Source organism: Brevibacillus schisleri, assembly GCF_055685845.1.
The window spans coordinates 5,264,232-5,321,902 of the sequence record NZ_JBVNDM010000001.1 but is presented as its reverse complement, the minus strand read 5'-3'; the positions used below and the strand labels follow the sequence as shown (position 1 = coordinate 5,321,902).

56 protein-coding genes and 1 pseudogene (2 of these 57 cut by a window edge) are annotated in these 57,671 nt (G+C 47.8%); 40 read left to right on the top strand and 17 right to left on the bottom strand.

Features of this window, described 5'->3' with window-relative positions; translation table 11 throughout:
• Together ACUUHJ_RS25245 and ACUUHJ_RS25240 are read left to right on the top strand one after the other, a co-directional pair.
• Window positions 1-477, top strand: partial view of a peptidoglycan D,D-transpeptidase FtsI family protein gene (locus tag ACUUHJ_RS25245; protein ID WP_472300261.1) — the 3' portion only. 1,533 nt of this gene lie to the left of the window's left edge; only the last 477 of its 2,010 coding nucleotides appear in the window; the start codon falls outside the window, past its left edge; its stop codon occupies window positions 475-477.
• Window positions 478-556: 79 nt separating this feature from the next.
• On the top strand, window positions 557-853 hold the full coding sequence (locus tag ACUUHJ_RS25240) for a hypothetical protein (protein ID WP_472300260.1): 297 nt from the start codon (window positions 557-559) through the stop codon (window positions 851-853).
• A gap of 51 nt (window positions 854-904) precedes the next feature.
• Here ACUUHJ_RS25240 and ACUUHJ_RS25235 read toward each other — a convergent pair whose 3' ends face one another.
• Window positions 905-1,783 (bottom strand): proline iminopeptidase-family hydrolase, encoded by an 879-nt coding sequence (locus ACUUHJ_RS25235; protein ID WP_472300259.1) that lies wholly within the window; start codon window positions 1,781-1,783, stop codon window positions 905-907.
• A 174-nt stretch (window positions 1,784-1,957) separates the two neighbouring features.
• On the opposite strand from ACUUHJ_RS25235, the gene ACUUHJ_RS25230 reads away from it, so the two are divergent.
• The 10 genes from ACUUHJ_RS25230 to ACUUHJ_RS25185 all read left to right on the top strand — a co-directional run bounded on the left by ACUUHJ_RS25230 (window position 1,958) and on the right by ACUUHJ_RS25185 (window position 12,647).
• Entirely contained in the window at window positions 1,958-2,863 is a 906-nt protein-coding gene (locus ACUUHJ_RS25230) for a hypothetical protein (protein WP_472300258.1), read from the top strand.
• Window positions 2,864-2,890: 27 nt separating this feature from the next.
• Window positions 2,891-4,348 (top strand): sensor histidine kinase, encoded by a 1,458-nt coding sequence (locus tag ACUUHJ_RS25225; protein WP_472300257.1) that lies wholly within the window; start codon window positions 2,891-2,893, stop codon window positions 4,346-4,348.
• The gene (locus tag ACUUHJ_RS25220) at window positions 4,345-5,040 is read left to right on the top strand and encodes a response regulator transcription factor (protein ID WP_472300255.1); all 696 of its coding nucleotides are present in this window, start codon (window positions 4,345-4,347) and stop codon (window positions 5,038-5,040) included. Before ACUUHJ_RS25225 ends, ACUUHJ_RS25220 begins: the two co-directional genes overlap by 4 nt.
• 145 nt (window positions 5,041-5,185) lie before the next feature.
• A complete protein-coding gene (locus tag ACUUHJ_RS25215; RefSeq protein WP_472300254.1) occupies window positions 5,186-6,181 on the top strand; it encodes a beta-ketoacyl-ACP synthase III in 996 nt (331 codons plus the stop codon).
• The gene (locus tag ACUUHJ_RS25210; RefSeq protein ID WP_472300253.1) at window positions 6,171-7,346 is read left to right on the top strand and encodes an ATP-grasp domain-containing protein; all 1,176 of its coding nucleotides are present in this window, start codon (window positions 6,171-6,173) and stop codon (window positions 7,344-7,346) included. The genes ACUUHJ_RS25215 and ACUUHJ_RS25210 overlap by 11 nt, the downstream gene beginning before the upstream one ends.
• Window positions 7,347-7,361: 15 nt before the next feature.
• Window positions 7,362-8,363, top strand: a complete 1,002-nt coding sequence (locus ACUUHJ_RS25205; RefSeq protein WP_289674316.1) for an NAD-dependent epimerase/dehydratase family protein — start codon at window positions 7,362-7,364, stop codon at window positions 8,361-8,363.
• The gene (locus ACUUHJ_RS25200; RefSeq protein ID WP_472300252.1) at window positions 8,353-9,204 is read left to right on the top strand and encodes an MBL fold metallo-hydrolase; all 852 of its coding nucleotides are present in this window, start codon (window positions 8,353-8,355) and stop codon (window positions 9,202-9,204) included. The genes ACUUHJ_RS25205 and ACUUHJ_RS25200 overlap by 11 nt, the downstream gene beginning before the upstream one ends.
• On the top strand, window positions 9,192-10,526 hold the full coding sequence (locus tag ACUUHJ_RS25195; protein WP_472300251.1) for a F390 synthetase-related protein: 1,335 nt from the start codon (window positions 9,192-9,194) through the stop codon (window positions 10,524-10,526). Before ACUUHJ_RS25200 ends, ACUUHJ_RS25195 begins: the two co-directional genes overlap by 13 nt.
• Window positions 10,519-11,664: a GNAT family N-acetyltransferase gene (locus ACUUHJ_RS25190; RefSeq protein ID WP_472301243.1), complete on the top strand. Its 1,146-nt coding sequence runs from the start codon at window positions 10,519-10,521 to the stop codon at window positions 11,662-11,664. Before ACUUHJ_RS25195 ends, ACUUHJ_RS25190 begins: the two co-directional genes overlap by 8 nt.
• A 95-nt stretch (window positions 11,665-11,759) precedes the next feature.
• Window positions 11,760-12,647: a DMT family transporter gene (locus tag ACUUHJ_RS25185; RefSeq protein ID WP_289674312.1), complete on the top strand. Its 888-nt coding sequence runs from the start codon at window positions 11,760-11,762 to the stop codon at window positions 12,645-12,647.
• Here ACUUHJ_RS25185 and ACUUHJ_RS25180 read toward each other — a convergent pair whose 3' ends face one another.
• Both ACUUHJ_RS25180 and ACUUHJ_RS25175 read right to left on the bottom strand, forming a co-directional pair.
• A complete protein-coding gene (locus ACUUHJ_RS25180; protein ID WP_289674311.1) occupies window positions 12,648-13,355 on the bottom strand; it encodes an ArsR/SmtB family transcription factor in 708 nt (235 codons plus the stop codon). It lies immediately after the preceding gene.
• Between the two features lie 216 nt (window positions 13,356-13,571).
• Entirely contained in the window at window positions 13,572-14,558 is a 987-nt protein-coding gene (locus ACUUHJ_RS25175; RefSeq protein ID WP_472300250.1) for a M23 family metallopeptidase, read from the bottom strand.
• A gap of 198 nt (window positions 14,559-14,756) precedes the next feature.
• On the opposite strand from ACUUHJ_RS25175, the gene ACUUHJ_RS25170 reads away from it, so the two are divergent.
• Both ACUUHJ_RS25170 and ACUUHJ_RS25165 read left to right on the top strand, forming a co-directional pair.
• A complete protein-coding gene (locus ACUUHJ_RS25170) occupies window positions 14,757-15,482 on the top strand; it encodes a response regulator transcription factor (protein WP_472300249.1) in 726 nt (241 codons plus the stop codon).
• Window positions 15,472-17,235 carry a sensor histidine kinase gene (locus ACUUHJ_RS25165; protein WP_472300247.1) on the top strand — a complete coding sequence of 588 codons (1,764 nt, stop codon included), beginning with the start codon at window positions 15,472-15,474 and terminating at the stop codon, window positions 17,233-17,235. The genes ACUUHJ_RS25170 and ACUUHJ_RS25165 overlap by 11 nt, the downstream gene beginning before the upstream one ends.
• A gap of 85 nt (window positions 17,236-17,320) precedes the next feature.
• On the opposite strand, the gene ACUUHJ_RS25160 is transcribed toward ACUUHJ_RS25165, so the two are convergent.
• Entirely contained in the window at window positions 17,321-19,078 is a 1,758-nt protein-coding gene (locus ACUUHJ_RS25160) for a methyl-accepting chemotaxis protein (RefSeq protein WP_472300246.1), read from the bottom strand.
• Between the two features lie 240 nt (window positions 19,079-19,318).
• Between ACUUHJ_RS25160 and ACUUHJ_RS25155 the strand changes: the two genes are divergently transcribed.
• The 3 genes from ACUUHJ_RS25155 to ACUUHJ_RS25145 all read left to right on the top strand — a co-directional run bounded on the left by ACUUHJ_RS25155 (window position 19,319) and on the right by ACUUHJ_RS25145 (window position 23,808).
• Window positions 19,319-20,308: a lipoate--protein ligase gene (locus ACUUHJ_RS25155; protein WP_142497180.1), complete on the top strand. Its 990-nt coding sequence runs from the start codon at window positions 19,319-19,321 to the stop codon at window positions 20,306-20,308.
• 109 nt (window positions 20,309-20,417) lie between these two features.
• Window positions 20,418-22,886, top strand: coding sequence for a toxin Cry1Ac domain D-VI-related protein (locus tag ACUUHJ_RS25150; protein WP_472300245.1), 2,469 nt, complete (start codon window positions 20,418-20,420; stop codon window positions 22,884-22,886).
• 31 nt (window positions 22,887-22,917) lie between these two features.
• The gene (locus tag ACUUHJ_RS25145; protein WP_289674305.1) at window positions 22,918-23,808 is read left to right on the top strand and encodes a GNAT family N-acetyltransferase; all 891 of its coding nucleotides are present in this window, start codon (window positions 22,918-22,920) and stop codon (window positions 23,806-23,808) included.
• A gap of 95 nt (window positions 23,809-23,903) precedes the next feature.
• Here the strand turns inward: ACUUHJ_RS25145 and ACUUHJ_RS25140 are convergent, their stop codons facing one another.
• Window positions 23,904-24,875, bottom strand: coding sequence for a DMT family transporter (locus ACUUHJ_RS25140; protein WP_289674304.1), 972 nt, complete (start codon window positions 24,873-24,875; stop codon window positions 23,904-23,906).
• 171 nt (window positions 24,876-25,046) lie between these two features.
• Here ACUUHJ_RS25140 and ACUUHJ_RS25135 point away from each other — a divergent pair, with 171 nt between their 5' ends.
• The 3 genes from ACUUHJ_RS25135 to ACUUHJ_RS25125 all read left to right on the top strand — a co-directional run bounded on the left by ACUUHJ_RS25135 (window position 25,047) and on the right by ACUUHJ_RS25125 (window position 28,156).
• The gene (locus ACUUHJ_RS25135) at window positions 25,047-25,907 is read left to right on the top strand and encodes a LysR family transcriptional regulator (RefSeq protein WP_015892898.1); all 861 of its coding nucleotides are present in this window, start codon (window positions 25,047-25,049) and stop codon (window positions 25,905-25,907) included.
• A 107-nt stretch (window positions 25,908-26,014) separates the two neighbouring features.
• Window positions 26,015-26,791: a helix-turn-helix domain-containing protein gene (locus tag ACUUHJ_RS25130; RefSeq protein ID WP_472300243.1), complete on the top strand. Its 777-nt coding sequence runs from the start codon at window positions 26,015-26,017 to the stop codon at window positions 26,789-26,791.
• Between the two features lie 171 nt (window positions 26,792-26,962).
• Window positions 26,963-28,156: an MFS transporter gene (locus ACUUHJ_RS25125; RefSeq protein WP_472300241.1), complete on the top strand. Its 1,194-nt coding sequence runs from the start codon at window positions 26,963-26,965 to the stop codon at window positions 28,154-28,156.
• Here ACUUHJ_RS25125 and ACUUHJ_RS25120 read toward each other — a convergent pair.
• A complete protein-coding gene (locus ACUUHJ_RS25120) occupies window positions 28,125-29,081 on the bottom strand; it encodes a helix-turn-helix transcriptional regulator (RefSeq protein ID WP_472300240.1) in 957 nt (318 codons plus the stop codon). The two genes, ACUUHJ_RS25125 and ACUUHJ_RS25120, sit on opposite strands and share 32 nt — an antisense overlap.
• Window positions 29,082-29,200: 119 nt before the next feature.
• Here ACUUHJ_RS25120 and ACUUHJ_RS25115 point away from each other — a divergent pair, with 119 nt between their 5' ends.
• Window positions 29,201-30,076 carry an SDR family oxidoreductase gene (locus ACUUHJ_RS25115; RefSeq protein ID WP_472300239.1) on the top strand — a complete coding sequence of 292 codons (876 nt, stop codon included), beginning with the start codon at window positions 29,201-29,203 and terminating at the stop codon, window positions 30,074-30,076.
• A 51-nt stretch (window positions 30,077-30,127) separates the two neighbouring features.
• On the opposite strand, the gene ACUUHJ_RS25110 is transcribed toward ACUUHJ_RS25115, so the two are convergent.
• Genes ACUUHJ_RS25110 through ACUUHJ_RS25090 form a run of 5 tightly spaced genes read right to left on the bottom strand, consistent with a single transcriptional unit; the run spans window position 30,128 to window position 35,869 of the window.
• Window positions 30,128-30,688, bottom strand: a complete 561-nt coding sequence (locus tag ACUUHJ_RS25110; protein ID WP_472300238.1) for a hypothetical protein — start codon at window positions 30,686-30,688, stop codon at window positions 30,128-30,130.
• Between the two features lie 26 nt (window positions 30,689-30,714).
• Window positions 30,715-31,950 (bottom strand): benzoate/H(+) symporter BenE family transporter, encoded by a 1,236-nt coding sequence (locus ACUUHJ_RS25105; protein WP_472300237.1) that lies wholly within the window; start codon window positions 31,948-31,950, stop codon window positions 30,715-30,717.
• A gap of 35 nt (window positions 31,951-31,985) precedes the next feature.
• Entirely contained in the window at window positions 31,986-33,422 is a 1,437-nt protein-coding gene (locus tag ACUUHJ_RS25100; RefSeq protein WP_472300236.1) for a sigma-54-dependent transcriptional regulator, read from the bottom strand.
• Window positions 33,391-34,710, bottom strand: a complete 1,320-nt coding sequence (locus ACUUHJ_RS25095; protein ID WP_472300235.1) for an ATP-binding protein — start codon at window positions 34,708-34,710, stop codon at window positions 33,391-33,393. The genes ACUUHJ_RS25100 and ACUUHJ_RS25095 overlap by 32 nt, the downstream gene beginning before the upstream one ends.
• Window positions 34,711-34,720: 10 nt before the next feature.
• Window positions 34,721-35,869, bottom strand: coding sequence for an iron-containing alcohol dehydrogenase (locus tag ACUUHJ_RS25090; protein ID WP_289674296.1), 1,149 nt, complete (start codon window positions 35,867-35,869; stop codon window positions 34,721-34,723).
• A gap of 262 nt (window positions 35,870-36,131) precedes the next feature.
• On the opposite strand from ACUUHJ_RS25090, the gene adhP reads away from it, so the two are divergent.
• From adhP to ACUUHJ_RS25075, 3 genes are all read left to right on the top strand, one after another.
• Entirely contained in the window at window positions 36,132-37,145 is a 1,014-nt protein-coding gene (gene adhP, locus ACUUHJ_RS25085) for an alcohol dehydrogenase AdhP (RefSeq protein ID WP_069848475.1), read from the top strand.
• Window positions 37,146-37,450: 305 nt separating this feature from the next.
• Window positions 37,451-38,038, top strand: a complete 588-nt coding sequence (locus ACUUHJ_RS25080) for a hypothetical protein (RefSeq protein ID WP_289674295.1) — start codon at window positions 37,451-37,453, stop codon at window positions 38,036-38,038.
• Window positions 38,039-38,046: 8 nt separating this feature from the next.
• Window positions 38,047-38,397: a VCBS domain-containing protein gene (locus ACUUHJ_RS25075; protein WP_472300233.1), complete on the top strand. Its 351-nt coding sequence runs from the start codon at window positions 38,047-38,049 to the stop codon at window positions 38,395-38,397.
• Window positions 38,398-38,477: 80 nt separating this feature from the next.
• Here the strand turns inward: ACUUHJ_RS25075 and ACUUHJ_RS25070 are convergent, their stop codons facing one another.
• From ACUUHJ_RS25070 to ACUUHJ_RS25055, 4 genes and pseudogenes are all read right to left on the bottom strand, one after another.
• Entirely contained in the window at window positions 38,478-38,948 is a 471-nt protein-coding gene (locus tag ACUUHJ_RS25070) for an isochorismatase (protein WP_289674294.1), read from the bottom strand.
• 32 nt (window positions 38,949-38,980) lie between these two features.
• Window positions 38,981-39,334, bottom strand: a complete 354-nt coding sequence (locus ACUUHJ_RS25065; RefSeq protein ID WP_088909106.1) for a DoxX family protein — start codon at window positions 39,332-39,334, stop codon at window positions 38,981-38,983.
• A 16-nt stretch (window positions 39,335-39,350) separates the two neighbouring features.
• Entirely contained in the window at window positions 39,351-39,959 is a 609-nt protein-coding gene (locus ACUUHJ_RS25060) for a TetR/AcrR family transcriptional regulator (RefSeq protein ID WP_289674292.1), read from the bottom strand.
• 258 nt (window positions 39,960-40,217) lie between these two features.
• Window positions 40,218-40,582 (bottom strand): annotated as a pseudogene (locus ACUUHJ_RS25055) (transposase); the annotation flags it as partial.
• Window positions 40,583-41,158: 576 nt separating this feature from the next.
• Between ACUUHJ_RS25055 and ACUUHJ_RS25050 the strand changes: the two are divergent.
• The 12 genes from ACUUHJ_RS25050 (at window position 41,159) to ACUUHJ_RS24995 (ending at window position 52,094) form a co-directional block, all read left to right on the top strand.
• A complete protein-coding gene (locus tag ACUUHJ_RS25050) occupies window positions 41,159-42,268 on the top strand; it encodes an S-layer homology domain-containing protein (RefSeq protein WP_289674289.1) in 1,110 nt (369 codons plus the stop codon).
• 132 nt (window positions 42,269-42,400) lie between these two features.
• Complete coding sequence (locus ACUUHJ_RS25045; protein ID WP_472300231.1) at window positions 42,401-42,622, top strand: helix-turn-helix domain-containing protein; 222 nt, start codon at window positions 42,401-42,403, stop codon at window positions 42,620-42,622.
• Window positions 42,623-42,664: 42 nt separating this feature from the next.
• Window positions 42,665-44,167: an IS21 family transposase gene (istA, locus tag ACUUHJ_RS25040; RefSeq protein ID WP_472298126.1), complete on the top strand. Its 1,503-nt coding sequence runs from the start codon at window positions 42,665-42,667 to the stop codon at window positions 44,165-44,167.
• A complete protein-coding gene (istB, locus tag ACUUHJ_RS25035) occupies window positions 44,164-44,883 on the top strand; it encodes an IS21-like element helper ATPase IstB (protein WP_092272886.1) in 720 nt (239 codons plus the stop codon). Before istA ends, istB begins: the two co-directional genes overlap by 4 nt.
• Window positions 44,884-45,187: 304 nt before the next feature.
• Entirely contained in the window at window positions 45,188-45,508 is a 321-nt protein-coding gene (locus ACUUHJ_RS25030; RefSeq protein ID WP_472300230.1) for a helix-turn-helix domain-containing protein, read from the top strand.
• Between the two features lie 20 nt (window positions 45,509-45,528).
• A complete protein-coding gene (locus ACUUHJ_RS25025) occupies window positions 45,529-46,386 on the top strand; it encodes an IS3 family transposase (RefSeq protein WP_472301242.1) in 858 nt (285 codons plus the stop codon).
• 702 nt (window positions 46,387-47,088) lie between these two features.
• The gene (locus ACUUHJ_RS25020; protein WP_289674287.1) at window positions 47,089-48,372 is read left to right on the top strand and encodes a helix-turn-helix domain-containing protein; all 1,284 of its coding nucleotides are present in this window, start codon (window positions 47,089-47,091) and stop codon (window positions 48,370-48,372) included.
• 3 nt (window positions 48,373-48,375) lie between these two features.
• The gene (locus ACUUHJ_RS25015) at window positions 48,376-48,498 is read left to right on the top strand and encodes a hypothetical protein (RefSeq protein ID WP_016742160.1); all 123 of its coding nucleotides are present in this window, start codon (window positions 48,376-48,378) and stop codon (window positions 48,496-48,498) included.
• Between the two features lie 186 nt (window positions 48,499-48,684).
• Window positions 48,685-48,933 (top strand): HD domain-containing protein, encoded by a 249-nt coding sequence (locus ACUUHJ_RS25010; RefSeq protein WP_472300229.1) that lies wholly within the window; start codon window positions 48,685-48,687, stop codon window positions 48,931-48,933.
• A gap of 130 nt (window positions 48,934-49,063) precedes the next feature.
• Complete coding sequence (locus tag ACUUHJ_RS25005; RefSeq protein ID WP_472300227.1) at window positions 49,064-49,537, top strand: tripartite tricarboxylate transporter TctB family protein; 474 nt, start codon at window positions 49,064-49,066, stop codon at window positions 49,535-49,537.
• A gap of 18 nt (window positions 49,538-49,555) precedes the next feature.
• Entirely contained in the window at window positions 49,556-51,082 is a 1,527-nt protein-coding gene (locus ACUUHJ_RS25000) for a tripartite tricarboxylate transporter permease (protein WP_472300225.1), read from the top strand.
• Window positions 51,072-52,094, top strand: a complete 1,023-nt coding sequence (locus tag ACUUHJ_RS24995) for a tripartite tricarboxylate transporter substrate binding protein (RefSeq protein ID WP_289674281.1) — start codon at window positions 51,072-51,074, stop codon at window positions 52,092-52,094. The genes ACUUHJ_RS25000 and ACUUHJ_RS24995 overlap by 11 nt, the downstream gene beginning before the upstream one ends.
• Before the next feature lie 57 nt (window positions 52,095-52,151).
• On the opposite strand, the gene ACUUHJ_RS24990 is transcribed toward ACUUHJ_RS24995, so the two are convergent.
• A complete protein-coding gene (locus ACUUHJ_RS24990) occupies window positions 52,152-52,625 on the bottom strand; it encodes a GNAT family N-acetyltransferase (RefSeq protein WP_015892881.1) in 474 nt (157 codons plus the stop codon).
• A gap of 397 nt (window positions 52,626-53,022) precedes the next feature.
• On the opposite strand from ACUUHJ_RS24990, the gene ACUUHJ_RS24985 reads away from it, so the two are divergent.
• From ACUUHJ_RS24985 to ACUUHJ_RS24970, 4 genes are all read left to right on the top strand, one after another.
• A complete protein-coding gene (locus ACUUHJ_RS24985) occupies window positions 53,023-53,793 on the top strand; it encodes a 3-hydroxyacyl-CoA dehydrogenase (protein ID WP_472300224.1) in 771 nt (256 codons plus the stop codon).
• A 45-nt stretch (window positions 53,794-53,838) separates the two neighbouring features.
• Entirely contained in the window at window positions 53,839-54,369 is a 531-nt protein-coding gene (locus ACUUHJ_RS24980; protein ID WP_289674279.1) for a MarR family winged helix-turn-helix transcriptional regulator, read from the top strand.
• Window positions 54,370-54,466: 97 nt separating this feature from the next.
• Complete coding sequence (locus ACUUHJ_RS24975) at window positions 54,467-54,943, top strand: hypothetical protein (protein WP_472300222.1); 477 nt, start codon at window positions 54,467-54,469, stop codon at window positions 54,941-54,943.
• A 32-nt stretch (window positions 54,944-54,975) separates the two neighbouring features.
• Window positions 54,976-55,842 carry an SDR family oxidoreductase gene (locus ACUUHJ_RS24970; RefSeq protein WP_015892877.1) on the top strand — a complete coding sequence of 289 codons (867 nt, stop codon included), beginning with the start codon at window positions 54,976-54,978 and terminating at the stop codon, window positions 55,840-55,842.
• On the opposite strand, the gene ACUUHJ_RS24965 is transcribed toward ACUUHJ_RS24970, so the two are convergent.
• Window positions 55,839-57,671: the 3' portion of a winged helix-turn-helix domain-containing protein gene (locus ACUUHJ_RS24965; protein ID WP_472300220.1), read on the bottom strand. 762 nt of this gene lie beyond the right edge of the window; only the last 1,833 of its 2,595 coding nucleotides appear in the window; its start codon lies off the right edge, out of view; its stop codon occupies window positions 55,839-55,841. The two genes, ACUUHJ_RS24970 and ACUUHJ_RS24965, sit on opposite strands and share 4 nt — an antisense overlap.

Here is a 57,671-nt window from a genome sequence, read left to right as displayed (position 1 = left end):
GTGGCTACACTTGCGAATAAAGGTGTACGTTTGCAGCCGCAGATGGTAGATAAGATCACAGACGCAAAAGGAAACCTGGTGAAAACGTACACGTCAAAAACCATGAGCACCTTTCCTCACCCAGATAAATATTGGGATGTTTTAGAGCAAGGCATGGTGATGGTGACGAAACCAGGGGGAACAGCAGTCCGCGCGTATGCGGGAATGCCGTTTCAGGTAGCAGCAAAAACAGGTACATCTGAACAAGACATTTATGTACCAGTGACGGTGACAGATGAGAAAACAGGACAGAAAAAGACAAAGTGGAAAATGCACGCCCGCATTACGAATGGTGTCAGCATTTCGTATGCGCCTGTCGACGATCCGGTCCTGGCAGTAGCCGTAATCGTTCCTGAGGGTGGTTATGGGGGAAGATCGGCCGCGATCATTTCACGTTCCGTGTACGAAGTGTATGACAAGCATATCGGATTGAAATAGTAAGCTGTTCGAAGTGATTCTGCCGAGGATCTACTTCGGACAGCTTCGTTTAGCCATTTGACAGATTAGGGGGATGATTATGGCAGGGGTGGAGATAAACGATTTATTAAGATTCGTTATGATTACTTTTATCATAAGTTTAGTCGTTATTTCCGTTGCTTTATTGCTTCAAAAGAAACAAGGTAATCTTGTCAATGGATTCACACTGAGCATGATTTCAGCAATTTCAGTAACCGTTTCTGGAACGAATCTTATGATGATGGGTTATATAGATGATGAATTGAACCTAGGTGGAGACGTTATGTCTACCTATATGTTTTTCATCATTGTAGGGTTAAACATCCTTAATTTCCTTCTTTACTTAAAAAAAGAATGAGAGGCTCGGAAAAACTCGCATCGTCGGTGATACGAAGTTTTTCCGTTTTTTTTATTTCGAATCTGCTTTTTGCAAAAAGCGGCGGATGACTTGCACGTATTCGTCTGTCTCTTCCAGATAGCCAACATGCGAGCTGTTTTCAAAGACATGGAGCTCGGCGTTTGGCACCAGAGACTGATAATAACCAGTCGATTCAGGCGTCGCTTCATCATAGCGGCCGCAAACGAACAGGGAAGGGATGTTGATTTGATGCAGCTGGGGTGTGTAGTCGAATGTTTTCAGATTTCCTGTTGGGCAAAACTCGGACGGTCCCCACATCGTCATGTACACTTCTTTGTTCGCCTTTGGACGGCTTTCTGTCATGACGGTTGGCATTGGATCAAGGCGGCACACATGGCGCTTGTAGTATTCCTTCATGGCATCCTGATATTCTTGTGAATCAGTTGTACCCTGCTCCTCGTGTGTGGCGATGGTTTGTTGCACATCTACTGGCAATTGCTCGATTAAACGATCTGCGTCCTGTTTCCAACGCTCTGCGCTCAGGCATGGGCTGGAGAAGATGATGCTCTGTACCCCCACCGGTTTGGCATCCACCAAATAAGCTGCTGCCAGCATCGTGCCCCACGAATGCCCCAGGATGTGTACCTCTTTTAAGTCAAGGGCTTGTCTGATGCAAGCGAGCTCCTCCACAAAGCGTTCGGTTTTCCAAAGAGTCAGATCTGTCGGGCGATCGGAATTGCCTGACCCCAGCTGATCGTAGAAAATGACGGGTCTGTCGTTGCCTAAGACATGAAGCGTTGATTTGAGCGGATCATGCGTATTGCCAGGTCCGCCATGAAGGACGATCAGAGGTGTTTTCTCCCCTTCGCCGACACGACTGTACCATACTCTGCCGCCAGGAACTTCAATATAGCCTTCTTGCATACTCATCGATAATGCCTCCACTTCAGGTTCATACTGATCTCTCTTCCTTTCAATATAGCATATGGAATTGTTTTTACACTTTTTTTAGAATTGATTTAGAGCATGTTTAGACCCACTATTTATCATCACTGGTATAGGAAGCGATGACAGTTGCTTTCGATGAGACTAGGAGGGATCAGCATGCGAAAAAAATGGTTGGGTTTCGGCTTGTCTGTTGGGATCACAGGAGCATTGATTTGGGGATACGGGGCTTCAGCGAGTGCGGATAGCACGACGATGAGCGTGTATAAATCAGCCCTGCAACAAACGAAGGAAGCGAAGAGCATGACGGCCCACGCGCAGCTAGCACTCACAGACAACGGAACGAAGCTGCTCACACTCGAGGGAGTTGCAAAGATCGATCATAACCAGCACATCGGGAATGTCGATGCGACTATTACAGACACACTGGGCGAGAAAAGAGTGCAAGCCTTTCTGGAAAAGGATCAAGTCGTGGTTAAAAAAGGGGATAGTAACATTTATCGGGTCATGGAAAAAATGGATAGAAGACCCCAACCAGAAAATGACGCCGATAACAAACGCGGAGCAATGATGCATAAGCTGCTTACTACGGTATTCGGCGATCTCGGAAAAAACGCGACCGTTGAAAATCTACCGGATGGAGGCAAGCGTACGTCGCTTCAGCTCTCCGAAGAGCAAATTCCGGCATTTATCCAGGTAGCCGGACCTATTCTTTACGATAAGCTCGTCGAACATAGTCAAGAAGCGTCTTCCTCTGAGAACGGGCTATCTGTGAAGCTTCCCCGCTTGCAAGAGGATTTCCAAGTGGACCAAGTATTGCTGAACGCCAAGATCGATGGGAAAAATCAAATCCAGCAGCAAACTGCTGTGGTACAACTTTCGGGAACAGACACGTCTGGGAAAGAGCACAAGCTCCAGCTTTCTTTGGATATCCGATTGTCCGATTTGGGTACGACCACACCGGATCGCATCGATCTTACTGGCAAGCAAGTCGAGAAGGTTTCCCGTGAGGACATGAAGAACAAATGGAGAAAAGACTGGACGAAGCATTCCGAATCCGAGTAAACCATGACTGCAAGGGGGTAATGAAACATGTCGATCAAAACAAGACTTTTGCTCTCCTATATTGCCATGATTATCATCCCCCTTGTTTTGTTTGGATTGGTGGCATCGGGATTGGCGAATTACTTTTGGGGGGAACTAGGAGCAGGCAAACCGCTCCTCCGTGATACGCTCAATAAACGAGACGAGTTGTTCGCTGGTGTCACATTTATGGCTAAATACGCTCCCAATCAATTGACGAACCAGAAGCTGCTAACAGAGATGGATGAGGAGCTACAAGCAGTTGGCGGAGCATTGATTCTGACCAAGGACGAGCATGTGCTATTTGCTTCCCCGTCGATTGATAGCGCTGATGTACCTGATTATTTACAGGATCAGCCGGATCAGGGGCTCATGCATAGCTGGAAGCCGTTTAAACAGGACGGCTACACGTTTGATACGTACGAGTTTACTTTTGCTGATCAGAGGAAAGGAAAGCTCTACTTCCTTGCGAATTCTTTCCCATACATGCAGACAGGTATCTATTTTTTTAGCGCATTGATTCTCAGTCTTCTAACGATTGTGGCGCTGACGAACGGTGTACTAACGTTTCTTGTTTCGCGCAGTATCATTCGACCTTTGTACGCCTTAAAGCAGGCAGCGAACGAAATCAAAGAAGGCAATCTGGAGCGTCCTGTTCAACTCCATCGCAAAGATGAGCTGGGAGAGCTGGGGGAAGCATTTGAAGAGATGCGCAACAGATTGTATGATTCTATCCATTTGCAGCTTCAGTATGAAGAAAATCGTAAACAATTGATTTCGAGTATCTCCCATGACCTGAAAACACCCATCACAGGAATAAAAGCATGTGTGGAAGCGGTGCAGGAAGGGATTGCGGATACGGAAGCGAAGCGAGAAAAATATATGAAGATGATTGCCATCAAATCAGAGCAGATGGACCGTCTGATTGATGAGCTGTTTTTATTCTCGAGACTGGATTTGAACAAGCTTCCCTTTCACTTTGAAGAAGTCGATATACGAACATATATGGCACAGTTTGCCGAAGAGCTGCGGCTAGACCCGCGGATGCACGGCGTATCTATTCGCTATGACGAGCATAATGAAAGCCCGATTCTTGTCATGGCTGATCAGGAAAAACTCCATCGCGTGCTCATGAATATCGTGGACAATAGCTTGAAGTATTTGAACAAGGACGAGAAGCTGATTCGATTGAAAGTGGAGAAAGCCAATGGTGAAGTGCTAGTGGCGATCTCCGACAATGGAACAGGGATTGAAAAAGAAGCAATGCCCCATATTTTTGACCGCTTTTATCGGGCGGACCCTGCACGTAATTCGGCCATGGGAGGCAGCGGTCTTGGACTCGCCATCGTCAAACAAATTGTGGAGGGGCACGGTGGTCGTGTATGGGTGGACAGTGAGAGCGGACGCGGGACCCGTATTTGTTTTACCTTGCCAGATATCAAGAGAGTCGGGGGTAACACGGAATGAAGCACATTTTAATCATTGAAGATGACACGGTGATTGCAGAGGTGCAAAAGGATTATTTGGAGGCAAACGGCTACTCGGTCGATGTTGCTACTTCTGGCGATAGGGGTTTGCAAAAGGCATTGCAAGAGGAGTATGACCTCCTGATTCTAGACCTGATGCTCCCCATCGTGGATGGCTTCGAAATCTGCAAGCAAGTCCGGAAAGCCAAAAATATTCCCATCCTGCTCGTCTCTGCGAAAAAGGAAGACATCGACAAGATACGTGGCCTGGGTCTTGGTGCCGACGATCATATCAGCAAGCCTTTTAGCTTAGGAGAACTGGTAGCGAGAGTCAAAGCCCATCTGGCCCGTTACGACCGTCTCGTTTCCGATTCCAAACCGCATACGGCAAAAGAGGAGATCAGGCTTCGTGGGATTCGCATCGACAAGCTGGCGAGGAGAGTTTATATCAATGGAAATGAAGTAGCTTTCACTTCCAAGGAATACGACCTCCTGCTCTTTTTGGTAACCCACCCCAACTGGGTGTTTAGCAAAACGGCGCTGTTTGAAAAAATTTGGGGTCTCGATTCGTACGGGGATATCGCGACAGTGACCGTGCATATTAGCAAGCTGCGGGAAAAAATAGAAAGTGATCCGGCTAAGCCGCAATACATCGAGACGGTGTGGGGTGTCGGTTATCGCTTTTTACTATAGTAGTAGAAGAAATGCAGCATACATAAACACTTGGGTATTTCGTACCAAGTGTTTATTCTGTTTCCCATAAATCGACAAACTTAGGTAAAATAAATGGCAGATGTCGAATAGTGTGTAGGAATGCGAGCTAAGGGAGACACCGATCATGGAGAGAAAAATCAAAATCCTCGGAACAGGGAAATACTTGCCGACTCGGCGAGTGACAGCAGCAGAACTGGAAGAAAAGCTGGGACTTGCGGCTGGATGGGTAGAGAAAAAGTCCGGGGTAAGCGTCAGACATTTTGTGACGAATGAAACGGCAGCACAGATGGGAGCCATCGCTGCTAAGCGTGCTATGGAAGCGGCGGGACTTTCCCTTCACGAGATCGATTGTATCGTGTGTGCAAGCGGTACGGCGCAGCAGGAAATCCCATGCACGGCTGCTTTGATTCAAGAAGAGCTTCAACTAAGCAAATCAGGTATTCCCTGCTTTGATATAAATGCGACATGCCTCAGCTTTGTCACTGCGCTGGATGTGATGTCGTGCCAGATGGCGGTTGGTATTTACGAGCGAGTCTTGATCATTTCATCAGAGATATCCTCCGCAGGTTTGAATTGGGAGCAAAAAGAGAGCTGCGTGCTGTTCGGAGATGGAGCTGCGGCTGTTGTCATCGGCAGGACGCCAGAAACAGAAAGCTCCCGCATCTTGGGTTCAAGCATGAAAACATACAGTGAAGGCGCACACTATTCCGAAATAAGGGGTGGCGGCACGCTGATCCACCCGAGACAATTTGCCCAAGGAAGAGAAGCAGACTTTGCATTTGATATGGACGGACGGAAAATTTTTCGCCTGACCTCGCAATTGATTACCGGATTCGTGGATCGTTTGCTGTCGTCAGCCTCCGTAACCAAGGAGCAAATCCGTACCGTCATTCCTCATCAGGCCAGTGGGATGGCGATGCGGATCATGGCAGGCAAGCTCGGATTTAGCGACCAGCAAATGGTGAACATTCTGGCGGATCATGGAAATGTCATCGCAGCTTCGATTCCGATGGCGCTGCATGAAGCGATTGGGCAGAAACGAGTACAGCGAGGCGATCACCTGATGCTGTTGGGCACATCTGCTGGCTTGTCTCTCGGAGGAATTGTGCTTGAATACTAAACAATCAGTCTTGCTGACAGGAGGACGAGCTCCAGCTACGTTAGAGCTGGCGCGCTTGCTGGGTTCTGTGGGACATCGAGTCATTGTAGCGGAGAGTGCGCGGCGACATTTATGCCAGCACTCTCGTTATGTAGAGCGATCCTACCAAGTGCCTCCACCCCGACAGCAGCCGGATGCTTATATCGAAAAGCTGTGTGAAATCATGCAGCGTGAGCGCATCGATCTGTTGATCCCGACTTGCGAGGAGATCTTTTACGTATCGCAGGGGCGGGATCAATTGCGTGACTATGGTGAAGTGCTTGTGGAAGGAATCGAGGTACTGCGCTCGTTGCACGACAAATGGCTTTTTGCCGAAATGGCGCGCGAGGTGGGAGCACGGGTACCGCATACGGTTCGGGTACAATCTTCGGCTCAATTGCGGGAGGCCATGCTGCAAGCAGGAGGACCTGTGGTGCTGAAGCCCGTCTATTCTCGCTTCGCAGCTCATGTACAAATTGTGGCTGACCCGTTATCTGCGGTAGGGCAGTCCTCACTGCCCCAACCGACAGTTTGGCAACCATGGCTAGTTCAACAGTTTATAAAAGGGAAACAGGTGTGCAGCTACGCGGTTGCTCTGGATGGACAGCTCACTTTGTACGCCGATTACAAAACAACACATACAGCAGGGCAGGGTGCCTCGATTTACTTCGCCTATTCAGACCATCCACAGGTAAGAGAGTTTGTTAGTCGCTTTGTGCAACGGCATACGTTTCGTGGACAAATCGCATTTGATTTCATTGAGAATGAGCAGGGAGAGCTATATGTGATTGAGTGCAATCCACGCCTGACAAGCGGTGTGCATTTGTTTACAGGACAGCACGACGCGGCTACTGCCTATTTTTCTGATCGGGGAAAAACCGTTGTTCCTGCTGGAAAACAAGCTTGCATGCTAGGGATGGCGATGCTGACATACGGTCTTGCTGGCATGACGAATGGAGAGAAGGCAAAGCGTTGGGTGAGCGACCTGCTTTCTGCAAGGGATGCACTGTTTAGGTGGGATGATCCACGGCCTTTTTTTGATCAGTTCTCCATGCTGGCAGATTTGGCTTGGCAGAGCTTTCGAACGGGAAAAAGCATGATTGCTTGCAGTACGAGCGATATCGAATGGAACGGAGAAGAGGCATAAGGAAGTGAGGAAGAAATGAACAAGCGAGTTCTAGTAACAGGGGCGACGGGGTTTCTCGGACAGAAGCTGGCTACACGACTGCATGAAATGGGCTATGACGTAACAGCGCAAGGACGAGACGAGCGAATCGGCCAGCTATTGCAGGAGCGAGGCATTCGATTCCTTTGGGCAGACCTAAGAGACAGAGAAGCTATGGTGAAGGCTTGCCGCGATCAGGCCATTGTGCATCACGCTGCTGCTTTTTCCTCCCCGTGGGGAACGTACCGTGACATGTACGAGACGAATGTGACAGGAACCATTCATGTCATCGAGGGCTGCAAGCTGCACGGCATCCAGCGTCTGGTCCATGTATCGACGCCAAGTATTTATTTTGCTTTTGACGACAAGCTGGGAATCCGCGAAGATGAACCGATGCCCGTTCGGTTTGCCAATACATACGCACAAACCAAATACCAGGCGGAGCTGGAAGTCGACAAGGCGTTTCTTGCAGGACTACCGACGATCACGATTCGTCCGCGGGCCTTGTTTGGCCCAGGAGACAATGCAATCCTTCCCAGATTGATCCGCGCCAATGAAAAGAAATTCGTTCCGCTGATCGACGGAGGCAAGGCGATCATTGATTTGACCTATGTGGAAAATGTCGTGGACGCGCTGATCTTGTGTATGGATTCTCCAGCGCACACATTAGGACAGGCTTACAACATTACAAATGGAGAGCCAGTGACGATGATTGAGGTGTTGTCAGATGTGTTTCGGCGCTTGGGGGTTCCACTGAAAACGCGCGAGCTGCCATATTGGAAGGCGTATGCCGCAGCTTGGGTGCTGGAGACACTCTCCAAAACCGTTTTGGGCTATCGCGAGCCGGTTTTGACACGTTACTCGGTCGGTGTGCTCGCCAAATCACAAACCTTGGATATCTCAAAGGCGAAGCGCGATCTGGGCTATGAACCGCGGGTGAGCATTGCCCAAGGCATCGAGACCTTTACAGAATGGTGGAGGACGCAGGATGGACGTTAAACTGACGCTGATGGACACGGGCTACTGCCAGCAGCTCGAAATGTTTTCACGAAAGGGCGGCCGGATGAAAAACATTCCGTTTCACGCCATCGCAGGGCTTATCGAGCATCCCGTCCACGGCTTGCTGCTCTTTGATACGGGCTATTCACAGCGTTTTTTTGAAGCCACGAGCAAGCTTCCTTATTCGCTGTACGGCAAAATAACGCCCGTATTCTCAAAGGCACATGAGAGTATTACTGAGCAGCTCGCAGCACGCGGAATCCAAACGACAGATATAGCGGGTATTCTCATTTCCCATTTTCATGCGGATCATATCGGCGGTTTGCGTGATTTTCCGCATGCGCGACTATACTGCTTCGAGAGTGCTTACAACCACGTGAAGGGAAAGAAGGGTTGGGCGGCGCTGCGGGAGGCGTACTTGCCTGATTTGATGCCGAACGATTTCGAAGAACGGGTGACTTTCATTGATCGAGGAGAGCTTGTGGCATTGCCCGAAGCTTACGCGCCATACACGGAAGGCTACGATTTGTTTGCCGATCAGAGTCTGTACATCGTCGATCTGAACGGACATGCAATTGGGCAGTTTGGTGTGTTCCTGCGCGATCGGGATCATGGGGATGTATTTTTGTGCGCGGATGCTGCCTGGTCGAGTGAGGCATATCGCGACAACCTATTGCCTCATCCACTGGCTATGTTGATCATGGCGGATCGACAGGCGTATCGCGAGCATTTGCACAGGCTGCATGTGCTATCCCGCCAACGTCCCGACCTGAAAATCATGCCGACACACTGCGGGGAAGTCTGGCAGGCCAGCAGAGGAGCGTTCACATGGAGATCATGACGATCTTGAAGCAGTATGTAAAAACGAAGTGGCTTGCTCGTCGGTTTTCCTCGCGTGAGCAGCTGGTGAAATGGCAAGAAGCGCAGGTCAGAGCAATGTTGACACGCATTTTGCCAGCCTCTCCTTTTTACCGAAAGAGATTGGGAACGCCAGAACGCTGGAGACAGATGGAGCCAATCGATAAAAAGAGCATGATGGACCATTTTGACGAGCTGAATACGTACGGGATCAAGAAGGAAGAAGCATTTGCGATTGCACTGAAAGCAGAAACGACACGCGATTTCACTCCCCAATTAAACGGCGTGACCGTAGGCTTGTCTTCTGGGACATCTGGCAATCGCGGGCTTTTTCTCGTGGGACCGCAGGAGCAGGCGAAATGGGCAGGGGTGATTTTGGCGAAAGCATTGCCTGGTCAGCTATGGTCGACGCATCGGATTGCTTTTTTCTTGCGAGCGAATAGCAACCTGTATACAGCGGTCAACAGGCGTCGCATTCAATTCTCGTTCTTCGATTTGCAAATACCGCTCGATCAGCACCTTGAACATCTGAATCAGTATCAGCCGACGGTGGTGGTTGCGCCAGCCTCGATGTTGAGAATGCTCGCGACTGCCCAGCGTCAGGGGAAATTGCGGATATCTCCGATCAAGGTAATCTCGGTGGCGGAAGTGCTGGACCCGTTGGATCAAATATACATCGCAGAAGTGTTCGGGCAAATCGTGCATCAAATTTATCAATGCACAGAAGGTCTGCTTGCGGTGAGCTGCTCACACGGGACGTTGCATGTCAATGAAGACCTCGTGGTAGTGGAAAAGGAATATCTCGATGAAAAAAAGGAGCGATTCTTTCCGATCATCACAGACTTTTCCCGGACGACACAGCCGATTATCCGTTATCGATTGAACGACATTTTGACGGAAAAGCGCACACCATGTCCATGCGGCTCGGTGTTTATGGCGCTGGAATCAATCGAGGGCAGGGCAGATGATCTGTTTGTTTTTCGCCATGAAAACGAAGCGCGTTGGATATCGGTCTTTCCTGATTTCATCCGGCGTGCCGTCATTACCTCGTCTGATGCGATTGAAGAGTATACGGTACGGCAGCTAAGCTACGAGCAAGTTGAGATAGCTCTGCTCACGAAGGATGGGGAAGGACCGTCCACGCGTGAGCAGGAACGAGTACGTCATAGTCTCGAGCGAGTCATTGCCGATCAGCAAGGACAATTGCCTGCGATTGTGTTTGCACCGTATGAGCCGAATCTCGGTACGAAAAAATTGCGGCGGGTAGAGAGGATGTTTGTTCCAGGTGAGCAGGCCATTGATTGAATGGTATGAAGGGACTTCGGCGGGGCAAATCCCTTGGGAACAGGGGCAGGATGCCGACTATGTCAAAAGCTACTTGTTGCCTATGATGACGGAACATCCATCCCGCTATGTGCAAAATGTACAGACGCAGATGCATGCACTCCGTGTAGGCGATCGGATCATGCCCGTAACGGTGAACGATACCGAGTACGACAATTCGTATGTCAGTTCTGTGTTTACCCATTATGTGAGGTATGCGAAGGAAGAGCTGAGCATGCTCGATTCAGCGGTGCTGAGGCTGGCACTGTCGACTGTACTTTCAGGGCTTGGACGCTGGATGAAAAAAAGCCAATGCAACAAAATGGTCATCGTCAACAACTGGCTGTTATCGACGAATCTGTATCATGATGTGCGTGCAGATGAAGTGAAGGACATCACGGAAAGCTGCATCCAAAAGTTCCCTAGTCACATCATCGCGTTTCGATCTGTTTGTCGCAGGCTGTATCCGGATTTTCACAAGGGGCTCGTAGAGAAGGGCTATCTCATGGTCCCCAGCCGCTACGTCTACCTCTTTCATCCCGACTGGCCCGCACAGGGCAAGTGGCGGGTCCGCAATACGCTCAACCGCGATCGAAAAATGCTTGCCAAATCCTGCTATCGTATCCTGCGTCATGAGGAGCTGAGAGAACAGCATATCGAGCGAATCGTTACTTTATATAACGCGCTGTATCTGGATAAATACTCCCGGCATAATCCACAGTTTTCGGTGGAGTTCGTCCGACTGGCGATGCAAAAGAGGACATTGACCCTCATCGGCTTGGAAAAAGACGGACAGCTGGACGGCATTCTTGGCTATTTTGAACGAAATGGTGTGATGACGACACCGCTATTCGGCTATGATACGACGCTCCCCAAAGAGACCGGGCTGTATCGGATGCTGTCGTGCCTCTTGGTACAAGAAGCACAGAGCAAGGGCATCCTGCTCCATCAAAGTGCGGGTGTAGGTGCATTCAAAGCGGACAGAGGAGCAGAGGGAGAGCCGGAATTTACAGCGGTGTATGTCAAACATTTGCCGTTTTATCGTCGAGCGGTCTGGAAGGTGCTCGCTGTCTTGCTGAATCAAATCGGGATCAAGATGGTGGAGAAGTACCGACTGTAAACCATTTGCACACTTCGATCTACATCGAACTAACCGTCAGGTACACTGCATGTAAGAAGAAGCAAGTAGCTTGCCTGAAACGGGGGAACAACGCCATGAATCGAATTTTGTTCGGGATACTTGTCGTCGTGACGACATCATTGATGGGTTCGTCTTTTGCGGTAGGAAAGATTGGATTAACCTATTTTTCACCATTGCTGCTGGTAGGACTGCGTTTTACGCTGGCAGGACTGATCATGGGAGCGTGGGTATGGAAAAAGCCGCTCCCGAAGTCGGCGGGTGACTGGGGGAAGCTGTGTCTGATCGGATTTTTGCAGACGGCAGCCGTCATGGGGTGTATCTTTTTGAGTCTGCGTACGATCACAGCGGGTGAATCCTCGATCCTGACGTTTATGAACCCACTGCTTGTGGTCATATGGGGCACGTTGTTTCTCGGAATATCCTATCGACTGACGCAATGGATGGGGGTTCTGGTTGGACTGGTAGGGGTGTTCATCACGCTTGGCTTCCATCTGCAATGGGAGACGGGAACGCTGTTTGGGATCGGGTCCGCTCTTGCTTGGTCAATGGCTACGATTCTCGTTAAAAAGTGGGGAGTCCGCTTCAATGTGTGGGTGCTGACAGCTTATCAGATGCTGCTCGGAGGAATTCTGCTCCTCGTGATGGGGGTCACGCTCGAAACGCCGAAGCTGATTGTGACACCGACCGCTGTGTTTGTCGTCCTCTGGCTTGCGATCATGGCTTCCATTGTGCAGTTTGCGACGTGGTTTTACTTGCTGAATCACGGAGACCCGGGCAGGACGAGTGCTTTTTTGTTCCTCGCTCCGTTCTTCGGTGTTTTGTCGGGGTGGGTGTTGCTGGGTGAGGTCGTGCAATGGCATGTGTATGTGGGGGGATTGTTGATTTTCGCAGGGATTTTCCTGGTGAACTGGACGTTTGCCCCACGCAGGCAAGTCAGTAAAAAAGCACAGCTGGCAGAGTAGCTAGCTGTGCTTTTTGCATTCATCTACTTGCAGTCCGAACTCGGTCATAAAACCAGAGCTGCCTAACGGCGTGACACGGACTGCCCTCCCTCCTGGCACTCGCTCGATCCAGCCAAGCTCAAAAAATCGGTTGGTGAGAGAGGCTCCGAGGCTACCTGCCAAGTGATGGCGACGCTCGCTCCAATCCAAACACGGACGGGCAAAGCGACGTCTGCTCTTTGGCTTGACCACAAGGTCTACGCCGAGTGATTGCAGCTTGTTTTTTCCCGTTTCACTGAGCACGTAGTCTTGATCGGATACCTCGATCAACTGCATCTCCAGCAATTTCTGCGTCAGGGCAACGCCTACTTCACCAGCGAGATGGTCGTAGCAGGTACGCGCATAGCGGATGGCTCGCAATTGGTCCGACTCGCGCAAGGAACGAACCGGCTTAGGTGCAGCGATCGTCATTAACGATTCCAGGGCATGGGCGACATCAGGGCTGGCTAGGCGATAGTAGCGATGTCGACCGTGTGACTCGCTGACCAAAAGACCGCCTTCCACCAGCTTTGCCAAATGCGTGCTTGCCGTTTGGGGGGTGATCTTTGCGTTTCGTGCGAGCTCACTGGCGGGGAGTGCCTTGCCGTTCATCAGGCTGATCAGGATGGAGACGCGGGATGGTTCTCCTATGAGGGACGCGACCTCTATAATATTTGGGCTGGTACTCATCAGACAGCGGACCTCCTCCATCATTTTTTATCTTCTATTAATGACTCTAGCAGAATCTTACAGCTAAAAAAACTAGAGATGTTTGCAAAAAGCAGAAGTAGCGGAACAGACTGCCAAGATAATGGAGTATAATATTGTCCTCTAAAAGGAAGCGACAGTCCATCTCTTTGGATACAAGACAAAGAATGGACTGCCGCTGTCTAACCGCTATACGATTTACTTCGCTGTAATGCTTTCACCTTGACGCGGATTCAATCCGTTCTCCCACTGCACGCGAATGGATTTGCTATGGAACAAATCTTTGCCATCAGAGACCTGATAATGCAGATGAGGCTCGCTGGAATTGCCAGAGTTGCCACATAGCCCAAGCAAATCCCCTTTCTCCACATGATCGCCAACCTTTACCTTTACGGAGCCTTCCTTCAAATGGGCGAAGTAGCTGAATTCCCCATTGCCATGATCGAGGATGACGACGTTGCCAGCGGGCTCTTGTGCGTTCATCGTTCCGACAGGGACATTATCCTTGAGATCATGGACGACATGTACAACAGTTCCTGCCTGCGGTGCGTGTATTTCTTGCCCGAATGCGAAATAGCTCTCGTTTTTCGCAGGGTCCCCCTTGTAGGATAATCCGTCTTTGACCTGAATCAGATCGTATGCATAGCGTTGGCTCTCCACCTCGTAGTGATAGTTTGAAAGGACATTCTGACCTCCCCAAAACACATACCACTCACCTGTAAACGGTGCGCTATACGCCAGCTTTGTCAAAGCATTGTCGGTGTCAGGATAGCTTTGCAGCAGCTTTAATAAAACACCCGTAATGATCCCTTTTTCATCCGTCGTAAGGACAAGGCCCCGTTTGGCGTCCTGATCCACCCAGGTACCATAATAGCTGCCGTTTACGGACGTGTGGGAATGCTGATTCCACGACTTCAACCCCGAGCTAAAAGCAGTATACCCTTCTACAAACTGTGTTTTTGAAACCTGCTGTTTGAATGACGGGCTTGTTTGCTCATATACCTCCTCTATTTTTCCGTTAAGGAGAGCTTGCACAATAGACTCCGCTTGATCCGTCATCGTCTCTGCACCTTCTTTTTTCTTTGTGAGGGATTCAGTAGTTGAGGGGATTGCGGTTGCCTCTGATTGCGCAGTACATCCTGTCAAAAGAATTGCTCCTACAAGTGAAATCCAAACTTTTTTCATGTCGCCACTCCTATCTTGTTCTAAGTGCTCGTTTCATTATAGAAAGCCACTCTTATCGGACATGAAACGCTGGCTTACAGGATACTTAAATCTGTCGCGGCAAAATTATGATTCCGTTAAGGTTGTTGCGGACGCGCGCCGACACTACGCATGATAAAATGGAGGATAACGCAAAAGCGCAAAAGGAGCGAAGTGATCGTGAAAGATGCAGCTATCCTTCTCGTGGACGATGAGCAAGCGATCCTCCAATTGCTTGAGACCGTACTGCACAAAGAAGGATTCCACTCGATCGACAAGGTGAAAACATCTGAGGAGGCGCTCTGTGCATGCGAACGAAAAAGCTATGACCTGATCGTTCTGGACGTAACGCTTCCGAATATGAGCGGCATAGAAGCTTGCCCATTCATCCGCCGTCTGACGGATGCACCAATTCTGTTCTTGAGTGCGAGAGACACCGATTTTGACAAGCTAACCGGATTTGCCGTTGGCGGTGATGATTACGTGACGAAGCCGTTTAACCCGATGGAAATCGTTGCACGCATCAAGGCATTGCTTCGCCGTACACGCAAACCGAACGCGGTTGTACCGACAGCACCCGTTCAAGGGGTCTATGATTTTGGTCGGTTTCAAGTCCATGAAGCAGCAGGGGAGCTCTGTGTGGAGGGGAAAGTCATTCCTTGTCCGTCCCTTGTTTTTCAACTGTTGCTATTTTTGTGCAAAAATCCGAATCGGATATTTTCGAAAAGCGAGCTGTACGAACGAGTATGGGGCGTGAATAGCTTACGTGACGACAACACTATCATGGTACATATCCATCGGATTCGGGAGCGCATCGAGCCCGATCCAGCGCAGCCAGAGTTTTTGGTGAACGTTAGGGGACTCGGGTACAAAATGGTGAAAAAGGGCCTTCCTAATGAATATTAAGAGCAGAATCGCACTCCATTTGATCATGTGGTTGGTGCTGGTTGGCCTCATTCTCTTTGTGCTAGCCGGGTTTACGTTATATTGGACGCTTGAAGAAATGTCAAAAGTACAGTCTTCACGTCAATTTGAAAGCGTCGGCTTGCAGCGGCTGATCCAGACCTTAGAAGTAGAGGGAGAGGATGTCCGCTTTGACCCCGAGCTGTTGGAGAAGGTGCGAGATAGCGGAGGGTGGCTTCAGCGGATTGATGAAAAGGGGTATGTCACTGACTCTTTCTTTACCCCGCCTGACGTACCCAGCTACTACGGCCCTGGCCAATTAACGGCTTATTGGCTCCGGAAAAGCCCGTTCCCCTATCAGCTATCGTTATGGATACAGGAAAAAGACGGCGTGGTACACACCTTGCTGTATGGAATGACGAACCGCGATGACGACTTCTTGCAACAGTTGATCGAGGAGGCTGATCATAAAAATAACGAGATCCTGCTTCCTCCAAGCATCCAAAATCAATTGAAGAGTAAAGCGGGCTGGGTGCAGCTCTTAGATCCGAAAGGGGGAGAGCTGGCTTCCTTTAATAAGCCTGCAAAAGCGATTAAGGACTTCACCGTGGAAGAACTGGCCCTGCGTTCGATATACCCGGATCGCTACGGAGCAACAATCGTATCGCATTATGATCAAAAAAGCGGCCAAACCTGGGTACTCAGTTATCCGTTGCCAGGAACGACTCCCGGGGAAGAACCGCTTTTGACACCGGAAAGTAAGGCCCTTTATATCGGGATGGGCATGTTGCTCTTGTCGGCGATGCTCGTCTTCGGGATTGTGTCCTACTTGTTCGGACAGCGATTTGGCGCACCGATTGTTCACGTATTACGGTGGTTGACCTTTCTGCGTGGGGGGCAGTACGAGGAGCCTGCCAATGCGGATGGTGTTCCGCTAAGCCAAGACAAGCGAGGGAAGAGAAAGCGCAAATACCGTATCTACCAAGATGTAATCGACTCGATGGACTCCTTGTCGCAAACGCTTAACCGCAACGAAAAGCTTCGTCATGAAACGGAGCAATTGAGAAATGAGTGGATAGCGGGCGTTTCCCATGATCTGAAAACGCCGCTGTCCTCTGTCAAAGGGTACGCGCATCTATTAGGAAATGCCGAGTATACGTGGACGGCAGAAGAGGTACATACCTTCGCCAAAATTATTTTGGACAAGTCAGCGTATATGGAAGACTTGATCAACGATTTGGCGTTGACGTATCGATTGAGGAACGGACAAGGTGCTCCTACGGTCGAGCTCGTTGACTTGAATGGTTGTACAGCTGAAGCCATTACGGAAGCAGCAAAACATCCGTTGTACCCAGAAGGCTGCATCCGGTTTACCCCCTCTCCCGAACCTGTTTACATGCTCGTCTACAAGCCTTGGTTTCAGCGTATCGTGGATAATCTGGTTGCCAATGCCTTGATTCACAACGAGAGCGGTACGATTGTGTCCATCAGCGTACAAGCAGTCGGGCCAGCTACAGCTTTGCTTATTTTTAGCGACAATGGTAGCGGGATGGATGAAGAAACAGCAGATCGACTATTTGAGAGGTATTATCGTGGCACAGACACCGAGTCCCGCACGGAAGGCTCTGGTCTAGGGATGGTCATTACAAAGGCATTAGTGGAAGCGTTTGGTGGTTCTATCGAGGTGAAAACAGCTGTCGGGCAGGGGACGACGATTTCGATTACGTGGGAAGCGGAGCAACCGCCTCGGGTTTAATTAGGCTGATAGGGAGAGGAAAAGGCTGCGTTGCGAGGTCAGGGGTGACCAGCAAAGGCAGCCTTTTTCGTTTCAGAGATGATTCTTACACCTTAAACTGTTGAATCGATTCATGCAGCTCGTCCGCCATTTTTGACAAGGAAGCAGCAGAGGACGAGATTTCCTCCATAGAGGCTAATTGTTGTTCAGCGGCGGCGGAAATGTTTTGTGTTCCGAAAGCCGTTGTCTCCGCAGTGGTGGCAATCGCTTCAATGGAATGGACAGCTTGCTCTGCTCCGGTTGTCATGTGATGAGTGGCTGTGGTAACTTGCTGGATTTGACGTGCTACTTCTGTCGTTCCAGACAAAATTTCCTGGAAGGCCTTGCTGGCTTCATGTACGACTTCGATTCCTGCCGAAACCTCAGATGTCGTTGTTTCCATCACGTATACGGCTTTGTTCGTATCGACTTGAATCGCGCTAATGAGGTCTTTAATCTGCTGAGTAGATTTTGCTGATTGCTCGGCCAAGATTCGTACTTCATTGGCGACGACAGCAAATCCACGTCCATGCTCTCCAGCACGAGCCGCTTCAATCGCAGCGTTTAGCGCCAACAGGTTCGTCTGTTCGGCAATGGATGTAATGACCTCAACAATGTTGCTGATTTCTGAAGAGCGGTGACCAAGCATTTTGATTGATTCTGCCAGCTCTTGGACAGTTGTGTTGATGGAATTCATTTGAGCGATGGCACCGACAATTGCTTCATTGCCGTTTGAGACCAGCATATTCGTTGTATCGACTGTCAGGGAGACTTGTTCGGAACTGGACGCAATTTGTTGCAAACTCGAGGACATGTCGTTGATCGTCTTGACCGTACCATCGATCGTTTTGGACTGATCTTCTGCTCCGACGGCGATCTCTTGCATCGTGACGGCAATTTGCTCGGTTGCCTTGCTCGTCTGTTCTGCACTCGCCGTCAGCTCCTCAGAGGTAGAAGCGACATGCAGAGAGCTGACGCGGACACGAGAGATGAGCTCGCGCAAATTCGCTGTCATATGGGTGACGTCATGGACCAATTGTCCGATTTCATCACGGTTTTTTACGACGATGTCTTTCCCGGACAGATCACCACCGGCAATTTCTTTCACGCGCTCGGCAACCAGGGCAATAGGTCTGGAAATGAACCCGGAGGCATACCACGAGACGACGAATCCGACGATCAAGGAGATTCCCAGCACGATCAGCAAATCAGACAGTACACTTTCAGCAGCGGCATTGAAGTCTTCCATGTAGCTGCTGGCGCTTACGATCCATCCCCAGTGAGGGTCTAGCTTGGAATAAGCAATTTTCGGATAGAGAACATCTGGCTCCGCTGGCTTCGACCACTGATAGTATGTAAAGCCGCCACCTTCCTGACCGCGTTTAATCATATCTTGGGTAAAAAAGATACCGTCAGGATCTTTTGCATCCCATTGATTCTTCCCCTCAATGGAAGGAGAGGCGAGCAAGACACCTTTCTCATCCAGAACGAACATGTATCCACTGGCACCCGAATCGACATTTTTGTTAATCGAGCGGGTTCCATCCGACTGTTTGGGGCCGAGGATGTGAAGTTTTACTTGCTCTTGTGCATCTTCTTTGCTGATTTTTCCAGCTTCGACCTGTTTCTGGAGAACATCAATCATTTCAATCGTCAAGTTCACGTTATTTTTTAAGATACGGCTGCCCAAGTCGTCCAAGCTGTAGCTCGCAGAATAATAGCCCTGAATTCCGATGTTAAGGCAAGGAAGTGCCAATAGCAGGAGACATAACAGGACGAGCTTAGTTCGCAGAGAGCTTGAACGGGAGAACTTGGCTGTTTTCATAAAGAACACCTCGTTGATCCATAGTATTTTATCTAGAAAAGAAAACACCAAGATGATTGCCCCTAGACTTACGTCAATTATCGACAATCTGAAAACGTTTTTATAGTGGATTTTTAAAAAATCAACAAAAAATTAGATTAGGAAATAATGCTTCATACATGAGCAGATTCGAAAGCAGTGCAGACCGGCAGGAAGTGGTATGATTAGGAAGATAGAACGCTTACGGATGGAGGCTCTCTCATGAAATTTATCGATAATCAAGGGATTACAGATCCGCGCATTAATTTGGCGATTGAAGAGTACGCCCTGAAGCATTTGCCCAACAGTGAAGACTATTTGCTGTTTTATATCAATGAACCCTCTATTATTATCGGAAAAAACCAAAACACGATTGAGGAGATTAATGCGAATTATGTAGAAGAAAACCATATTCACGTCGTTCGCAGACTGTCTGGCGGTGGTGCTGTTTATCACGATCTGGGCAATCTCAACTTCAGTTTTATAACGAATGATGATGGCGAGTCCTTCCACAATTTCCGCAAATTCACGGCTCCTGTGGTACAAGCCTTGAAAACATTAGGGGTAGAAGCAGAGCTCACAGGACGAAATGACATACAGGTCGGGGAACGGAAAATTTCTGGAAACGCACAGTATTCGACCAAAGGACGCATGTTCAGCCACGGCACGCTGCTTTTTGATTCGGAGATGGAAAACGTCGTGTCTGCTCTCAAGGTAAACGCAGAGAAGATCCAGTCCAAAGGGATCAAATCGATTCGCAGCCGTGTCGCCAACATCTCAGAGTTTTTGGAGACGAAGATGACCATTGAAGAGTTCCGTCTGGCGGTTCTCCGTTCGATTTTTGGAGAAGGAGAGATCGAAGAATACAAGCTGACTGAAAAGGACTGGGAGAACATTCACGAGCTTTCCCGTTCCCGTTACCAGACCTGGGAGTGGAACTACGGTAAGTCACCGAAAAGCAATTACCGTCAATCCAAACGTTTCGATATCGGTACCGTGGAGATCCAGCTTGATATTGAAAAGGGCAAAATGAAAGAAGCGAAGATATACGGAGATTTCTTCGGTGTACGTGATATAGCGGAGCTGGAAGCCGTGCTGCGAGATACGCCGTACGATCGCTCCTCAATCAGTGAGAGACTCGCCGACATCAATCTGCAGGAGTTTTTCGGGAATCTGGATCAAGCATCTTTTATCGATCTGTTACTCGTCTAAAAAAAGAACGTCAAAAACCTAACTTTTGTTAGGTTTTTTTCACTTTCCCCTCTGATAGCATTAGTTTGCATGATTTTGTCATACAAAAGAAAAAGAGGGGGTAATACATATGGGCAAACAGCAGCCAAAAGCCAAAACAATCCTAACAGCGGTTGTATCTACGGGTTTTTTGCTTTCTTTTGTCGGCAATGCCTATGCAGCCGTTTCCTATCCGATTAAAGAGATCCAGACAATTGGGACAGCCAGCGTTTCCGTAGCAGAAGAGCAAACGGGTGGGGAAGTACGAGAGGCATCAGAGGAAGTAGAAGTAGAAAAGAACCAGTCATGGGAGTCCTTGCTAGAGACAGAGGGGCACACAGCGACGAATGGATTTATTGCCTATCGATTGGAGAATGCTCCAGACAAGGCACCTGTTGCAAAGAATTTCCGTTTGACGGCCGCCATAGATGATCGAAATCCTACACGGATCAAAATCCAAAACTTTATTTGGCTAGAGAAAGAGCAGCTTGTATTGCTCAGCTTTTCACCGATTCGTGCCACGAAAAAAGAACAGACGGTTTCCCTGCGCTTGCAGTATGACGGTGAAGAAGAAGAATTTGAACCATACGTGATTGCCGAAAAAGGGACAAAAGCAGAGCGGATCGAGCTGGTAGCGGTCGCAGAGGATGCCCAGCTATCTACCAAAGATCGTACGGATAAATCGTTGCCGCTGGTCGCCGTTGCATTCGATGAAAATAACCGTATCGTTATGAAACGGGAGTTGCTCTGGAGCTCTAGCAATAAACGAATTGCGTCCGTCAACATCGAGGGCAAGGTAACAGCCAAGAACGAAGGACTCGTTGAAATTACAGCCAAAATGGACGATGCAGAAGCCGTCTTTGAGATAGCCGTAGATGGAGCCGAGCTGCCTGATTTGCCAGCGCTTTCTGTCAGCGAGACAGTGATAGAAGAAGCAGGGGCAAATGATGGCAGCATCACAGCCAAACAAACGCTCAAGCTATCAAATGGCAAGTTCCTTGGTGAACTATCAGCCGATGATATCGAAGTACATAATCTGCCTGAGGGGCTGGATATTGAGGTCAACCAAGAGAGCGACGACGAGCTCATCATTTTGTTCACGGGACAGGCCAAAAAGCATACCGTCGCGGACACTGTAAAAGAGGTTAGCTTCACGATCGACAAGCGAAGCATCAAACGAGCACAGAAAGATGTCAAAAGTGACAGTTTTTCCATCCGTTTCAGAGACCCCGTCATTGTGATTCCGTCCCCAATCGATCCTCCACCGATCCCGGCTCTGCTAAAGGCGAAGAGAGCTGTTGAAGAGCTGTTTACGGATGGAAAGAAAGAGGAGCTGCGGGAAGGAACGACCCAGAAACAGATCGATGATGCCAAGAAGCTGGTCGAAGGTCTGGATAATAGCGTGCAGGAAAAGCCTGGTCTGCTAGCCGATATCGAGAAGGCACAGGACCAGTATGACGACTTGCTGCTCGTTGAAGCCAAAAAAGCCGTGCGTGACCTGTTCACCGATGCAAATCAGGCAGCACTAAAACCGGAAGTGACACAAAGCACGATCCATGCAGCGAAGGAAAAGGTAGATAAGCTAAAGGATGGTTCGGAGGCAAAGGTATTGCTGTTGGCAGACATCCAAAAAGCACAGGAGTTATTTGATCTAGGGAATAATCTCCCGGAGGAAGTGAAGCGAGCAGTTGAGGGACTTTTTACAACGAATGATATGATCGAACTAAGGCCCAAGGTCACTCAGGAAATGATCGACGCAGCCTATTCCAAGGTTGAGCTTCTGCGTGAAGGTCCAGAAAAAACACATTGGATGTCCTATGTAGAAAAAGCACAAATGTTGTTCAACAATCCACGCGTAGATCGTTTGCCAGATGCAAAGATCGAGCTGCCGATTGCTCCGACTCAGAACCGTCAAGTTACGATTGGCGACAAATGGGAGCCCGCAATGGACAAAAGGGCATTGAGCGAATATCTTGAGGTATCTGTAAAAAACCAGCCTCTCTCGTACAACTATGACAAGCAGTTGGATCGTTTTGTTATCAATGAAAAGGAGTACATCACCGTCGAGGTCGACGAGTCTTTACTGGAAATGACCCATGGAGATTATGGAGTAACGTTTAAGGCCAAACCAGCGGTTACAGAAGATGACAACTCTTATGCAGTGTTCAAGCTGTATCGCGGCCAAGATTTACTGGATACAGAGGAGATCGGTGTCGGGTTTGATGCTACAAACCCACAATTGTCCCCAGACGTTACCGAAGAGGGAACAGCTTATACATTGTCGGCGTCAGAGCCACTACGTAATGACCCAAATCCCAATTTGCGGTTGTTATTCTCACCTTCCGGGAATTTTGACGACAAGAGAGAAGTGACGGGGTATGCCAGATTCCAGGTATCAGGAAACACCATTCACGTAACGTTTCAGGATACGTTCTACACTACGTTCGGGTCCCTCATCACAGAACAGAGCAAGGTTTCCTTTGAGCCAGGCTTCATAAGGGATAAGGCCGGGAACCTCATACAAGGTACAGCAACAGCACCTGTAAAACCCAAGCAATGAGTAAGCCAAGTCCATCGAGGAGGTACGAACATTGCAACTAGAGGAACTGACTGCTAGCACTGCACGGGCGTATAAATCGTTGGTGCACCCAAAGCACATGGAGTGGCTGGACCAGATCAACGGCTCATCTGTTTGGGGATTCGGGGCTTCTAACAACAATCAGCCTGCGGGCATCGTGTTGGGGCGATCCGCTGTAAGCGAAGGACAGGCCAAGATCATCGAGCTTGTGGTAGCAGAGGGGCATCAACGGCGGGGAATGGGCATGAAGCTGTTGTGGCACGCTGAGCAAAAAATGAGAGAACAAGGCATCAGCGATGGACAGTTTGCAGGCTTCATCAAAGCGCAGGATTTTCCATGGCTCTCCAAAATTGCGATCAGGGAAGGCTGGCAGTTGCCAAAGGTAAAAACCTATATGTACACACTCGGCTCGATGCGGATGGGAGAGTGCCAGTGGGTAGAGAAGCTGTCTCTCCCTGAAGGTTTTACCCTCTTTCCATGGAAAGACCTGACCCCAGCAGAGCGTCTGGAAATTGAGCAAGGTGAAGGGCAATGGTACACGTCGCTTTTGTCGCCATTTTTTGAAGAAGGAAAATTCGATCCCGATTACAGTACAGGCTTGCGCTATCAGGGGAAAGTCATTGGCTGGGTGATCGTACAGCGAATGGCCGGGAATCTGCTTTTATACAAAACGATGTTTGTCCAGGAAAAGTATCAGAAGCAGGCAAGAGGAATTACGCTTTTGATGAAAACCATTGAACAGGTGCAGCCAGCGTTTCCTTTTGGCATTTGCTTTATCGAGCATGACAACGAGCCCATGCTGCGGTTCATGGAAAGAAGGTTGGGCCCGACGATTTTGCACCGCAAGCTCTGGATTGAAACAACGAAGGTACTAGTCGGACAATATTCGGATCACTTCTGTTAAACATGTATGCATCACGCAGGGGTAGTGGCGACCATCGATAGAAAAAAGGATAGAGATTCAGGGCTTCCTGAATTTCTATCCTTCCTTTTTTTAGACTACATGGACGGAACTTTTCTTCCACTCGGTTGTTGCTTGGTGACGGAACGGTATTGGAGTTGCTTTCTTTGGAAGTGATTGTTCCCGATCAGGGCCAGGATCACGAGCAAGGTGCCGCACAATTCGTAACGGCTGATCTCATATCCTTGAAACGCCATCATGGCAAAGGTCGTGATTGGAACCAGGTTGATAAACAAAATGCCGTTGAGCGGAGTGAGCAGCTTGATGCCTGCATTCCAGCTCAAAAGAGCAACAAAGCCGGGTAAAAGAACCATGAACGCCATTTCGTATTTGATGGACATCACCGTTTCGAAGGTAGGAACCGGAAGCCATTGAAAGAGTGAGGAGGTCGTGACAATCACGAAATTCACTCCTGTTCCCAATAGACACGTCAACGTGGAGTAGCGAAGCGTAGACCACGTGTTAAAACGTCCGCCGCCGATCGAGTAGACAACCCAACCCACGACACCGATGAAAATGAAGAACAACGGGATCAAATGCTCACTTGCTGTAGTAAAGAAGGTAAGATTGCCATTGGTAATTACAAGGACAGCGCCCACCAAGGCTACGAGAATCGTCGCCAACGTATAGGACGGCGGCAGCCTTCTAGTGGTAATGGACAAAAGTACAATCGAGATCATCGGCATGAGCACTTCCATAATGGACGCGGCAATCGTGCCTGGCTCTCCCATCAAATCCTGCCCGAGAAATACTCCCATATTGTAGACGGTAAACGCCATTGTTCCAAAAAACAGCAGAGACTTCCCGCGCCCCTCAAAACGAAAAGCAGACAAGCCTTCTTTTGCCCAAAGCAAACCGCACAAGATGACCGTTACGAAAAAATAGCGAAGAAATGAGAAGTAAAATGGATCGATCTCTTGCAGTGCGATGTGCGCAACTGGAAACATCGCCCCCCATGACATACTGGCGACCATGCAGAAAATAGACCCCAAAAGTAGTTGCTTGTTCATTATGCGATTTCTCCCTTTTCCTATGTGTTCAAAAAGATGTCTTTTTGAACTTTCTCTTAGTTGCTTAAATGTTGACTTACCACATCATACTGGATGCAAATATGTTAGTATAATGATTGATAATAACTTTATGTATCATTTTCAGTGATGGATGAAAAGAGGGAGAGAAACGTGGAGATCAATGATTTGAAAATATTCCAGATGGTCGCCACATTGGGCAGCGTGAGCAAGACAGCAGCCGAGCTGAGCTACGTTCAGTCGAATGTGACGGCGCGGATCAAGCTGCTGGAAAAAGAGCTGGGGACACCTTTGTTTTATCGCAACAAGCGAGGCATGACCTTAAATACGGAAGGGAAGCGCCTACTCGAATATTCGCGGGAGATCATCGCCAAATTCGAAGAAATGCAAAAGTACTTTCATCGGGCTTCCGAGCCTTCCGGGGTGCTGGAGGTCGGGATGGTCGAGACGATCAATGCCCTTCCGAGGTTGCTATCCTCGTATTGCAGCCAGTATCCGCATGTGGATCTTTCACTGAAGGCGGGCGTGACAGAGCATTTGCTACAAAAAGTATTGGATCTCGCGTTGGATGGAGCGTTCGTGAGTGGACCGATTAACCATCCTTTGATCGAGCAGGAGCAAGTGTTTCAAGAGGAGCTGGTGTTGGTAACGAAAAACAGTTCCTTCACCGCCAGTGATATCACAGGGAAAGCTCTTTTGCTCTACAAAAAGGGCTGCGGGTATCGAGAACGGTTAGAGACTTGGATGAAGGTGGAGGGCTTGATTCCGAAAAAAGTGATGGAGTTCGGAACGTTTGAGACCATTATCGGGGGCGTAGCAGCGGGGATCGGTATTACCATTTTGCCGAAGTCGGCCGTACATCACCTGGTCGAGAGCGGAACGGTTCATATTCATCGCATCCCGGAGCCTTATCATGAGGTGACAACCGTTTTTATTCGTAGAAAAGATTCATTTGTAACGAACACGATGCAAGCGTTTCTGGACGAAATCCGTTTGCAAAAAGCGAAAGCGTAACTGCTGCAATTTACTCCTTCCATTCTTCAGAAAAATATGGTAAATTTCATTTCAGAACAAATGTTCTGTATTTCACTGTGAAGAAGAGGGAGGGAGTAGCTCGATTGATGGACAGGTATACCGAAATTGACGAAGTGATTGCTTATATACATCGGCATTTAGACGAGCCTTTGCCACTTTCCCGGTTGGCGAATCATGTTGCGTATAGTCAGTATCATTTTGCCCGAATTTTTAAAGAAAGAATCGGTCTCCCACCTCTTTATTACGTATCGACTATGCGACTCCAAAGAGCAAAGGATTTACTGCTTCGCACAAACATGAGTGTTCGGGACATTGGTCTGGAAATTGGTCAGCAGAGTATGGGTACGTTCTCTACCCGTTTTACGGAGCGTGTCGGGGTATCGCCTAGCGAATTTCGAGAAACGGCTCAGCTAGCGGAAGACCGACTTCGTTCCTTGCAGCATTTGACAGAGTGGAGTCGGTTACACCCGGCCCCCGAACGACCAATGACCATTGCAGGGACAATCGAGTCCACAGAGCCTTTTCAAGGCGTCATTTTGATTGGATTGTTTGCCAAGCCGATTCCAGAAGGTCTTCCTTTATACGGAACATTGCTGCCCTCGCTAGGCGATTTTTGTTTTATCAATGTCAAGCCGGGCACGTATTACTTGATGGCGACATCTGTTGCCTGGGGCATGCAGGCGATGGATTTTCTCTTACCTTATGAGACCTTGCGCACACGTTCCAAGAAACCAATTATTGTCACACCAACTGCGATCGTCCCTCATCAGCAGGTTACTCTTCATGTGCCTCATCCGGACGACCCTCCCATCTTGATTTCTCTTTCTTTGCTCATGAATAGATTCATTCAGGGGCTTCCTTAAATAAGAGAACAAGAATCCCTTATTTTAAAATGGCGGTCTTACGAATCATGGGACTGCGCCTACTATCACAATAGTCGAACTTCTTTCCGCGAGCAGGATATTGGACGAAAAAGTGAAATGATAACTAGGCGTGAATATCATGCGCAAAAGAAAGGAAAGCAGGGGAAGAGAATGTCAAAGCCTTACAAAAAAGTTTTTTGGGCAGCCGGTTTTGGCTGGATGTTCGATGCCATGGATGTTGCACTTTTATCTTTTATTATGGTGGCATTACGACAGGAATGGGGTTTGACGGGGGAAGAAGCCGGGCTATTAGGGACGGGCAATCTCGTCGGCATGGCGATTGGAGCGATTGCAGGTGGCTATTTGGCTGACCGAATTGGCCGCAAGCCAGTGTTTTTGCTGACCCTGATCTTGTTTGGTTTGGCGAGTTTTGCGAGCGCTTTCGCAACTGGCTTTGCGACCATGCTGCTGTTTCGCTTCCTGATGGGACTCGGTTTGGGTGCCGAGCTGCCAGTAGCCTCGACGCTGGTAAACGAGTTTGCGCCACCGGAGAAGCGAGGAAGTACGGTTGTACTGCTGGAGAGCTTTTGGGCGGTCGGTTGGATCGCCGCAGCCGTCATATCGTATTTCATCATTCCGGACTATGGCTGGCGCGTGGCTGTCATGATCGGGGCGTTACCCATTGTGTACGCCTGGTTCGCTCGGAGGAGTATTCCTGAATCTCCGCAGTTTCAAAAGCAGGCTGAAAAGATTCCGGTTGGAAAGCTGTTGACGTCTCATCGCACAGAGACAATTACGCTGTGGGTCGTCTGGTTTGCAATTGCGTTCTCGTACTACGGCATGTTTCTATGGATGCCATCTGTATTGGTCGACAAAGGCTTTACAATGATCAAAAGCTTCCAGTACGTACTGATCATGACGTTGGCCCAACTGCCAGGTTATTTCGCGGCAGCCTATTTGGTGGAAAAATGGGGACGGAAATGGACGCTGGCGACCTTCCTGTTTATGACTGGTGTGATGGCGTTCGCTTTTGGACAAAGCAGTGGCACCATGGAGCTGTTGGTGACGGGAGCCTTCTTGTCTTTCTTCAATCTGGGTGCTTGGGGTGCTTTGTACGCGTACACGCCGGAAAATTATCCGACACCGCTGCGCGCTACCGGTTCCGGTATGGCATCCGGTGTCGGAAGAATCGGCAGTATTATCGCGCCGTATCTCGTCGGTTACTACTCGTCGCATCATTACAGCTACACGTTCATTTTTAGCGTATTTACAGCGGTTCTGATCTTGGGAGCAATCGTGCTGCTCATGTACGGACGAGAAACAAAAGTCCTTGCTAATTCGGGACCTCGTACAGGCCAAGTATAGCACGCACCTGCTCCATGACCTCACGTTTCAGTTCTTGTGGCTCCAACACTTGAATGTGCGGGCCGAAGCTGAGCACTAGTGAGCATGCTGATGCAAGTGTATGAAATTCAACCTCTGCTTCCATCCAGTCGTCTGTTGCGGCTTGGGTGGAAGCTATTTTTATATAACGCTCCTGTTTTACAGCAGGTAACGTTCCTTTTTTGACGAGTAACCGCGCAGGATAACGTGGGAGGCTGGACTTGAAGTCCATTGTGGATTGTTCCCAATAAGAAGCGAGGTCGAACTCACTTGGGCGGATGAAGCCATCATCTAACAGATGTGCATCCAACAGTCGTGAAATCCGGTACGTCCGCATGTCCTCGTCCACTTGTGCGACCAAATACCAAATGCTGCGCTTGGCGACGAGTCCGAGCGGGCAGACAATTCGCTCTACGGCCACATCCTCGCGCATGTAACGAATGAACAGCTTGCGGGAAAGCCATATGGCATCTTGAACCACTGACAAGAAAGGAAACGTCTCCGTCGATTCGTGCCAACCAGCCCCATCGATATGAAGGAGCTGACGTACGTGGATAGCATCCTGCTGAACCGTTTTTGGCAGCGCGGACAGCAGCTTGAGAAAAGCAGCTTCATAGTTTTCATGCAGCCCGAGATCATTCAACAAGGCAGCAGGGGACGCTACGAGCAGTGATTGCAGCTCATCTATTTTCATTCCGGTCAAATTACTGCGATACCCTTCTGCCAAAGCCCAGCCCCCATCTGCACCGCGCAGCGCATAGACGGGAACACCTGACGCACTCAAAGCTTCCATATCACGATGAACAGTTCTCTCGGACACCTCCAGCCTTTCAGCTAATTGCTTGGATGTCATGCGACCGTGGTTTTGCAAGAGTAACAGGATCGTAAGGAGTCGATCTGCCCGCATAAAAAGCCCTCCTAGAAGTAAGAACAACATTACTTTGATTGTATCGTAACGAATATGACAGCAGTTGTCATATTTACTTCGTTATGCTTCATGTATGAATCGATAAGGAGGCATGACGAATGAAACCATTACAAGGCAAAGTAGCAGTGGTAGCAGGCGGCACAAGAGGAGCAGGACGGGGGATTGCGGTCAGTCTGGGAGAGGCAGGGGCGACGGTATATGTGACGGGACGCACGGTGCGTGGTCAGCACTCTGATATGGCACGACAGGAGACAATTGAAGAGACAGCAGAGCTCGTGACGGCAAGCGGCGGAAACGGGATCGCTGTGCGAGTCGATCATACGCAGGAACAAGAGGTAAAAGCATTCTTTGAGCGAGTAAAGGTGGAGCAAAATGGACAACTCGATCTTTTGGTCAATGACATCTGGGGTGGAGATCCGTTGACTCACTGGGGGACGCCGTTCTGGGAGCAGCCATTGGCAGACGGGCTATTGATGCAAGAACGCGCCATTCGTACGCATATGATTACCAGTCACTATGCGGTTCCACTCATGGTCGCACAGAAAAAAGGGCTGATTATCGAGATCACGGACGGAATCGACTATCGGTACCGCGGCAATCTGTACTACAGCTTGGCAAAAATATCGACGATTCATCTAGCAGTGTCGATGGCAGAGGACCTGCGCCCGCACGGGGTTACCACGTTGGCTTTAACACCGGGATTCCTACGCTCAGAAGCGATGCTCGATCAATTTGGCGTGACAGAAGAGACGTGGAGAGAGGCAGCGAAGCAAGACAAGCATTTCCTCATGTCGGAAACACCTACGTACATCGGTAGAGCGGTGGTTGCGCTGGCTTCGGACCCAGCAGTCGCAGAAAAAACAGGGAAAACGCTCAGTACATGGGGCCTGTCGGACGAGTACCCCTTCACGGATAGAGACGGCAGCCGTCCGCATTGGGGAAATTACGCCGAGGAACAAGGGTTTTACCGCTAGTTTCAGGGAACATACAAAACGGCTCCTCAGATTCATTCGAGGAGCCGTTTCTTAGATTGCATCCAGTACATCCTCTTCCGTAATAGAGGGAATTTCGTCTGACACAAACACGTTCTTATACTCCGTGCCGCTGTCCCCTCCGGTCGCTTTAAATAACTGGTTGGGTGTATTTGGAAACCATCTCACGTGACCAACTTCTTCATCATAACCACCGTTAAGAAACAGAAGATACTCGCCTTCTGGAATTTCAGTCTGATTATGATCCGCAATCGGAGCGATCTCTTTATCTTTATCAGGTTGAAAACCTACGACGCGGTACAGCTTGATCGTATCTCCCGCCTTAATCTGGTGATCGGTGAGGTTTTGAAACACGTTGTCCACGGCTACTTCATACACATAGACTAAGAGGACATCGGTTTTTTCTTCTTTGTATGCTTGGGGAACGGAGCCTTTCAAAATAACCATGGCGTCTTGGGTGATTTCTTCTGTGGATGAAAAAGTTTTCGATAGCGCAAAACCACCTGAGGAGTGTGTGGACTCCTTCGTCGTGCAAGCAGAGCCGATCGCTAAAAGGAAAGCTGAAAGAATGATGACACCAAACCATTTTTTCACGAGACTCTCTCCTCACGTTCAGGCAGCTATGCCAACGGCTGCGTTTTCTTCTTTTTCCCATACCAGCTTTTCACATTGCCATTCAAAATCAGATGAGTGATCACCCCCGCAATCAAGCCCCAGAAAGCAGCGCCGATTCCGCCAATGGAGATGCCGGAAATTGTGACGAGAAACGTAACCAAGGCGCATTCCCGTTCCTTCGCTTCGCTCATCGCCTGTGCGAGGCTGGAACTGAGCGAGGCAAACAGAGCCAAGCCAGCAATGACAGCAATCAATTCTTTGGGCAAAGCAGCGAACACCGAAGCCATCGTAGCGCCAAACATCCCGAAGAGTAAGTAAAAGCCCCCGCAGGCAATTCCGGCAATGTAGCGCTTGGTATGATCCGGATGAGCTTCTTTTCCCGTGCAAATAGCCGCTGTAATTGCTGCCAGATTGATACCTGGTGAACCAAAAGGAGAGAGCAAGAGCGACGCGATGCCAGTTGTCGTTACGAGCGGTCCGGCAGGTGTATCGTACCCGTCTGCTTTTAAAACGCTAATTCCTGGAGCGTTCTGCGAGGCAAGCGCAACGATGCACAATGGAATCCCCAAGCCGATGATCGCATCGAGAGAAAACGTCGGCATCGTAAAGACGGGCTGGACGAGGGACATCTGGACATTGTCCATTTGCAAGCGCCCCAAAAGAAAGGCGACACCTAAGCCGACGAAAAGCGTAAGCACGACAGCATATCGTGGCGACCAGCGTTTTGCGAACAAATAGCAAAAGATCATCGGCAGAGCCAATGCAGGTAGGTGCTGCATGGAAACAAAGACTTCTACGCCAAAAGACAGGAGAATCCCCGCGAGCATGGCGGTCGTAATCGACTGCGGGACGTATTTCATCAAGACGGAAAATAAACCGGAAGCACCGACGAGCGTAATGACCACCGCCGAAAAAATATACGCGCCAATCGCGTCGGGAAAGGAGTATACCGTCAAGCTGGTGACTAACAGAACGGCCCCCGGAGTCGACCAAGCCGTAATGACCGGGGTACGAAACCAGATGCTGAGCACAATGCACGTCAAGCCGCTCCCAATCGAGATGGCCCAAATCCAAGAAGCGAGGACAGCATTGCTGAGTCCTGCACCCTTGGCAGCTTGGAAGACGATCAGTAATGGTCCTGCATAGGAGACCATCGTGGCGATGAGTCCTACAATAACGGCAGATAGAGAGAAGTCAGCAGGGATTTTTTTTAGGGTCGAGAAAGGTTTTTCGGGAACCACGACGTGAATGCCTCCTAGATGCGCCAATGCAGACGTTATGCTTTTTCGTTCAAAATGTAGCGAATCGTCCGTTTGGTGATGTTTAATTTTTTGCTTAAAAGCTGTCTGTTTCCATTCGTTTCGGTCAAGCCCTTTTCGATAATCGTTCGCCCGATCTCGCCTTCGAGCTGTTTAATCCGCTTGATCAAATAATCGAAGTCGATCCCGTCTACAGAGGTGACAAGGCGACTGATCGTATCGACAAAGCGCTCGCATTCGTGATCAATAACGTGCTCGATCCGTTTGGGGACAATCGGCGGCTGCACCTGTATCGTGCGGCTCCGCAAATTCGCTGGCAAATGCTCGGCACGCAGTCGTTCGCATTCGTGCAACGCGATGGTTTGATTGAGTACGTTGATTAGTTGGCGGACATTGCCTGGCCAATCGTAGCGCTGCAAGAGCTCAATGGCATCCTGATCGATTTCACATGGCTCTCCACTGCGCTTTTGCAAGTAGTAGCGCGCGATTGTGGGGATATCCTGAATCCGTTCGCGAAGAGGTGGAATCGACAGCTTGATCCCTTCCAGACGATACAACAGATCACTGCGGAAACGATTCATTTCGACTTCATGCTCCAAATCACGGTTCGTAGCAGAAATAAAGCGAATATTGCTCTGACCGATCTGCTCACCACCGACCCTCATGAATTCTCCCGTCTCCAGCGTACGCAAGAGCTTCACTTGGATAGAAGGGGGAGCCTCCCCGATCTCATCGAGAAACAGCGTTCCGTTATGTGCCAGCTCGAACAAGCCTTTGCGTGATTTGAGCGCTCCGGTAAAAGCCCCCTTTTCATAGCCGAACAGCTCACTTTCCAGTAAGGATTCCGGCACGGCCCCGCAGTTAAAAGCGACAAAAGGCTGCTGGGCGCGATTGCTTGCTCCGTGGAGAAAACGGGCCATCAGCTCCTTGCCGGTACCTGTTTCGCCCTCAATAAGGACGTGGATCGCCTTTTTTGCTAATTTTTTGGCAATTGCGGTCACATTAGCCATCGGACTGTCAGATGAATACACGATACCATATTGGGCGGCTTCTTGGGATAGGTGATCGCTGTGTTTGCTGGAAGGGGAGAGCACCGTGTCGATGACCTGCTCCAGACTGTCCAGATCGTCGAAAGGCTTTTCCAAGTAATCGCGAGCACCCCATTGCATCGCTGTCACAGCCGATTTAATCGTACTGAAGCCCGTCATAATCAAGACTTCACAGGCGGGGAATACGGCCTTGATCTGTTTGAGCAGCGTCAACCCGTCGGCATCTGGCAACTTCAGGTCCACGAGTGCAGCGTGAAAGCCGGTAGAATCCGAGTGAAGCAGCCGTTCCACGTCCTTGCCAGAGTTGGCAACGACGATATCGCAGTCTTTTTTCTTGAGAAAATAGGTGAAAAAGGTAGTCACTTCTGTTTCATCATCCACGATCAAAATCCGTTTTTTCTCCATTGTTGTCCTCCTCGTCAGCTAACAGTGGCAAAAGCATCGTAAACTTGCTGTACTCTCCCTCCACGCTTTCGGCAAACAGCTTCCCGCCGTGAGCTTCTGCAATTCCAAGACTGACGGAAAGTCCAAGACCAGTCCCTTTTGTCCGTTCCTTCGTCGAGAAGAAGGGCTGAAAAATCTGCGAAAGCTGCTCTGCACAAATGCCTGTGCCGTTATCGTACACGGATAAGCCTACGTAAGAGCTATTCTCCTCTTGTACGAGGAAGGAACGGATGACGATGTGTGGAGCTTCCCTGCCTGCCACAGCGTCCCGTGCATTTAACAGGAGATTGATGAGAATTTGCTCGATCTGATGACGACTTCCATGAAACAGCAGAGGAGGCTCGTACATTTCCCGGGTTATGGTCAAGCCGGAAACAGATAGCTGGTAGCCAATTAGCCCAAGTACGTCCTCTACGACCTCGTCAATAGAGGTTGTGGAAAACAAGTACTCTTCCTGCCGCGAGAAGGTGAGCAGGTTTTGAATGATCTTTTTGCAGCGCACCCCGCATTGATAGATGTCTTTCATCAAAGGAGCCTCTGGTGCATCTGCATCTGTCCTCTCGCGCATGAGCAATTGAGAGTTTCCGAGGATAGCTGTGAGCGGACTGTTCAACTCATGGGCAATGCCAGCAGCCATCTCGCCAATCGCCGCCATTTTTGCGGATTGAATCAGTTGGGCTTCGATTTTGATTTTTTCATTCACGTCTTGAAAAAGCAGGCTGTTTTCTACGACGACGCCGACATGGCTGGCGACGAGCTGGATTAATTCGGTTTCGTCCCGATCGACTGGCTGATTTGTTTGGCGTAAAAGCGTCAGAAATCCAAAGGTCTGATTCAGCTGGCTGCGCAGTGGAACAGAGGTGGCGTGATGCTCAGGCAGCACTTCGGCAAGGGTAAGATGAACCTGCCCAGTGAGGACAGGGGCTTCCACAGAAACGGTCTGTGTCAGCGTATGGCATTGCCACTCCGTATCATTCCACTTGGCGAGATAAGAGGAGAGCATGCCTCCCTTCACGATGGTCAGGGCAAAATGCTCAAACACGAGAATTTGCGAGAGCTGGGCGGCGATATAACTGGTTGTTTGTTGCCAGGTGGCGTTGATCTGGATTTGTGTCAGCTGGTTAATGACGGCCAGCTGCTTGTTTTTCTTTTTCATCTCCTCGATCAAATAGACGAGCTCGCTGTAATAGCTTTTTCGCGAGGATTGAATCCCGGTCAATTTTTCTAGAATCTCTTGTTTGGTATGCATGGCGAACCTCCTACAAGGCTTGGCGAAACAGCGTCGCGACATCGTGGACGGTCATGTCGCGGGGATTGGTCGTCATGCACACGTCCAGCACAGCGAGAGAACTGAGCAGGTCGATTTGCTCTGGATGCAGCCCGATGGCCGACAACGATTGGGGCACCTCCAGATCACTTACCAGCTCCTTGACCGCTTTGAGTGTGAGACGAGAGGCGGCATGTGTGCTTAAGCCCGCTGTGTTTTCGCCGAGGCACTCTGCGATTTGCCTGTATTTTTCCGGTGCCGCGATGTAGTTGTACTCGAGCACATGGGGGAGCAGGATGGCATTCACCTCGCCATGTGGAGCGTCGAGGAATCCCCCGAGCTGATGGGACATGGCATGCACAGCACCGAGTATGGCGTTGGAAAAAGCGATTCCGGCTTGAAGACTCGCCATGGCCATCGCTTGCTTGGCCTCTGTATTGTATTGACTGGCGACAGATGGGCGCAAATGCTGGGCGATGAGGCGTATGGCTTGTAGGGAATGCACCTCGGTCAGCGGTGTTGCGGCGAGCGAAATATACGATTCAATGGCATGTGTCAGCACATCTATGCCTGTATTGGCAGTGAGCAGCTTGTCCTTGGTCATCAAGGTTTGCGGATCGATGATAGCAATATCGGGTATGAGCGATTTGGAGATGATTGCCATTTTCACTTTGCGTGCACTGTCCACAATAATAGAAAATTGCGAAACCTCCGAACCGGAGCCCGCTGTCGTCGGTACCATCACCATGGGAGGAAGAGGATGCTGGATATTGTCGACGCCTTCGTATTGGACGATGCTGCCCTCGTTGGTAGCCAACAGCGCGATGGCCTTTGCTGCATCAATAGCACTGCCTCCACCAACACCAAGAATGGCATTACACTCCTTGGCCCGATATTCGGCAATCCCGGCATGAATCTCGTAATCTTTCGGATTGGCTGTCACGTTGGTCCATAGATGGTAGTCGAGCTTTTGCTGCTGCAAGTAAGAGATGATCCGCTCGATCCAGCCTGCGTTTGCGACTCCAGGATCACTAACAAGAAAGACACGAGAAGCTCCCAATCGGCGCAAGCTTTCCCCTACCTGGCCGAGAGACTGGTTCCCGAAAATAATTTCCGGCGTCATGAACTTGGATATTTGCATGTGTTCGCCCCCTTTTTCCACTACGTATGTAATACCGCAGACAAGGAGGAATACCCTTTTTCGGCCAAAAGGTTGGCAAGTGGGGCCGTTTTTTCGGCTCATGTGCCGTAATATCGGCTGCTTGAAAGAAAAGAATCCACGTAATGGTCTTATTTTTGAAGCGCTTTCATTTTGGCATACTGCTTGCAAGTAGTAGGAGGCGGGAAGAACACCTGCCCTTTGCGCACATGCCTGAAGGGGAAAAAAGAGGAGGAAGGTCAAGATGAAAGCAGCAGTAGTCAACGAGTTCCATCAAAAGCTGGAAGTAAAGGAAGTTGCCATTCCAGAGGTCGGACACGGTGAGGTTCTGGTAAAAATCAAGACATGTGGTGTCTGCCATACGGACCTGCATGCGGCACACGGGGATTGGCCTGTGAAGCCAAAGCTGCCTTTGATTCCTGGGCATGAGGGCGTAGGTGTTGTCGAAAAGCTGGGGGAAGGCGTAACCTCGCTGAAAATTGGTGATCGGGTAGGCATTCCGTGGTTATTCTCCGCTTGCGGCGAATGCGACTACTGCCTGACAGGGTGGGAGACACTGTGCATGCAGCAGTTAAATGGGGGCTATTCCGCAGACGGTGCTTATGCCGAATATTGTGTAGCGCCTGCTGCTTACGTGGCACGCATTCCTGACGAGCTGGGTGATGTGGAAGCAGCGCCGATCCTGTGCGCAGGGGTAACTACGTATAAAGCATTGAAGGTAGCAAACGTGAAGCCGGGTGAATGGGTAGCGATCTACGGCATCGGTGGCTTGGGGCATGTGGCTCTCCAATATGCCAAGGCGATGGGCTACAACGTCGTAGCTGTCGATATTCACAAGGAGAAGCTGGACTTGGCAAAAGAACTAGGGGCAGATGTGACAGTAAACGGCAGTGAAGTAGATCCGGTACAAGCCATTCAAGAGCAGGTGGGCGGTGTCCACGGTGCGATCAGCGTGGCCGTTACCAAGAAGGCGTTTGAACAAGCCTACAAATCCGTTCGACGCGGCGGCTCTCTCGTCGTTGTTGGCTTACCGAATGCAGAGCTGCCCATCCCGATTTTTGACACGGTGTTGAATGGCGTGACGGTGAAAGGCTCCATCGTGGGGACGCGCAAGGATATGCAAGAAGCACTTGATTTTGCGGCACGTGGCAAGGTTCGCGCGATCATCGAGACGCAACCGCTTGATCAGATCAACGATGTATTGGAGCGTTTGGAAAAAGGTCAAATCAATGGTCGGGTTGTTTTGACGATGGAGTAATCGAAGGATAGGTGAAGCTGTTGTCGGGCTATGCTTTTCGTAAGCATGGGCTGGGCGACAGCTTTTTATTTGTATGAAGGATAGCCAACAATGGGTAATCACTAAAGAAGCAAAATAATAAATGAATAAGTGAAGTGAAGCAACGTAGTACGGCTATTTCATAAGGCTAATTATGGCCAAGGGATAGCCTTTCATTTTTTGTTAGCAACCTACAAAATTTGTAAAAAAAGACCTATGTAAAAACGTGGATATATAATCTATAATTTATATGTTATGTAAAAAATAGGGATAATGGAGGCGTTTTTTTGAAGAAGTACATAAGAATATTTTTAGCTTTCGTTCTATTATTAACAGGTTCAGTCCCAATAAGCTATCTTCCAAATGCGGTGCAAAGAGTGTCTGCGTCTAGTTTACAAGAGGTGAATCTCTCAAGTTCTGATGAAGAGAAGGTTGATCAAAAAGTAAAATCATTATTCGCATCTCATGAAAAAGTGGAATTACGAGTCGGGGAATCGACAAACGTTCGTATCTTTAGTGACTCCTATAGCAACAGTAGTGATGTTACTCAAGAGGTTTCTTGGAACCCCAAAAAGAAAGATGTTGTATCTATTAAAAACGGAGAGTTTACTGCAACAGCTATTGGTTCAACGTTGGTAACTGTTCAGTATGGAGAACAAGAATTAAAAATTCCAGTTCAAGTATCACCTAACCCAGAGAATCTTGAGATTAAGGCAAGTGAAAATGAAGGAAGCGTCTTTTTGAGTTGGGAAAATGCGGATGATGCTATTTATACAGTGAAGCGGGGAGTAAATAAGCGAAAGTACGAAGTTATTGCAAGTGATCTAAAGAAGCACACTTATCTAATGGAGATACCGTTGTTTCAAAGCCAGTAAAAATCAAAATGAAAAAAGGACAGAATGACTTTACATTAGAAACTGATTCTACTAGCCTTGACCTTCAAGTCGGTGAATCCAAATCAGTAGAAATAATTGCAAAGTTTACAGATGGTACGACTAGAGATGTAAGCATCAAGATAAAATGGAAAGTCGAAGATGAGAGTATTGTTTCGATAACCAACGAAAAGATAGAAGCAATGAATGCAGGGAAAACGAGGATCATCGGCTTTTACAATCAAAAAGAAATCCTACTGGAAGTATCGGTTGGTACCGATGAATCCTGCGCGGCAATAGAGAAACCTAAGATGATTCCTTGTAAAAGGAGCAACATACTCCACATATCCTTTCGTTATTGAAATTTCCATACAAGGATACATTAGTCTCTTTTTTTATTTCCTGTTTTTTGTAATACGGCTGTATCAAGTAATGGAAATTATTATGTGTCTTCATTAAACTGCAAGTTTAAATACTCTTGTACATTAGGCCCATTAGGATTAGCTAATACTGTTTGAATCCATGCTTCCCTCTCAAAGCACAGTACGCGAAGGTCCCAAACACAAGCAATTAACCCTGTAGGTGTTACGTACGTAAACTCTTCTGGATTATCATGAGGTGCAACGTAAACTTGATGATGTAATTCATTTTCGTCAGACCACCAATCAATAAATATAAAGCTTGCACCGCGCCCATCATGAACCCCTATAAAGCCAACACCATAACGATTTTCAGTTATTGCAGGTCTGGGAAGACACTCACAAGCAAGTAATTTCGCTCTTTCAATTATGTTTGATCTAGGAAACTCACCTTGATATGTTATTCCATATATTTTTAACGTCCAACCTGAATGATCCCAAAGTTCAAGAAATCGAATGGGTCTCTGTTTATAACTTTCTTCAATTTTAATCATGAATATCACCTCGTAATAAGTCTTTTTTAGAATTAGAAGAACCCCTTCAGATTCCGTATAATCACGATGATAGATAAAATGAAGCAAACCAATGCAGGAATGATCGTTACAACAGATTGGTTTGCCCGAAAAATATGGGCGTGAATAGCGCCTAACATGAGAATTACAAACAGTACACCTGCCCCAGCAGCCAAATATCGATTCCAGGCACCCAAAATCATTGCTATACCTCCAATGAGTTCAAGAAATCCAATTACAGACATAAACCATAACGGATATTGGTAGTGTTGCCAATGCTCAACCTGGAATGGTATGCGCAAGAGTTTTATAACACCGCCTGTTAAAATAAAAACAGCTAGAATTACCTGTATGACAGTAGTTATCATTTAACCCCCACTCCTTTCAACTATCTTGTATAGTGGTATCTCCGTTTGCAAGCATCCCATATAACAAAAGATTGACTACTTGTAACGCTAGACTTTCTGGCCCCTTAATCCCAGATAACAAAAGGGAAAGTGTTAGACGTTCCACAATTCCAACTATGCACTCCGCTACGGTTTCCATCGCCAATTCAGAACGAAAATGGCCCATTTGTTGTTCTGCTCGCAAATTATCTATAAGCAGAGAAGTTAGCTCTTCCTTGATTTGATCCGACTTTGGGGCCAGAAAAAGCCCGATACGAGTTAAATTTGGAGTTGCAGCTAGAAAACGGAAAATCGTCTCTAGTGTCATCAACAACTGCTTTGGAACATCGTGTGTCTCTACCGTGGGTGTAAAGCGACTTTTTTGTACTAACATTCGCAGGCGGGTACGAAACTCGTTTACTAACTCGTCAAAGATGGCTTCCTTGTTTGAAAAGTAGAGATAGAAAGAAGGTTGAGTCAATCCAGCCCGTGTAACAATAGTACTAACTTTTGTCTCATGAAACCCTCGGTTTGCGAATTCATCCGCCGCAATGGTAAGCAATCGCATTCGGCTTTCCTTACCTTTCATCCCTTTTACTAGTGTCATGTCCATATCATCTCCTGAAATACTGAAAATAACAGTATTTGATATTACTTAAAAATAACGTTACTTGAAAGTAATGTTTTTCTTTGGTAATATCTCATAGATGATACTTCGTTGTCAATATGATTAATTAGAAGATAATTTACTTTTTTTGGTAGTTGGAGTTGTTGTGATCATATAAAGTTTCTAATCAATTATGATCGGAATATTAAAAAAGTTGAGAAATTAAAATAATTACGAATCACCTTAATAGGAGGAGTAGTCAAGGTCAATAACAATCATCATACAGGCAGCTTTATTGACGGTTGCTCCGTCTTGCTTTACCTTAAAGTGAATTGCGTCTAAGAAGAAAAAGTATAAACCAATTGCAAGGGACGATTTTGCTACTCTTTTATCATCGGGTCGACCTTATTCGTTACATTGCAAATGAGTGTTGGTGAGACGTCGACGCTGTAGGAACGGTATTCTTGCTATACCCATTGCGGCTGTTGGTTAGAGGACTCGATTTCAGCCTCCAGCATTTCTTGGATCGTGTCTGCAAATAGATCCTTTAACGCTGACTGTACGTTGTCCACTGACTTCATGTTTTTCTCTTTAATCCACTGATTGATCTGCTCTTTTGACATTATAAAAACCTCCCGACCTTTCTAATCTAATTGTAGTTAAGAGGTTGAGAGTTTTATTTACATTATCGTATCGCTAGAATGATATATAATCGGGCAGAAATGTGAAAGAATGTACTGAATAAGCCGAGTTCCGGATCAAAACCTCCAGCTTGCAAACCGCTTCCAGCAACAGGCTGTATTCCGTATGAACATGTAGGTGTACAAAGTCCGGATCCGGCTGCTCTCCTATAATGGCGACCTCTACATAACAGGAATGTTAGTTCCATCGTGACGAGTTCGGGAGACAGCTGTCTACGGAAAGGATTTTAGGGGGGAGATTGTTCCCTGAATGCAAAGAGCACCAACTTATGGAGGAGGGTGCTCTTACTAACCGTAGTCGTTTAACGGGGAAGAGAGGAATACAGCTTATCCAAGTAAGCGACGGCTGCTTGCTCGGCATCTTCTTTTTGTTTGATTCCGCTGACCATTTTTATAAAAATGTGATAATATGACATGGTTTTTCAAAGGGAATTAAATGAAAAACAATAATTACTTGACCCAACGATTCTTAAGAGAATCAAGGAGGTTTATAGAAAAGTGAAGATAAAATTAATGACTTTGATTACATTCTTAACATTATCACTCTTTTCATCGTCAGCTACTGCCACAACATTTTCAGACGTACCTAATGATCATTGGGCAAAAGGAACTATTGAAAGAGCAGTAAATCAAGGGATCATAAAAGGATATCCGGGTAACCGCTTTGAACCAGATGAACATGTATCTGTTGCCGCATTTTTTACCATGTTGTCCAGAGCTTATCAAGTTCAGATTACGCCTAACAATAAGAAATTAGAACATTGGGCAGACTCGATTTATGAAGCCATCGAAAAATATCAATATCCTTATTCAAAATTACAGCAAAAGTATATAAATCGTTGGGGATCTAAGTTTCTCTATAGGGATCGGCCGATCACCAGAACTGAAGTAGCAGAAATCATTGCGGGGGCAGATGGGGTGAACTATCGCGGAGATTTTGCAATTCATTATATTCTCAGCCAAGGCTACGCAAGCGGAAAACTCAACGGGCAAACGAGCATATTATCCTATCAAGGCAAGAGTTTCTTAACCAGAGCAGAAGCGGTAGCATTTATTGAGAAGTTAAAAACCAAGGGCTTAAAAGAACTTCGGGTTCGTCCTCAACAACCAAGTGATCCAAAGAAATTGCCACCATTACCTAATAATCAGTTCCCTGATCCAAAGGAAGGGGTTCTTCACGAAGTGTTGATGAATTATCCAGGGTATTATGTTGAACCACTCCATCCAAATGTCAATTCCATGTTTAGGGCTATTCAGCGAGAGATTATCCCTGCTGAAAAAAATGGAGATGATGCAAAGCTCGAACTACTCATCCTTTTTGAAGATCTTACGGAGTTTGGTGACGATTTTCATGGTTTTAAGAATGAAGAAGACGTGCGCCTTGGTGGTCTTTCTTCAATTGTTATCTCTGATTTCGAAAACGACAACGCGGTTCTGATTGCCATAGATACCTTCCGTCAACTTGATATCGAACCCCCTCCTCGTTTTCTCGAAATCATCAAGGAGGTAATGACATTCAAACAGAAAAAAGTAGTTCCGTATGACGGAGGGCAATTTATCATAGTCTATCAAGGAAGTCAGTTAACGATTTCTTTGCAGAAGAAATGAATACAAAAATTTCTGTTTCGGATAAATATACGTTAGTTCAATTAAAACAACGGTAGTCTAAGACTGATATGCTCCCCATACGGTAGACAGGCGAAATAATAAAAAGCTTGCTATTGTGAGGGGAGCTTTTTCATGTCTAGAGGTAAATATAATGCTTTCGAGAAACTCGCCATTCTCGAAGAAGTATCAAATGGGGAAATTGGTTTCCTGGCAGCTGCGAAGAAATATGAGATTAACAAGACGACTTTAATGAAATGGCAGCGTCGTGTGTTTGGCAAAATAAAAGTACACACTTTGGCAACCGAAAAGTGCAGACCATTTCCGAACATGAAAAAAGCCTTGCCAGCTAACTAAACAACCCCCTACTCTTCTATTTGCGGAACAGATAGGAGAGGGATGAAAGGAATGCTGGCAATGGCTCAACAATACTATATCAAATACTTGCGGGACGTAAAAGATCAATCGATCTCCCAGATAGCAGAACAAACTGGTGTTAACTGGAGAACAGCAAAGAAATATGCAGATTGTTCGGACTGGAACAAAGAAGAGTGTCCTCTTCGAGGAAAATTCCCTATTATGGAAGCTTATCGTGAGCAAGTGGATACTTGGCTTATGGAAGATCAAACCCGCCCCAAAAAGCAGAGGCACACGGCAAAACGTATCTATGATCGCCTTGTTTCCGAATTTGGCTTTGCAGGATCAGATCGTACCGTACGGTACTATGTTGCCAAGCGGAAGTTAGAACTGCAAATCGAAAAATCGGAACCTTATATTCGTTTAAAACATCCAGGTGGAGAAGCTCAGGCGGACTTTGGAACATTTCAAGCAATTATTGGCGGTGAACTGGTAGAGCGGAAAATGTTGATCCTCTCCTACCCTTACAGCAACGCGGCATTTGTTTTTGTTACTCCGAAGGAGAACACCGAGTGTTTCTTGGAAGGGTTACGGCGGTTATTTGAGATGAGCGGCGGAGTGCCTAATCGAATCTGGTTTGACAATCTTTCAGCGGCAGTTGTATCTGTAGGAACCGATGGAAAGAGAAAGCTTACAGACGAATTTCAACGATTTGCTCTTCACTATCGCTTCCAGCCTGTATTTTGTAATCCAGCTCAGGGAAACGAAAAAGGACATGTTGAGAATAAAGTTGGTTATGCACGAAGAAATTGGTGTGTTCCATTACCTGTAGCCAATGATTTGGAACAACTACAGTATGTTATCAATCAGCAAGCCTTTGAGGATTTGAAAAGACTCCATTATGCGAAGGGAGTCTTACAGCAAGAGCTTTGGGAGCGAGAGAAAATCAAGCTTTTGGAACTTCCTCTCGTACCTTACGAGGCTTTCCGTTTAGAATCCGTAAAAGCCAATGGATACGGTGAAGTTCTCGTTGATCAAAAAACGTTAAAGGTTCCATCTATCCGTTCTCACGAACGAGTATGGCTGAAGTATTGGTGGAACAAAGTAGACGTACTAAATGACAGCTATGAAGTCCTCATTTCACTACCAAGGGGATATATAGACGAGCCGATCCCAATTGATCTGCAAACGCTGTTGGAGCCACTTTATAATAGGCCGAAGGCTCTCGATTACAGTTCTGTCCTTGCTTTGCTTCCCAGCCAAACAAAAGCTTTTCTTCAATCTGTGGAAGGAAAAAGTCGCAAAGCAAGAATCGGCTGGATCATTCGAATGCTAAGAACATACCAAATTGAGGAGATCGAAAGATGCCTTACGCAAGAAAAGCAGGATGATGTGAGTCGATTGGAGCATGTTCTGTACCGTTTACGTCATCCAGAGATAATCCCAACACCTATGAAAGACAATCGAACACCGTCTGTTTTCGTTGGGTATCAGCCAGATCTTTCGAGATATGATCAACTTCAACGGACGGAGGTACGAAAATGAGAGAAGAATTACGTCAACTATGCAAGCAGATGAGATTAGCACATGTCATGAATATCTATGATCAAGTACCGTTTGAACACCCAACTCAGTTTCTTCATGCGGTTCTATCAGCGGAACGAAGTTCCCGTGAGCAGGGAAAAATCCGACGATTGTTACAGAAAGCAAGATTTACGCAAATAAAGACTTTTGAAGGGTACTCTTTCGAGTCGGTTTCGCTACCTGAGAGTGTAACGATTGAGGAATTGAAGAGAGGCTCGTTTGTAGAACGAAAGGAAAATGTTATTTTGCTGGGTGCCGTAGGCACAGGAAAGACGCATCTGGCCACGGCAATTGGTGTAGAGGCGTGTAAACAGGGGAAAAATGTGAGGTTTTATCGGGTTGCAGAGTTGGTTTCCATTTTGCAAACCAAGTTTCATGCTGGCAATCTACCGAGATTTCAGAAGGAATTAATGGATGCTGATTTACTAATCTTAGATGAGTTAGGATTTGTTCCGTTTCACAAGGATGGTGCTGACCTACTTTTCCATCTAATCTCAGAATGTTATGAGCGAATCAGTGTCATTGTTACCTCGAATTTGGAATTCAGCCAATGGAATACGGTTTTCGGAGATAACCGTTTAACCGCTGCCTTGATTGACCGTCTTGTGCATCATGCTCACATCGTAGCTTTCACAGGAGAGAGTTATCGCCTTCGGCATGCTCTTTCCCACCGTTAATAATAAAAATTTAGCCTGGCAAGGCTATGCACAAAATGGCTGCCGAACTCTGCACTTTTTACTTGCCAAATACAAGCGTCGGTACAAGATGTATGGATTTGAAGGGTTAGAGCGTCGTACGCATCTTCAACGCTATAGTGCTGAGCTTAAGCTCCGAGCGGTAATGGATTACCTTGAGGGGGGATTGTCTCAGTACCAGATCATCGATAAATACAAGATTGCTAGCACGAGACAGCTTTTTAATTGGATCAACAAGTATAATGGTCATAGCAGCTTAAAAGCCTATAAAGGGGGAGCAAAAGCTATGACAAAGGGTCGCTCTACGACTTGGCAAGAACGGATTGAGATTGTGCAGTATTGTCTGGCACATGAGCATAATTACCAAAAGACAGCTGAACATTTTCAGGTCTCCTACCAGCAAGCATACCAATGGGTGAAGAAGTTCGAAGATGGCGGTCAGGATGCGTTAAAGGATGGACGAGGGAGAAAGAAAACTCCGGAGGAGTTAACAGAGACCGATCAACAGAAACTCAAGATGAAGAAGATGGAGTACGAAATTGAGCGACTTCGGGCGGAAAATGCATTCTTAAAAAAGTTAGAGGAGCTAGAAAGAAGGCGACGCTAAATCAGACACGATAGGAAACAATTTACCTTGCCATCCAAGCGCTTCAAAAGGATGCATCAATTGGCGTTCAACTCCTATGTAAAATTGCAGGAATTGCACGCTCAAGCTATTACAAGTGGCTAAATCGCAAACCCAGTGCTCGAGAGATGGAGAATGAGAAGTTTACCCAGGTGATGATGACCATCTATGAGAAAGTGGAGCACACCTTTGGATACCGTCAATTAACCTTGCATATGCGAAAACAAACCAGAAAAACCATTAACCATAAGCGCGTAGAACTGTTAATGAAGGTAATGGGAATCCAGTCTGTTATCCGGAGAAAGAAAAAGAAGTACACAAACGCTACACCGCAGCAAGTGGCGGAAAACCTACTAAACCGTAAATTCCACGCTGATGCACCGAACGAAAAGTGGCTCACCGATGTAACGGAATTCAAGTACGGTAACGGCCAGAAAGCGTATTTAAGTGCTATTCTGGACCTTCATGATAAGTCAATCATCGCCTATGTATTAGGGCGTTCCAATAACAATCCACTTGTATTCCAGACGTTGAAACGGGCCTTGCAGGCAGCACCAGGAAGCAGCCCCATGCTTCATAGCGACCGAGGCTACCAATACACTTCCTTGGGATTTAAGAAACTTTTGGATGACAACAACATAATCCAGAGCATGTCCCGTGTGGGACGATGTATCGATAAAGGCCCAATGGAATCTTTTTGGGGGACCCTCAAATGTGAGGAGTACTATTTGCACACGTACCATACTTTTGAGGAGCTTGAGAGAGATATTGAGGCCTATATCCACTTTTACAATTACGAACGATTACAAGCAAAACTAAACGGCCTCAGTCCGATGGAGTTCAGGACCAAGGCCGCCTAAATTTTTATTATTTGTACTGTCTACTTGACGGGGTGCAGTTCATAATTATTGCCTTTATTTTTTATTGTCATCCTACCTAAAACAAAACAAAAATATATCAACGGCTTCACCGTTATAAGTCTATCAATAATATCTATGATTATATCTGCTCACGTTGTCATTTATCAAGCTATCATTGCCGATGAGATTGGATTAGGCGGAGATAGAGGTTCTATGTTTATGTTCTTAGTAATTGGAGCTTTCGGTTTACTTAATCCTTTTATTTATCTTTTTAGACAGGGAGATTAATGGACATCAAGAAGGTTATTGAAATGAATTAAAGCTTTTCTTAACGAACTAAGGCGGCATAGTTCATTAAGAGTTTACAAAATGATTAAACTATTTTATGACCTTCAGCTTCCCGATTATCTTTCTCAAAGTAATGACGTCTGATAAGTCAAACCATTCGACAGTACAACTTAAAAGAATTCACATCACATTCAGTAAACCAAATTGCTCGATTCGCATAAAGGCTTCATCCACTCAAATTTGGATGGAAGCCTTTTATGTTGCCAAGTATAGGTATGATCGATCTATTTTTTCTTCCTTCACTCTATTAAAAAGTGTAATCTATTTAAAAAATGATTCAAATCGATTATATCATTCGTGGTTTAATGTGCTATCATATCCATAAAAAGGAATCATCAGGAGGGTGTATTTGCTGTGATTTCAGAGGGAAAGACCTTTGGGGGCATATTACGAGTATATCGAAATAGAGCAAACTTAACACTGACTGAGTTATCAGAAAGAACAGGTGTAGCTTCTGGAACCATTAGTAAGATAGAATCTGATGCCTTTACTTTACCAAATATGCAGCATGTAATGAAGCTGGCAAAAGCACTAGATATTCCACTTTATACAGCGATCGTACCCTATTTATATAAAATTAAGCGCGAAGCGACACTTCGGTCTCTATTAGAGGCTGTGATGCAAGAGAAGAATGTGGTTCTTACCAACAAAGTAGCTTTGCAATTGCTAAATTGTCCCAAAAGCAATACATTTCTTTCTTTAGACTATCTGTATCAAAGCGCGGGAATGGAAGGGAATGAAGAACTGCGCTTGGCTCTTTATGACGTGATTTGTGATTACTCACGTGAGCACGGAATTCCTTTATATCTGGCAAGATCGCTTTTCCAACGATACATGATTCGACGTGAAAATCTAAGCCAATTAGATCAAACCTATGTAGAAGGCAAGGAGCTATTACACTACACGTCCTATCTGCATATCAATGAGCGAATTTTGACCTACTATAAATTTTCCTTCCATGCATTGCGTCTTGGATTCTATTCAGATTGTATTCATCTGTGTAAACAAGGACTTGAAATCGACCATAGTCAGAGTGAGCAAAAAGCAGCAGCGATTCTTGCGATCATCATTTCCTATTTTGAGTTGGAGGACTACACATTAGGACATTTTTATCTGGAGAGATACGAAATGTTCGATTATCCCGAGGTACATAAACATGCCAGACATATTCGGGGGAAACTATACGGAAAGACAGGGAAATTTGATAAAGCCATTCCGGTATTACAAGAGTGTCTTGCGCAACAAGCACAGGATGAAAAAATTGTGATTGCGAATGATTTGCTAGAGATTTATATCCAGGTAGGAGAAGAAGAGAAAATCCGTGAACTATTTTTGGCAGAAGCATCGATCTTGCCAGAGAATTTAACTACTCCGAATCAATACAATCAAATGGGACTGTATTTCCGAACAAAGGGCACCTTTTACATTCAAAAAGACGAAGCAGACTTAGGAATCGATAGTCTTGTGGAGAGCGTGAATTACTATCGCGCAATCAATGAGATAAAACAAGCAGATAAGAGTCTGAGCGTACTTTTTGAATTCTATGTGTCAAAGAAAAAAAATCTTCCTTTTGGTATACTCCATAAATTGGTAAACGTGTATAATGGAAGTAATCATAGATCCAAACAGGAGGTATAGGTCATGAAGAAATGGATATTGTCTTTGTGTATGTTAACCGCCTTCATTACAATGCCGGTTTTAGTAGAACAACCAGCCAAGCAATCTAATCTGATTATACAATATGGCTGGCCGGAGCCTTGGTAATCATCTTTTTTCTCTGACAGTAGAAACATAAGCAACATACTGAACCATACAATCAATGCCCTCCAATTGGAGGGCATTTCTTATACGCAAAAAGGTGACTTCGGAAGACAACATTTTCACTTGAGTAATTCGTTATAATTAATTATAACTAGTTATATGTAGTTATAATTGGTTTGGAGGTAGCGGATGCAGATGGTGACGATGACGATGGTTAATTCGCAAAAATTATGGATGGTGGTTAAGCGGATGGAGCCTCATTTGATCCGCAATCAAGCCAATATGGAGAAGCTTTTGAAAATGCTCATGATCCACGATGTTTCGAGCGGCGATATCAAAGAGCTTTGGAGCGAGTTCGAAAGCAATGAGACGTATGAAGCGAAGGTCGCTCATGCCATTATTCGTCTGAGCGACCAAATCGAAATGGAACGAAGTTGAAATCAAAATGTAAATGACTACCATACGCTGTGTCCCATACGGACTGGCTATGGTAGTTTTTTTATGCTTTCGCACACAATGGGCGCATATGCCATAGGCTGGTGGTAGCTTTTTTGCTGAGGTGATACACATGAGACGCCCGGATAATCAGCCAGATTTTATCGGTGCCCTCCTAAGTATGTTTCTTGGAGTCGTCCTATCATTCGAGGCCTATCGTCTGGAGGCATTTTCGACGTCCTTGTACGTAGGGGATCACACGTTGCCTGCTATTCTCGGCTTACTGTTTTTCATGCTCGGGGGTGTGCTGCTGGTCCAATCATTCCGCGCGACAGAGGAAGCCTCTTCGCCAAATCCCGGACCGCTTTTTCCTGGAAAAAGGCTGCGCCTGCTGCTTTGCTTTTTATTCCTGTTGCTGTATGTCTGGCTGCTCGGCGCGATCGGCTACACAATGGCGACGCTCTTTGTCTCCTTTGTCTTTTTTATATTGATCGGCAGCTATCGGTGGCGTACGTCCATCGTGTACTCCGTCCTTTTGACAGGGGGGCTGTATGTGGTGTTCATCTACTCGCTGCATATCACGCTGCCTGGAGGCGATTGGTTTTAGAGCAAGCATGATAAGGAGGTGCTGATCATCGAGACGTTCCAATTACTACTGGCTGGTTTTGCTTCAGCCCTCACGCCGGAGCATCTGCTTATGGCAGCACTTGGCGCTCTTATTGGCACCTTTGTAGGCGTGTTGCCCGGTCTTGGTCCCACTTCTGCCATCGCGATTCTGCTTCCGGTGACAGCCGTACTGGAGCCGACACAAGGGATGATCATGCTGGCAGGGATTTATTACGGTGCCATGTACGGCGGTTCGACGACTGCCATTCTGCTCAATATCCCGGGGGAGCTATCGTCAGTCCCCACGTGTTTGGATGGCTATCCGCTCGCGAAAAAAGGGAGAGGTGGGCCGGCATTGGGGATATCCGCACTGGCTTCGTTTGGTGCAGGGGTACTGGGGGTAATCGGCCTCGTCTTTTTCGCTCCGATTCTGGCAGATCAAGCCTTAAAATTCGGACCGCCTGAATACTTTGCGCTGATGATTTTGGCTCTCACGCTGATGGTCAGTCTATCAGGAGGATCATTGGTCAAATCGTTTTTGATGGGGGCATTCGGCTATACGCTCGCTCTAGTTGGACTGGGACCCTCTTCGGGCATGCCGCGCTTTGATTACGGCGTCTCGGCATTGGTCGGCGGTTTTGACATGATTAGCATCATTATCGGGTTGTTTGCGATTACGGAAGTCCTCAAAGGGATCGATGAAAAACACACAGCTACCCTGCTTGGCAAGCCAGGGAGTGTCTACCCGAAAAAGGAAGACTTGAGAGTAAGTGCTGGGCCTATGCTGAGGGGCGGGATTATCGGCTTTTTTCTTGGATTGCTGCCAGGCTGTTCGGCTGCGATCACGTCGTTTTTGGCGTACGATATGGAGAAAAAGCTATCGAGGCATCCCGAGAAGTTTGGTCAGGGAGCGATCGAAGGGGTGGCGGCACCAGAGGCAGCGAATAATGCGACGAGCAGTGCGGGCTTCATCCCGCTGTTTTCGCTCGGGATTCCTTCCTCACCGCCGCTGGCGATTTTGTTGGCAGGCTTGATGATCTATGGATTGACGCCAGGCCCTGTTTTGTTTGAACAAAATGCGAGCTTCGTCTGGACGGTCATCGCTTCGATGTTCGTGGGCAATGCGATGCTTCTTGTGCTGAACCTCCCGATGGTATGGGTGTGGGTCAAACTAACGAGAGTACCATATGGCATCATGGCTCCGATCATCCTGATGTTCTGCACGATTGGGGCATACAGTGTGCGCAACAGCATGTTTGATGTGTGGGTAGCGTTTCTGTTTGGCGGACTTGGGTATGTTTTCTCCAAATATAAATGGCCAGTTGTTCCGCTGGTGTTGTGCTTCATTCTGGGACCTCTTCTGGAAGAATCCTTCATTCAAACGATGGCGATGGGCGCGGGTGATCTCAGCATTATTTTGTTTCGGCCTCTATCGTTGACCATCTTGCTGGCAGCTGGAGCACTCTTGATCATCTCCATGATGCTGAACCGCCGGACACAGCAACGGCTGAAAGAAGAGCGAGACCGGGGAGTAGATGTCGCGTAGGGAGGAAGAGTCATTGAAAGGGTATAAACAATGGGCAGCTGTCATCTTGTCGTTACTTTTGGCGGCAGCCGTTAGCGCATGTGGAAATCAAGGTGCAGCCGAGTCGGCTTATCCATCGAAGCAGGTGGAGTATATCGTGCCGTATTCTGCCGGGGGCGGAGTTGATCTCGTGGCCAGAGCGGCAGCAGATTATTTGAGCAAGGAATGGGGGCAGCCCATCGTCGTCGTCAACAAGGCGGGAGGTGGTGGGGCGGTAGGAGCGGAGTATGCTTTGAAGCAAGCCAAAAACGATGGTTACACAGCACTTGCTGTCAATGTATCCAATACAACGATGCTCGCTGCCGGGATGAAAACACCGCCGATTACAAACGAGGATCAAGTCTATACAGCCAGGATTGGCAAAGGGACGCTTGCTTTTGCTGTGAAAGTCGACGCACCTTGGAAAGATTTCGCTGAATTTTCCGCGTGGGTTCGTGCGAATCCGGAGCAGTTAACATGGACTTCTGTAGGGCCAGCAGGTTTTTCCGCTTTTGGGGTAGCAGAGTGGTTGGATGTGATTGGGGCTGACTTCGCCAAGACGAGAATGATCGTGACGAAAGGCGCATCTGACTCCGTCCCGAAAGTCGCTGGAGGGCACGCGATTTTGGCGGTGCATACAGTGGGGGAGATCATGCCGATGCTGCAAGCAGGCAAGGTCAAAATCCTCGCCGTATCCGGTGACACGCGAAGTCCATTCCTACCTGACGTTCCTACAGCGGAGGAGCAAGGCGTTCAAGGCTTGTCGGTTTTCTGGTGGACGGGAGTGTCGTTTGCCAAAGGAACGCCAGCGTCGATTATCCGCAAATGGGAAGAAGCGATTGCCAAGATGGAAAAGGACCCAGCCTTTTTGCAAAAGCTGAGAGAAATCCATGTGGAGCCGGCATATGCGGTAAGTGAAGCATTTACGAAGGAAACACAGGCAGAAACAACATACTACTTAGAATTGGCGACCAGGAAGGGCATTCGAAAATAAGGGCGACAAAAGAACTAAGGGAGAATGGCCTGTAGCTGTTCTCCCTTTTCCATCTATCTATTTAGGTATCCGTTTTTCGTACCTGAATTTATAAAAACCATTTGTTGCGTTCGGTTCAGTCTCGCCGACCTTTTTGTAACCGCATTTCTCGTAGAAATGTTGGTTGCGCACCGCTTCATAGCCTGTATCGAGCGTCCACTTTTTGATGTGTGGATACGCGGCCTCCATGAACTGCATGGTTTGGCTTCCGATACGCAGGTTTTGCTTATCAGGATCGACATAAATGATCCCCAGCTCCAAATGCTCATGGTCGACTGGAATGAGGCAAAAACCGCCTACGATCTGGTCATCCAGCAAGATCGTATAGTAATGGGCCTTTTGCATGAACAAAATATGCTGGTCAGGCTGGTCATGTCCGGCAGGGCCCTCTCCGTACTTTTGGACGTCCTCTGCGAAGCAGCGAGTGGCAATTTGGGTGAGTTGCTCCGCGTTCGCGGGGACAGCCTTTTTGAAAAAAACCATAGGACTCATGAGATCATCTCCAGTTCGTCTGACTACTTCGAAATTGGTGTATGAATGATTAGTAAAATTCTCCTATATAGCAGACGGATGAACCCACAGAATGGTTACCTATTTATTTTAGGCATGAAGCTTTCTAACGGTCCTCTCTCGAACCAATGTCCGGTTTTTACCCATGTTTTAACCAGCGAGATAAAGCAATATTCCGGTCACAAATAAAAACAAGTGGATAAGCACAATTGTCCTTTGCCCGGACACAGCTGTCTCACACCTGTCTGGATTTGAGAAGGTGCAGACTGCTTGTCGCTTCGGAAAAACCACGTGCGACAAGGGGGAGCTCGGTTGGTATCCAACTTGCAGAGCTTTTTTCTGAATGCGGATGCAATAGCAGAGGAAGGGAGAGAATGGCTTGGATATGCGGGAAGTGGTTGCCATTGTAACGGGTGGTGCTTCCGGTTTGGGAGAAGCCGCTGTGAGGAATGTAGTTCAACACGGAGGAAAAGTAGCCATTCTTGATTTGACGGTGGAGAAGGGGCAAGCGCTGGCGAATGAGTTGGGGCGCGAGAATGCTTTGTTCGTGCATACCGATGTCATGAGTGAGGCGAGTGTAAGGGAGGCCATTGATCAGGCTGCTGGCACATTCGGTACGATTCACGCCGTGGTCAACTGTGCGGGGATTGGTTTGGTACAAAAAACGCTGTCGCGAAGCGGTCCACATCCACTGGAATCCTTTAGCAAAGTCATTTCAGTCAATCTGATCGGTACTTTTAATGTTATTCGGTTGGCGGTGGAGCAAATGGCAGGAAACGAGCCGAACCAACAGGGGGAGCGGGGTGTCATCATCAATACCGCATCGGTGGCGGCTTTTGAAGGACAGGTGGGGCAGGTTGCCTATAGCGCCTCCAAAGGCGGAATTGTAAGCATGACCCTGCCGCTAGCAAGAGATTTAGCTTGGTATGGCATACGCGTTATGGCGATTGCTCCAGGGCTATTTGACACGCCGATGTTCGATCAGCTCCCGCGCTCTGAAAAAGCTGCGTTGGGTGCGACTGTTCCTTTTCCCGCTCGCATGGGTGACCCGAAAGAATACGCGATGCTCGTGAACAGCATCCTCACCAATCCGATGTTGAATGGAGAAACGATCCGGCTGGATGGGGCAATCAGGATGGCACCGAAATAGAGGGGGCGTGTTGACAGGAAAATAGTTAGGTGCCATACTATATCCATGACAAACCATTCAAACGGAAGAAAACAAGAAGATGCGATCCCATCGCTAGTTCAATCGCAACGCCAGATTGACCGGTATGGACTCGATGTTGATGCACAAGCTATACTCGTCGCCGCCAGGCTGATGGAGGCAGGAGCCAAGCTAGGGCATGCGGCCGAAATACATTTTGCCAGATTCGGCTTATCAACGGGACGATATCGGTTGTTGGCAGACCTTGAAGATAACGGAGGGGAAGTACTGCCGTCACAATTGGCAGAGCATCTGGGTGTAACACGTGCAACTGTTACCGGTCTGATCGAGATCCTCGAGCGCGACGGCCTAGTCTCACGACGAGCGAGTGCAAAAGATGGCAGGCAAAAATCGGTCATGTTAACGGAGCTCGGGGCTAGTAAGCTGCGTGAAATGGCGCCTGAGCACTTTGCGAGATTGGAAGCGATGGTCGGATTGCTCAATACTCAGGAGCGCAGTGTGTTTCTCGACCTGCTAGGCCGCGTGACACAAGGCATCTCGGCACTGACAGAAGAATAGTAAGCAGTAAAGCGGGCTAGGCAGCTAGCCCATTTTCACTCTTATATAGTTAGGTTCCTAATTACTTATTCAGAACAAGGGAAAGGAGGTGAAAAACATGCATGATCCTGCAAAATCGGGAGGTGTTTATCCGATCAAGAGGGCAAGTCCCGAGCGGAAATTGTTTGTTTTATGGCGAGAGGTCGTCATGGCTTATTTGTCTCCTGCAATCATGGCGAGCATTGGAGGATGGATGACCGCTGACAAAGGGCTGCAAATAGGAGCATTGACTACGATTGGCGGAACATCTGCATTGATTGCCGCACTGCTTGGACGATGGTTACAGAGCCAAGGTATACATAAACGTTGGGTCACCCACACGCCTCATTTGGCGCTGGTAGCGGTTATGGGGATGACAATGGCGGTGATCGGTCTGTTGGCAGCATGGCTAACAACGGAGTTACTCGTCATCGTTGCTCCCGGTGAATCGTTAGCTTGGCTAAGCCGTGTCTGGATCGACTTCCCGCTATCAGCGATAATCGCCAGCACGTTAATCACATGGCGGTGGCGTAGTGCCATCAGCCATGACCAATAGAAATGGAATCAGTTACGGAGGAGAGATAGATAATGATCGTAGTTATGGGAGCGACAGGAACCATAGGACGTGCACTTTTGAAACGATTGATAGAGCTTGGTGTCCCAACTCGGGCATTGAGCAGAACACCGGAAAAACTTCAGATGCTAATGGGAGAACGGGCAGAATCTACGGTGGAAGTCGCAGCAGCGGAAGCTTCTGACCCTGAATCATTGCGCACAGCATTCACAGGTGCGAATCAGCTTTTCCTTTCCCTTTCAAACAGTCCCGATCAGGTCGAGCTGGAAACAGCGATGATTCGCATAGCAGCTGAGGCTGGAATCCAACACATTGTGAAAATATCCAGTCCAGCCTACGACGAAAAGGCGCCAGTCGCCGTAGCGAGATGGCACCAGGAAATCGAGAGAACTTTATTAGAATCAGGTATGAAAAATACGGTGCTTCGACCGTACGCCTTTATGCAGAATTTGCTCCGTTTCGCACCGACAATTCAGACGCAACATGTTTTCTTCGGTGCGATGGGCGAAACAGCCTGCAACTTTATCGATTGCCGGGATATCGCCGATGTTGCCGCAGAGGCATTGACCCATCCCGAAAAAGCAGGTCGTGTATACACACTGACGGGTTCTGAGGTTTTCAGCTATTCGCAAATTGCGAGCAAGCTGTCCGAGCTGCTTGACCGCCCGATAACGTACATCAACAAGGATAGCGAAGCACTCCGACGTGATCTGATGGAGTACGGAAACATGCCGGAGTGGCTCGCCAGTCATGTCGTTGAAATTCAAGCTATGTCAGTAGCGATCCCGGAAAAGCCGACAGACGATGTATGGCGTGTCCTCGGCAGAGAACCTCGCAAGCTGGACGCTTTTCTGCAAGAACATAGTGAAAAATTCCGTTAATCAACAGGGCTATTTTCTAACAGCGAAATTTCTTGGGCTTTCAGAAGAGCCTGAGTGCGATTGGTGACACCGAGCTTGCCATATATCCGATGCAAATACACCTTGACGGTCCCAAGCGTATTCCCTAGCTCATCGGCGATCATCTTGTTAGATGCTCCTTCGGCCAGCATGGAAAGGATAATCATTTCTTTTCCAGTTAGCGGCTCGATCAAAGGAGCTTTTCTTTTCTCCATTTTCTTAGGGAAAAGAGATAGCAGCTGATTGACGTACGCAGCCGATACGGACGGACCTGGCTGTTGGGATCGTTTTTTCAAGCGTAGCTGGTAATCGTGCAAGAGGTGAGACATCGCCGTACCTTCGTCCAGAAAGCTTCGGACGTAGCAGTTGTTTCCGCCAATCAAGAGTGCTTCGTGGAGGAAAGCCAGTGCTTCTTTTTTGTTGCCGCACTGTTGGTGGGCGAGCGCTTGCAGAATGGCGATGTCTACTTGGCTGATCAACAGCTCCTCGCGAATACTGGATGGCTTTAGGACCGTTAAAATACGCAAGGCTTCCTGTTCCTGCTGCTGGGCGAGAAGCAAACGGACATAGGTCAAAACCTCTAATTCTCTCTGAATGCTAGGCTGATTCAAAATGGAAGGGGGAAGCTTGGACAACTCCGTTTTCGCCAAAGCAATGTCCCCTTCCTGGATCGCGATGTGTGCGAGAAATGCTTGTAATGGGTTTAACCAATACGAAGCACCCCAGCTTGTGATCGTCTCCCGTGTCTCTGAAATGATTTTTCGTGCCGCAACAAAATTCCCCTCCACTAGCTTGTGCTTGGAGGAAGTCAGCGCATAGGGGACGAGCAGGCCAGGTATTTTGTTATGCAGTGCGACGAAACGAACTCGCTGGAGATGATCGAGGCTTTCTTCCAGCCTGTTTTCCTCATACAGGCCCTCCGCCAACGCCTGAATGGTGTACAGGTTGATCAAAGAATCCTTCCAGCCATGAGCTTCGAGTATGCTGGAAAAATGCTTACCGACAGCCTCTGTTTGATCGGACAGCATCCCTTTTAACCCGAATCGCGTACGGCGAATAAACGGCTCAGTCGTGTTGTAATTAAAATGGTAAAACAACGGACTCTCTGGCAGCTCACCACTTAACTGTGAGGAACTGGCAATCCAGCTCTCAAAATCTCCGGTTGCAAACACTAGATTCGCTCGAACAAAAAACAGCCCGCTCAAAAACTGTTGATGCTCCGTCGAGTCTTCCAGGCTCGCAGCGCTTTGCTCCAATTGGGTGAGGGCAAGCTCTGCCCGATCCGTAAAACCGCAAGCAACCAAGAGGAACACATAGATCAGGCGAAAAAGTGGTGAGAAATGGTTCGCGTGATCAGGGATGCTGTCCAGCGTTCTGAGAAAGCTGGAAAACTCGCCGCGTTGGAGCAGTACTGGAATATGTTGCGCAAGGAAGCTTGCAGCCAGCGTGTAATCGGCAGCGGCAATCGCATGATCGATCGCTTCGTCCATCATTCCACGCTCCGCATAGCTCTCACTGGCTAGCCGATGCAACTCGCGTGCTTCTCCGGGAGCGGTCTGCTCCAATTGACTGCGCAAAAAATCGGCAAACAAGTGATGATACCGATACCATGTCCCATAATCATCCAGCGGAATTAAAAAAATGTTTTGACGGTGCAAGCGGGTCAGCATTTGTTGGCACTGGGGCAGGCCGGTCAGAGCGTGGCACACGTGAGCGTCCATTCTCGCTAGCACAGAGGTTTTGAGCAAGAAGCTGAGCTCCTCTTCCGGAAGTCGCATGATTACCTCATGAAACAAATACTCCGAAATATT

Excerpts from the sequence above, each read along its gene's own strand:
- ACUUHJ_RS25240 (WP_472300260.1), top strand. The coding sequence starts at position 557 with ATGGCAGGGGTGGAGATAAACGATTTATTAAGATTCGTTATGATTACT.
- ACUUHJ_RS25235 (WP_472300259.1), bottom strand. The coding sequence starts at position 1,783 with ATGAGTATGCAAGAAGGCTATATTGAAGTTCCTGGCGGCAGAGTATGG.
- ACUUHJ_RS25230 (WP_472300258.1), top strand. The coding sequence starts at position 1,958 with ATGCGAAAAAAATGGTTGGGTTTCGGCTTGTCTGTTGGGATCACAGGA.
- ACUUHJ_RS25225 (WP_472300257.1), top strand. The coding sequence starts at position 2,891 with ATGTCGATCAAAACAAGACTTTTGCTCTCCTATATTGCCATGATTATC.
- ACUUHJ_RS25220 (WP_472300255.1), top strand. The coding sequence starts at position 4,345 with ATGAAGCACATTTTAATCATTGAAGATGACACGGTGATTGCAGAGGTG.
- ACUUHJ_RS25215 (WP_472300254.1), top strand. The coding sequence starts at position 5,186 with ATGGAGAGAAAAATCAAAATCCTCGGAACAGGGAAATACTTGCCGACT.
- ACUUHJ_RS25205 (WP_289674316.1), top strand. The coding sequence starts at position 7,362 with ATGAACAAGCGAGTTCTAGTAACAGGGGCGACGGGGTTTCTCGGACAG.
- ACUUHJ_RS25200 (WP_472300252.1), top strand. The coding sequence starts at position 8,353 with ATGGACGTTAAACTGACGCTGATGGACACGGGCTACTGCCAGCAGCTC.
- ACUUHJ_RS25195 (WP_472300251.1), top strand. The coding sequence starts at position 9,192 with ATGGAGATCATGACGATCTTGAAGCAGTATGTAAAAACGAAGTGGCTT.
- ACUUHJ_RS25185 (WP_289674312.1), top strand. The coding sequence starts at position 11,760 with ATGAATCGAATTTTGTTCGGGATACTTGTCGTCGTGACGACATCATTG.
- ACUUHJ_RS25180 (WP_289674311.1), bottom strand. The coding sequence starts at position 13,355 with ATGAGTACCAGCCCAAATATTATAGAGGTCGCGTCCCTCATAGGAGAA.
- ACUUHJ_RS25175 (WP_472300250.1), bottom strand. The coding sequence starts at position 14,558 with ATGAAAAAAGTTTGGATTTCACTTGTAGGAGCAATTCTTTTGACAGGA.
- ACUUHJ_RS25165 (WP_472300247.1), top strand. The coding sequence starts at position 15,472 with ATGAATATTAAGAGCAGAATCGCACTCCATTTGATCATGTGGTTGGTG.
- ACUUHJ_RS25160 (WP_472300246.1), bottom strand. The coding sequence starts at position 19,078 with ATGAAAACAGCCAAGTTCTCCCGTTCAAGCTCTCTGCGAACTAAGCTC.
- ACUUHJ_RS25155 (WP_142497180.1), top strand. The coding sequence starts at position 19,319 with ATGAAATTTATCGATAATCAAGGGATTACAGATCCGCGCATTAATTTG.
- ACUUHJ_RS25150 (WP_472300245.1), top strand. The coding sequence starts at position 20,418 with ATGGGCAAACAGCAGCCAAAAGCCAAAACAATCCTAACAGCGGTTGTA.
- ACUUHJ_RS25140 (WP_289674304.1), bottom strand. The coding sequence starts at position 24,875 with ATGAACAAGCAACTACTTTTGGGGTCTATTTTCTGCATGGTCGCCAGT.
- ACUUHJ_RS25130 (WP_472300243.1), top strand. The coding sequence starts at position 26,015 with ATGGACAGGTATACCGAAATTGACGAAGTGATTGCTTATATACATCGG.
- ACUUHJ_RS25125 (WP_472300241.1), top strand. The coding sequence starts at position 26,963 with ATGTCAAAGCCTTACAAAAAAGTTTTTTGGGCAGCCGGTTTTGGCTGG.
- ACUUHJ_RS25120 (WP_472300240.1), bottom strand. The coding sequence starts at position 29,081 with ATGCGGGCAGATCGACTCCTTACGATCCTGTTACTCTTGCAAAACCAC.
- ACUUHJ_RS25115 (WP_472300239.1), top strand. The coding sequence starts at position 29,201 with ATGAAACCATTACAAGGCAAAGTAGCAGTGGTAGCAGGCGGCACAAGA.
- ACUUHJ_RS25100 (WP_472300236.1), bottom strand. The coding sequence starts at position 33,422 with ATGGAGAAAAAACGGATTTTGATCGTGGATGATGAAACAGAAGTGACT.
- ACUUHJ_RS25095 (WP_472300235.1), bottom strand. The coding sequence starts at position 34,710 with ATGCATACCAAACAAGAGATTCTAGAAAAATTGACCGGGATTCAATCC.
- ACUUHJ_RS25090 (WP_289674296.1), bottom strand. The coding sequence starts at position 35,869 with ATGCAAATATCCAAGTTCATGACGCCGGAAATTATTTTCGGGAACCAG.
- adhP (WP_069848475.1), top strand. The coding sequence starts at position 36,132 with ATGAAAGCAGCAGTAGTCAACGAGTTCCATCAAAAGCTGGAAGTAAAG.
- ACUUHJ_RS25075 (WP_472300233.1), top strand. The coding sequence starts at position 38,047 with ATGAAAAAAGGACAGAATGACTTTACATTAGAAACTGATTCTACTAGC.
- ACUUHJ_RS25070 (WP_289674294.1), bottom strand. The coding sequence starts at position 38,948 with ATGATTAAAATTGAAGAAAGTTATAAACAGAGACCCATTCGATTTCTT.
- ACUUHJ_RS25065 (WP_088909106.1), bottom strand. The coding sequence starts at position 39,334 with ATGATAACTACTGTCATACAGGTAATTCTAGCTGTTTTTATTTTAACA.
- ACUUHJ_RS25060 (WP_289674292.1), bottom strand. The coding sequence starts at position 39,959 with ATGACACTAGTAAAAGGGATGAAAGGTAAGGAAAGCCGAATGCGATTG.
- ACUUHJ_RS25045 (WP_472300231.1), top strand. The coding sequence starts at position 42,401 with ATGTCTAGAGGTAAATATAATGCTTTCGAGAAACTCGCCATTCTCGAA.
- istA (WP_472298126.1), top strand. The coding sequence starts at position 42,665 with ATGAAAGGAATGCTGGCAATGGCTCAACAATACTATATCAAATACTTG.
- istB (WP_092272886.1), top strand. The coding sequence starts at position 44,164 with ATGAGAGAAGAATTACGTCAACTATGCAAGCAGATGAGATTAGCACAT.
- ACUUHJ_RS25030 (WP_472300230.1), top strand. The coding sequence starts at position 45,188 with ATGACAAAGGGTCGCTCTACGACTTGGCAAGAACGGATTGAGATTGTG.
- ACUUHJ_RS25015 (WP_016742160.1), top strand. The coding sequence starts at position 48,376 with ATGAAGAAATGGATATTGTCTTTGTGTATGTTAACCGCCTTCATTACA.
- ACUUHJ_RS25010 (WP_472300229.1), top strand. The coding sequence starts at position 48,685 with ATGCAGATGGTGACGATGACGATGGTTAATTCGCAAAAATTATGGATG.
- ACUUHJ_RS25005 (WP_472300227.1), top strand. The coding sequence starts at position 49,064 with ATGAGACGCCCGGATAATCAGCCAGATTTTATCGGTGCCCTCCTAAGT.
- ACUUHJ_RS24995 (WP_289674281.1), top strand. The coding sequence starts at position 51,072 with ATGTCGCGTAGGGAGGAAGAGTCATTGAAAGGGTATAAACAATGGGCA.
- ACUUHJ_RS24990 (WP_015892881.1), bottom strand. The coding sequence starts at position 52,625 with ATGAGTCCTATGGTTTTTTTCAAAAAGGCTGTCCCCGCGAACGCGGAG.
- ACUUHJ_RS24980 (WP_289674279.1), top strand. The coding sequence starts at position 53,839 with ATGACAAACCATTCAAACGGAAGAAAACAAGAAGATGCGATCCCATCG.
- ACUUHJ_RS24975 (WP_472300222.1), top strand. The coding sequence starts at position 54,467 with ATGCATGATCCTGCAAAATCGGGAGGTGTTTATCCGATCAAGAGGGCA.
- ACUUHJ_RS24970 (WP_015892877.1), top strand. The coding sequence starts at position 54,976 with ATGATCGTAGTTATGGGAGCGACAGGAACCATAGGACGTGCACTTTTG.